Source organism: Marinomonas sp. ef1, assembly GCF_002806845.1.
GTDB lineage: Bacteria > Pseudomonadota > Gammaproteobacteria > Pseudomonadales > Marinomonadaceae > Marinomonas > Marinomonas polaris.
On record NZ_NHTT01000003.1, the window covers coordinates 172838 to 230508 of the forward strand.

The 57671-nt window shown below is 42.4% G+C and carries 49 protein-coding genes (2 of these 49 running past the window's edge); 27 read left to right on the top strand and 22 right to left on the bottom strand.

Going from position 1 to position 57671, the window contains the following annotated elements; translation table 11 throughout:
* The 8 genes from CCS02_RS05535 to CCS02_RS22230 form a co-directional block, all read left to right on the top strand.
* Positions 1–1331, top strand: partial view of a 2-oxoglutarate dehydrogenase E1 component gene (locus CCS02_RS05535; RefSeq protein WP_072839977.1) — the 3' end only. It extends 1507 nt beyond the left edge of the window; 1331 of the gene's 2838 nt are visible here — the last part of the coding sequence; the start codon falls outside the window, past its left edge; the stop codon is at positions 1329–1331.
* Between the two features lie 33 nt (positions 1332–1364).
* Entirely contained in the window at positions 1365–2897 is a 1533-nt protein-coding gene (odhB, locus tag CCS02_RS05540; RefSeq protein ID WP_100636036.1) for a 2-oxoglutarate dehydrogenase complex dihydrolipoyllysine-residue succinyltransferase, read from the top strand.
* Positions 2898–2982: 85 nt separating this feature from the next.
* Positions 2983–4422 (top strand): dihydrolipoyl dehydrogenase, encoded by a 1440-nt coding sequence (lpdA, locus tag CCS02_RS05545; RefSeq protein ID WP_072839979.1) that lies wholly within the window; start codon positions 2983–2985, stop codon positions 4420–4422.
* A gap of 87 nt (positions 4423–4509) precedes the next feature.
* Entirely contained in the window at positions 4510–5676 is a 1167-nt protein-coding gene (gene sucC, locus CCS02_RS05550) for an ADP-forming succinate--CoA ligase subunit beta (protein ID WP_072839980.1), read from the top strand.
* A gap of 2 nt (positions 5677–5678) precedes the next feature.
* The gene (sucD, locus tag CCS02_RS05555; RefSeq protein WP_100636037.1) at positions 5679–6551 is read left to right on the top strand and encodes a succinate--CoA ligase subunit alpha; all 873 of its coding nucleotides are present in this window, start codon (positions 5679–5681) and stop codon (positions 6549–6551) included.
* An 86-nt stretch (positions 6552–6637) separates the two neighbouring features.
* Positions 6638–6841, top strand: a complete 204-nt coding sequence (locus tag CCS02_RS05560; protein WP_100185693.1) for a cysteine-rich CWC family protein — start codon at positions 6638–6640, stop codon at positions 6839–6841.
* An 87-nt stretch (positions 6842–6928) separates the two neighbouring features.
* On the top strand, positions 6929–8152 hold the full coding sequence (gene lhgO, locus CCS02_RS05565; RefSeq protein ID WP_198515333.1) for an L-2-hydroxyglutarate oxidase: 1224 nt from the start codon (positions 6929–6931) through the stop codon (positions 8150–8152).
* A gap of 100 nt (positions 8153–8252) precedes the next feature.
* A complete protein-coding gene (locus CCS02_RS22230) occupies positions 8253–8717 on the top strand; it encodes a hypothetical protein (protein ID WP_198432015.1) in 465 nt (154 codons plus the stop codon).
* Between the two features lie 61 nt (positions 8718–8778).
* On the opposite strand, the gene CCS02_RS05575 is transcribed toward CCS02_RS22230, so the two are convergent.
* From CCS02_RS05575 to CCS02_RS05615, 9 genes are all read right to left on the bottom strand, one after another.
* A complete protein-coding gene (locus CCS02_RS05575; RefSeq protein WP_232728829.1) occupies positions 8779–9093 on the bottom strand; it encodes a nucleoside-diphosphate sugar epimerase/dehydratase in 315 nt (104 codons plus the stop codon).
* 102 nt (positions 9094–9195) lie between these two features.
* Positions 9196–9882, bottom strand: a complete 687-nt coding sequence (locus CCS02_RS05580; protein WP_084122395.1) for a response regulator — start codon at positions 9880–9882, stop codon at positions 9196–9198.
* Positions 9879–11477: an ATP-binding protein gene (locus CCS02_RS05585; RefSeq protein ID WP_072840049.1), complete on the bottom strand. Its 1599-nt coding sequence runs from the start codon at positions 11475–11477 to the stop codon at positions 9879–9881. The genes CCS02_RS05580 and CCS02_RS05585 overlap by 4 nt, the downstream gene beginning before the upstream one ends.
* Positions 11478–11580: 103 nt before the next feature.
* On the bottom strand, positions 11581–12957 hold the full coding sequence (locus CCS02_RS05590; RefSeq protein WP_100636039.1) for a HAMP domain-containing sensor histidine kinase: 1377 nt from the start codon (positions 12955–12957) through the stop codon (positions 11581–11583).
* Positions 12926–13612 carry a response regulator transcription factor gene (locus CCS02_RS05595; protein ID WP_100636040.1) on the bottom strand — a complete coding sequence of 229 codons (687 nt, stop codon included), beginning with the start codon at positions 13610–13612 and terminating at the stop codon, positions 12926–12928. The genes CCS02_RS05590 and CCS02_RS05595 overlap by 32 nt, the downstream gene beginning before the upstream one ends.
* Positions 13613–13706: 94 nt before the next feature.
* The gene (locus CCS02_RS05600; protein WP_198515334.1) at positions 13707–14525 is read right to left on the bottom strand and encodes a MipA/OmpV family protein; all 819 of its coding nucleotides are present in this window, start codon (positions 14523–14525) and stop codon (positions 13707–13709) included.
* 113 nt (positions 14526–14638) lie between these two features.
* Positions 14639–17728: an efflux RND transporter permease subunit gene (locus CCS02_RS05605; RefSeq protein WP_100636042.1), complete on the bottom strand. Its 3090-nt coding sequence runs from the start codon at positions 17726–17728 to the stop codon at positions 14639–14641.
* Positions 17725–18900 carry an efflux RND transporter periplasmic adaptor subunit gene (locus tag CCS02_RS05610; RefSeq protein ID WP_100636043.1) on the bottom strand — a complete coding sequence of 392 codons (1176 nt, stop codon included), beginning with the start codon at positions 18898–18900 and terminating at the stop codon, positions 17725–17727. The genes CCS02_RS05605 and CCS02_RS05610 overlap by 4 nt, the downstream gene beginning before the upstream one ends.
* 145 nt (positions 18901–19045) lie before the next feature.
* Complete coding sequence (locus tag CCS02_RS05615) at positions 19046–19777, bottom strand: nitroreductase family protein (RefSeq protein WP_100636157.1); 732 nt, start codon at positions 19775–19777, stop codon at positions 19046–19048.
* Between the two features lie 124 nt (positions 19778–19901).
* Between CCS02_RS05615 and CCS02_RS05620 the strand changes: the two genes are divergently transcribed.
* Positions 19902–20519 carry a TetR/AcrR family transcriptional regulator gene (locus CCS02_RS05620; protein WP_198515335.1) on the top strand — a complete coding sequence of 206 codons (618 nt, stop codon included), beginning with the start codon at positions 19902–19904 and terminating at the stop codon, positions 20517–20519.
* A 114-nt stretch (positions 20520–20633) separates the two neighbouring features.
* On the opposite strand, the gene CCS02_RS05625 is transcribed toward CCS02_RS05620, so the two are convergent.
* The 6 genes from CCS02_RS05625 to CCS02_RS05650 form a co-directional block, all read right to left on the bottom strand.
* Complete coding sequence (locus CCS02_RS05625; protein WP_100636045.1) at positions 20634–21917, bottom strand: 2-hydroxycarboxylate transporter family protein; 1284 nt, start codon at positions 21915–21917, stop codon at positions 20634–20636.
* Positions 21918–22185: 268 nt separating this feature from the next.
* Complete coding sequence (locus CCS02_RS05630) at positions 22186–23904, bottom strand: GGDEF domain-containing response regulator (protein ID WP_100636046.1); 1719 nt, start codon at positions 23902–23904, stop codon at positions 22186–22188.
* A 22-nt stretch (positions 23905–23926) separates the two neighbouring features.
* Positions 23927–24352, bottom strand: a complete 426-nt coding sequence (locus CCS02_RS05635) for a response regulator (RefSeq protein ID WP_100636047.1) — start codon at positions 24350–24352, stop codon at positions 23927–23929.
* Positions 24345–25835, bottom strand: a complete 1491-nt coding sequence (locus CCS02_RS05640) for a sensor histidine kinase (RefSeq protein WP_072839987.1) — start codon at positions 25833–25835, stop codon at positions 24345–24347. The genes CCS02_RS05635 and CCS02_RS05640 overlap by 8 nt, the downstream gene beginning before the upstream one ends.
* Positions 25836–26033: 198 nt before the next feature.
* Complete coding sequence (locus tag CCS02_RS05645) at positions 26034–26810, bottom strand: FCD domain-containing protein (RefSeq protein WP_072839988.1); 777 nt, start codon at positions 26808–26810, stop codon at positions 26034–26036.
* A 131-nt stretch (positions 26811–26941) separates the two neighbouring features.
* The gene (locus CCS02_RS05650) at positions 26942–27934 is read right to left on the bottom strand and encodes a TRAP transporter substrate-binding protein (protein WP_100636048.1); all 993 of its coding nucleotides are present in this window, start codon (positions 27932–27934) and stop codon (positions 26942–26944) included.
* Between the two features lie 216 nt (positions 27935–28150).
* On the opposite strand from CCS02_RS05650, the gene CCS02_RS05655 reads away from it, so the two are divergent.
* The 11 genes from CCS02_RS05655 to CCS02_RS05705 all read left to right on the top strand — a co-directional run bounded on the left by CCS02_RS05655 (position 28151) and on the right by CCS02_RS05705 (position 41345).
* Positions 28151–28621: a TRAP transporter small permease gene (locus CCS02_RS05655; protein WP_072839990.1), complete on the top strand. Its 471-nt coding sequence runs from the start codon at positions 28151–28153 to the stop codon at positions 28619–28621.
* An 81-nt stretch (positions 28622–28702) separates the two neighbouring features.
* Positions 28703–30001 (top strand): TRAP transporter large permease, encoded by a 1299-nt coding sequence (locus tag CCS02_RS05660; protein WP_100185685.1) that lies wholly within the window; start codon positions 28703–28705, stop codon positions 29999–30001.
* Between the two features lie 44 nt (positions 30002–30045).
* Positions 30046–32445: a glycoside hydrolase family 31 protein gene (locus CCS02_RS05665; RefSeq protein WP_100636049.1), complete on the top strand. Its 2400-nt coding sequence runs from the start codon at positions 30046–30048 to the stop codon at positions 32443–32445.
* Positions 32446–32459: 14 nt separating this feature from the next.
* Complete coding sequence (uxaC, locus tag CCS02_RS05670) at positions 32460–33866, top strand: glucuronate isomerase (protein WP_100636050.1); 1407 nt, start codon at positions 32460–32462, stop codon at positions 33864–33866.
* 32 nt (positions 33867–33898) lie between these two features.
* Positions 33899–35392: a mannitol dehydrogenase family protein gene (locus CCS02_RS05675; RefSeq protein WP_100636051.1), complete on the top strand. Its 1494-nt coding sequence runs from the start codon at positions 33899–33901 to the stop codon at positions 35390–35392.
* Between the two features lies 1 nt (position 35393).
* Positions 35394–36569 carry a mannonate dehydratase gene (uxuA, locus tag CCS02_RS05680; RefSeq protein ID WP_100636052.1) on the top strand — a complete coding sequence of 392 codons (1176 nt, stop codon included), beginning with the start codon at positions 35394–35396 and terminating at the stop codon, positions 36567–36569.
* A 250-nt stretch (positions 36570–36819) separates the two neighbouring features.
* Complete coding sequence (locus CCS02_RS05685; RefSeq protein ID WP_100636053.1) at positions 36820–37188, top strand: pentapeptide repeat-containing protein; 369 nt, start codon at positions 36820–36822, stop codon at positions 37186–37188.
* Between the two features lie 293 nt (positions 37189–37481).
* Positions 37482–37829: a DUF3024 domain-containing protein gene (locus CCS02_RS05690; RefSeq protein WP_072840052.1), complete on the top strand. Its 348-nt coding sequence runs from the start codon at positions 37482–37484 to the stop codon at positions 37827–37829.
* Between the two features lie 145 nt (positions 37830–37974).
* Positions 37975–38664, top strand: coding sequence for a helix-turn-helix transcriptional regulator (locus CCS02_RS05695; RefSeq protein WP_100636054.1), 690 nt, complete (start codon positions 37975–37977; stop codon positions 38662–38664).
* A 61-nt stretch (positions 38665–38725) separates the two neighbouring features.
* On the top strand, positions 38726–39046 hold the full coding sequence (locus tag CCS02_RS05700; RefSeq protein ID WP_012070463.1) for a hypothetical protein: 321 nt from the start codon (positions 38726–38728) through the stop codon (positions 39044–39046).
* 676 nt (positions 39047–39722) lie between these two features.
* The gene (locus tag CCS02_RS05705; protein WP_100185677.1) at positions 39723–41345 is read left to right on the top strand and encodes a HAMP domain-containing methyl-accepting chemotaxis protein; all 1623 of its coding nucleotides are present in this window, start codon (positions 39723–39725) and stop codon (positions 41343–41345) included.
* A 92-nt stretch (positions 41346–41437) separates the two neighbouring features.
* Here CCS02_RS05705 and CCS02_RS05710 read toward each other — a convergent pair whose 3' ends face one another.
* A complete protein-coding gene (locus CCS02_RS05710; RefSeq protein ID WP_100636055.1) occupies positions 41438–42502 on the bottom strand; it encodes an FAD:protein FMN transferase in 1065 nt (354 codons plus the stop codon).
* A 145-nt stretch (positions 42503–42647) separates the two neighbouring features.
* A complete protein-coding gene (locus CCS02_RS05715; RefSeq protein WP_072840002.1) occupies positions 42648–43634 on the bottom strand; it encodes an AraC family transcriptional regulator in 987 nt (328 codons plus the stop codon).
* A 110-nt stretch (positions 43635–43744) separates the two neighbouring features.
* Between CCS02_RS05715 and CCS02_RS05720 the strand changes: the two genes are divergently transcribed.
* Positions 43745–44950, top strand: a complete 1206-nt coding sequence (locus tag CCS02_RS05720) for an MFS transporter (protein WP_072840003.1) — start codon at positions 43745–43747, stop codon at positions 44948–44950.
* Between the two features lie 104 nt (positions 44951–45054).
* Here the strand turns inward: CCS02_RS05720 and CCS02_RS05725 are convergent, their stop codons facing one another.
* Complete coding sequence (locus CCS02_RS05725; RefSeq protein ID WP_100636056.1) at positions 45055–45720, bottom strand: LysE family translocator; 666 nt, start codon at positions 45718–45720, stop codon at positions 45055–45057.
* A gap of 81 nt (positions 45721–45801) precedes the next feature.
* Between CCS02_RS05725 and CCS02_RS05730 the strand changes: the two genes are divergently transcribed.
* Both CCS02_RS05730 and CCS02_RS05735 read left to right on the top strand, forming a co-directional pair.
* Positions 45802–46695 (top strand): LysR substrate-binding domain-containing protein, encoded by an 894-nt coding sequence (locus tag CCS02_RS05730; RefSeq protein ID WP_100636158.1) that lies wholly within the window; start codon positions 45802–45804, stop codon positions 46693–46695.
* A gap of 73 nt (positions 46696–46768) precedes the next feature.
* Positions 46769–47191, top strand: a complete 423-nt coding sequence (locus tag CCS02_RS05735; RefSeq protein WP_100636057.1) for a gamma-glutamylcyclotransferase family protein — start codon at positions 46769–46771, stop codon at positions 47189–47191.
* Positions 47192–47242: 51 nt separating this feature from the next.
* On the opposite strand, the gene CCS02_RS05740 is transcribed toward CCS02_RS05735, so the two are convergent.
* The 4 genes from CCS02_RS05740 to CCS02_RS05755 form a co-directional block, all read right to left on the bottom strand.
* Positions 47243–48349, bottom strand: coding sequence for an ABC transporter ATP-binding protein (locus tag CCS02_RS05740; protein ID WP_100636058.1), 1107 nt, complete (start codon positions 48347–48349; stop codon positions 47243–47245).
* Between the two features lie 32 nt (positions 48350–48381).
* A complete protein-coding gene (locus tag CCS02_RS05745) occupies positions 48382–49209 on the bottom strand; it encodes a carbohydrate ABC transporter permease (protein WP_100636059.1) in 828 nt (275 codons plus the stop codon).
* 12 nt (positions 49210–49221) lie between these two features.
* Positions 49222–50169 (bottom strand): carbohydrate ABC transporter permease, encoded by a 948-nt coding sequence (locus CCS02_RS05750; RefSeq protein WP_100185670.1) that lies wholly within the window; start codon positions 50167–50169, stop codon positions 49222–49224.
* 70 nt (positions 50170–50239) lie between these two features.
* Positions 50240–51535 (bottom strand): ABC transporter substrate-binding protein, encoded by a 1296-nt coding sequence (locus CCS02_RS05755; RefSeq protein WP_084122401.1) that lies wholly within the window; start codon positions 51533–51535, stop codon positions 50240–50242.
* A 645-nt stretch (positions 51536–52180) separates the two neighbouring features.
* On the opposite strand from CCS02_RS05755, the gene CCS02_RS05760 reads away from it, so the two are divergent.
* From CCS02_RS05760 to CCS02_RS05775, 4 genes are all read left to right on the top strand, one after another.
* Entirely contained in the window at positions 52181–54547 is a 2367-nt protein-coding gene (locus CCS02_RS05760) for a glycoside hydrolase family 3 N-terminal domain-containing protein (RefSeq protein WP_100636060.1), read from the top strand.
* A 436-nt stretch (positions 54548–54983) separates the two neighbouring features.
* Positions 54984–56237: a sarcosine oxidase subunit beta family protein gene (locus CCS02_RS05765; protein WP_072840011.1), complete on the top strand. Its 1254-nt coding sequence runs from the start codon at positions 54984–54986 to the stop codon at positions 56235–56237.
* A 32-nt stretch (positions 56238–56269) separates the two neighbouring features.
* Positions 56270–56563 (top strand): sarcosine oxidase subunit delta, encoded by a 294-nt coding sequence (locus CCS02_RS05770; RefSeq protein ID WP_100636061.1) that lies wholly within the window; start codon positions 56270–56272, stop codon positions 56561–56563.
* Positions 56564–56575: 12 nt separating this feature from the next.
* Positions 56576–57671, top strand: partial view of a sarcosine oxidase subunit alpha gene (locus CCS02_RS05775; RefSeq protein ID WP_100636062.1) — the start only. 1940 nt of this gene lie beyond the right edge of the window; 1096 of the gene's 3036 nt are visible here — the first part of the coding sequence; the start codon lies at positions 56576–56578; its stop codon lies beyond the right edge, outside the window.

Genomic DNA, 57671 nt, shown 5'->3' on the forward strand with positions numbered 1-57671 from the left:
TTGTTACGCAAGAAAAATCTGATCAAATGGTTATTGAGAATCGTGAAGATTTAGACAATGCTCGCCATGTTGCGAAAAGTCTTGTTCTTGAGTCTCAGACTGGTTCATTTGTTGATTGGAAGCCTTATCTTGGTGTTGAATGGACTGATGCAGGTGATACAACATACCCATTGGCTAAATTGCAGGAAGTCGCTAAGAAATTAACGAATATTCCTGATGGTGTGGTTGTTCAGCGTCAAGTTCAAAAGATTTACCAAGACCGAGATAAAATGACAGCGGGTGCTTTACCTCTAAACTGGGGTTACGCAGAGACGTTAGCGTTTGCAACTTTGCTTGAGCAAGACTATCCGATTCGTATTACAGGTCAGGATTCTGGTCGTGGTACTTTCTCGCATCGTCATGCGGTAATTCATAGCCAAAAAGATGGCAGTACCTATATTCCTCTGAAACATTTGTCAGATGATCAGCCTACGATGGATCTCTATGACTCTTACCTTTCAGAAGAAGCGGTATTGGCCTTTGAGTATGGTTATGCAAGTACTTCACCTAAAGGCTTGGTTATTTGGGAAGCGCAGTTTGGCGATTTTGCTAATGGTGCACAGGTTGTAATTGACCAATTTATTACCAGTGGCGAACATAAATGGGGCCGCCTATGTGGTTTAACTATGTTGTTGCCACACGGTTATGAAGGTCAAGGTCCTGAGCATTCATCAGCACGACTAGAGCGCTTCTTGCAGCTTTGTGCCGAATATAATATTCAGGTTTGTGTGCCGACTACACCGTCACAAATTTTCCATATCATTCGTCGTCAAGCGATTCGTCCAATGCGTCGTCCGCTGATCATAATGTCTCCTAAGAGTTTGTTGCGTCATAAACAAGCGATTTCGACATTAGAAGACTTGGCGGAAGGAAGCTTTAAAACGGTCTTACCAGAATCATCTGAAGCTGTTACTGCGGATAAAGTAAAACGTATTGTTTTATGTAGCGGTAAGGTTTATTTCGACTTGATTAACCGTCGTGAAGAGCTACAAAAAGATGATGTTGCTGTGATTCGTTTGGAGCAATTGTATCCGTTCCCATATGCAGACCTTGAGTCTGAGTTAGAACAGTACAAAAATGTTGATAGCTTGGTTTGGTGTCAAGAAGAGCCGAAAAACCAAGGTGCTTGGCATGCCAATCGTCACCGTATGAATCGAGTATTGGAAAAATTGTATCCAGAATTGAAAATCCGCTTTGCAGGTCGAATTTCGTCTGCTGCGCCAGCGGCTGGTTACATGTCTATCCATGTTGAAGAACAAGAAGCGCTGGTCAACGACGCATTAGTTGGTTAGTACCATAGCCTGTCAGAGAGATAAGGGTATAAAATGAGCATTGAAATTAAAGCACCTACTTTTCCAGAATCTGTAGCAGACGGCACCGTTGCTACTTGGTACAAAAAGCCAGGCGAAGCCTGTGCTCGTGATGAACACATTGTAGACATCGAGACAGATAAAGTTGTCTTAGAAGTCGTTGCACCTGCTGATGGTGTGCTAAAAGAAATTTTAAAAGCGGAAGGCGACATCGTATTGAGCGATGAAGTGTTGGCTATTTTCGAATCTGGTGCAGCAGCTTCTGCCGCTCCAGCTGAAAAAGCAGCAGCTCCTGCAGCTGCAGCTGCCACTTCTTCTTCAAATGAGACTGTTCAAATTAAAGCGCCGACTTTCCCTGAATCTGTTGCTGATGGTACGGTTGCTACTTGGTACAAACAGCCAGGTGAAGCTTGTTCACGTGATGATCATATTGTTGATATCGAAACCGATAAAGTTGTTCTAGAAGTCGTAGCGCCTGCTGATGGTGTGATTGGCGAAATCTTGAAAAACGAAGGCGATACTGTTCTTAGTGACGAAGTTCTTGCTAACTTCTTGGTTGGTGCATCTGGCGCTGAAGCGGCATCTGTTCCTTCAGCTTCTACTTCTGCTGCAGAAGCAGACGAAGACGGTGTTGCAGGTCCTGCTGCTCGTAAAGCACTTTCTGAGGCAGGTCTAACTGTTGCTCAAGTTAAGGGCACAGGCAAAGGCGGTCGTATTACTAAAGAAGATGTTGACGCTGCTGTTAAAGCAAAATCAGCAGCTCCTGTTGCCACTCCTGCAAAAGCCGCTTCTGCACCAGCTCCTAAAGCTGCAGCTACACCAATGGCAGCACTAGGCGCTGAAGGTCGGATCGAAAAACGAGTTCCTATGACTCGTCTTCGCGCAACTATTGCTAAGCGTTTGGTTGAAGCTCAGCAAACTGCTGCTCTATTGACGACTTACAATGAAGTGAACATGGGTCCAATCATGGAACTTCGTAAGAAGTACAAAGATGAGTTTATCAAAGCTCATAACGGTACTAAGCTTGGTTTTATGTCGTTCTTCGTTAAAGCGGCGACTGAAGCACTTAAACGTTTCCCTGCAGTAAACGCATCTATCGATGGCAATGACATGGTCTACCATGGTTACCAAGATATCGGTGTTGCTGTTTCTACTGATCGTGGTTTGATGGTTCCTGTTCTTCGTAATACTGAAGCAATGGGTCTTGCGGATATCGAGTCAGCAATCATGGACTTCGCGCTTCGTGGTCGTGATGGCAAACTTGGTATGGATGACATGCAAGGTGGTACTTTCACTATTACTAATGGTGGTACTTTCGGTTCTTTGCTTTCTACGCCAATCATCAACCCACCGCAAACAGCTATCTTGGGTATGCACAAAATCCAAGAGCGCCCAATGGCAGTGAATGGTCAAGTTGTGATTCAACCAATGATGTATTTGGCCTTGTCTTATGATCACCGTATGATTGACGGCAAAGAAGCCGTACAATTCTTGGTAACGATCAAAGACTTGCTTGAAGACCCAGCACGTCTTTTACTTGAAATCTAAGTATTCGTACCAACTATTTTGTATGAATTGAATGCTGAGTGGCATTGTGTGTGCTGCTCAGCTTGACTGAAAAATGGGACCTCTTATGTCTGATAAATTTGATGTTGTTGTAATTGGTGGCGGCCCTGGCGGCTATGTAGCCGCTATCCGAGCTGCTCAGTTAGGTTTGAAAACAGCCTGTATCGAAAAATGGTTAGACAAAGATAGCAAGCCTCGCCTTGGCGGAACTTGTTTGAACGTTGGCTGTATTCCTTCTAAAGCGTTGTTAGATTCTTCACAAAAATACCATGATGCAAAAGACGCTTTTGGCGTTCATGGTATTAGTATGAAAGATGTCGCTATGAATGTTGATACTATGGTTGATCGTAAAGACAAAATCGTAGATCAATTGACAAGTGGCATCACAGGCCTTTTCAAAGCAAATGGCGTAACTAGCTTTGAAGGTTTCGGTAAAGTTCTAGCGAACAAGAAAGTAGAATTTACTGCGCATGATGGTACTGTGACTGTTATTGAAACTGAAAACGTTATTCTAGCAACGGGTTCTGTGCCAGTTAACATTCCACCAGCTCCTCGTACTGGCGATATTATCGTTGATAACGAAGGTGCTCTTGATTTCCGCGCTGTACCAAAACGTCTTGGCGTTATCGGTGCAGGTGTAATCGGTCTAGAACTTGGTTCTGTATGGGCTCGTCTAGGTTCTGAAGTTGTTGTGCTTGAAGCGCAAGACTCTTTCCTAAGCCTTTGTGACCAAGACCTTGCTAAAGAAGCGGCTAAAATCTTCAAGAAACAACATCTTGATATTCGTCTTGGCGCTCGCGTTACTGGTAGCCAAATCAATGGTGAAGAAGTTGAAGTAACTTACCTTGATGCTAAAGGCGAAGAGCAGAAGCAGACATTTGACAAGTTAATTGTTGCTGTTGGTCGTAAACCATTCACTCAAGGTTGTTTCTCTGAAGACTCTGGTGTGAAATTGGACGAGCGTGGTTTTGTCTTTGTTGATGAGCAATGCCGTACTTCTGTTCCAGGCGTATACGCGATTGGTGACATCGTTCGTGGTCCAATGTTGGCTCACAAAGCATCAGAAGAAGGTGTGATGGTTGCGGATATTATCGCTGGCCATAAAGCACAAATGAATTATGACTGTATTCCATCTGTTATTTATACTCATCCAGAACTAGCTTGGGTTGGTAAAAATGAGCAAGAGCTAAAAGCAGAAGGTGTTAAGTTTAAAGTGGGTAAATTCCCATTTGCAGCGTCTGGTCGTGCTATGGCGGCTAATGACACTGATGGTTTCGTTAAAATGATTGCTTGTGAAGAAACTGACCGTATCTTAGGTTGCCATATTATTGGTGGTCATGCGGCTGATTTGATCGCACAAGCGGTTATTGCAATGGAATTCGGTTCTACAGCAGAAGATATTGCTTTGACTGTATTTGCTCACCCAACAGTAAGTGAAGCAGTTCATGAAGCAGCGCTAGCGGTAGATAACCACGCGATTCATATCGCAAACCGTAAAAAGCGTTAATAAATTAGATTTGCCGGCTTCGAGCCGGCAATTTCTGTCTTAGCGGGCAGAGCTTATGTCAATCATTCAGATGAGCGGAAGAATCAAATGAACTTACATGAATATCAGGCTAAACAGCTTTTTGCTGAATACGGCCTGCCAGTATCTACAGGATACGCAGTAGACACGCCTGAAGCGGCAGTTGAAGCAGCGAAAAAAATTGGTGGTGACAAGTGGGTTGTTAAAGCTCAGGTTCACGCTGGTGGTCGCGGTAAAGCGGGCGGTGTAAAGCTTGTTGATTCTTATGAAGAAGTTGCAGCGTTTACACAAAACTGGATAGGCAAAAACCTCGTTACTTATCAAACAGATGCAAAGGGTCAGCCTGTTACTAAGATTCTTGTTGAATCATGCACTGACATTGCAAACGAATTGTACCTAGGTGCAGTAGTTGACCGTTCTACTCGTCGCGTTGTTTTCATGGCGTCTACAGAAGGCGGTGTTGAAATTGAGAAAGTTGCTGAAGAAACTCCAGAACTTATTCACAAAGCGATCATTGATCCTTTAGTTGGCGCTCAGCCTTACCAAGCTCGTGAATTGGCATTTAAATTGGGTCTTAACCCAACTCAAATCAAGCAGTTTACTAAAGTTTTCCTTGGTTTGTCTCAAATGTTCCACGACTACGATTTCGCACTTCTTGAAATCAACCCTCTTGTTATCACAGAAGAAGGTAACCTTCATTGTCTAGATGGCAAGATTGGCATCGACAGCAACGCTGTATACCGTCAGAAGAAAATGCAAGAGTTCCACGATCCATCTCAAGAAGATGAGCGTGAAGCACATGCAGCTAAATGGGAACTTAACTACGTAGCTCTAGACGGTAACGTTGGCTGCATGGTAAACGGTGCCGGCCTAGCAATGGGTACTATGGATATCGTTAACCTACACGGTGGCAAACCTGCTAACTTCCTAGACGTAGGCGGCGGTGCGACTAAAGAGCGTGTTGCTGAAGCATTCAAAATCATCCTTTCTGACAGCAATGTTAAAGCAGTATTGGTTAACATCTTCGGTGGTATCGTTCGTTGCGATATGATCGCTGAAGGTATTATCGGTGCTGTTGAACAAGTAGGTGTTAACGTGCCTGTTGTTGTTCGTCTTGAAGGTACTAACGCAGAGAAAGGCCGTGAAGTTCTAGCAAATTCTGGTCTAGACATCATCGCTGCAACAAGTCTAAAAGACGCTGCTGAACAAGTTGTTAAAGCTGCGGAGGGCAAATAATAATGTCTGTTTTAATAAACAAAGATACTAAAGTAATCTGTCAAGGTTTCACTGGCGGACAAGGTACGTTCCACTCTGAGCAAGCAATTGCTTACGGAACGAAAATGGTCGGCGGTGTTACTCCTGGTAAAGGTGGTCAAACTCACCTAGGTCTACCCGTTTTTAACACAGTTAAAGAAGCTGTTGAACAAACAGGTGCAGAAGCGTCTGTTATCTACGTTCCAGCTCCTTTCTGCAAAGATTCTATCCTTGAAGCAGCTAATTCTGGTATTAAACTAATCGTTTGTATCACTGAAGGCGTTCCGACTCTTGACATGCTTGACTGTAAAGTTAAATGTGACGAGCTAGGCGTACGTCTAATCGGCCCTAACTGCCCAGGTGTTATCACACCAGGTGAATGTAAGATCGGTATCATGCCTGGCCACATCCATTTGCCAGGTAAAGTTGGTATCGTATCTCGTTCTGGTACGTTGACTTATGAAGCTGTTAAGCAAACTACTGATGCTGGCTTCGGTCAATCTACTTGCGTAGGTATCGGTGGAGACCCAATCCCTGGTACTAACTTCATCGACGTATTGGAAATGTTCCAAAACGATCCACAAACTGAAGCGATTGTTATGATCGGTGAAATTGGTGGTACTGCTGAAGAAGAAGCGGCTGCTTACATCAAAGCAAACGTGACTAAGCCTGTTGTTTCTTACATTGCTGGTGTTACAGCACCTGCTGGTAAGCGTATGGGTCACGCTGGCGCGATCATTTCTGGCGGTAAAGGAACAGCTGACGAGAAATTCGCAGCTCTTCAAGACGCTGGTGTTAAAACTGTTCGCTCTCTAGCGGACATCGGTACTGCACTTAAAGAAATCACTGGCTGGTAAGCTAGTATTTTAAAGTGTTACTGATTATAAAATCCCTGCTTCGGCGGGGATTTTTTTGCTTTGTAGGTACGTAAGTAGGTGTCAAAATGAAGTGTCCTTTTTGTTTGACTGATAATGGTTGTGCACTCGATGATAGCCAGACTTGTTGGTGTTTTAATGTCATAGTGCCTGACGATATGGTGGCGCTTATTCCATCACAACAAAAAGGTAGCGTTTGTGTTTGTCTGCAATGTATTGAGTTTTATAGCACCGATAAACTAGGCTTCTTAAAAGCATTTAGCTTTGATTAAAATGCTCTCTATTTTTTGAGATGATTTGTCGCGAGCACATTAGTATCTTGTTATGTGTTTTAACAACAATAAAAAAGGAATGAGGTGATGAGTGAAGCGTTAAAAAACTCTATTTATGACATTACTGTGATTGGTGCGGGTATTGTTGGGCTTTCGACGGCGTGGCAGTTGCTTCAGCGCTATCCTAAATATCGTATTTTACTGGTTGAAAAAGAATTCGAAGTAGGGTTGCATCAAACAGGGCACAATTCTGGAGTGATACATGCGGGTGTGTATTATGCGCCAGGTAGTCTTAAGGCTGACTTTTGTCAGCGTGGCGCTAAAGCGACTAAGGCTTTTTGTCTCCAGCATGATATTGAGTTCGACGAATGTGGTAAGTTATTGGTTGCGACGAATGCGCTTGAAGAAGAGCGTATGGAGGCCTTGTACTTACGTTGTCAGGATAATGGCTTGGAAGTGCATAAGTTAGATCAAGCTCAGCTAAAAGAGCGTGAGCCGAATGTGAAGGGTGTTGCTGCCTTGTTTGTTCCTTCCACCGGGATTGTTAGTTATCGGAAAATTTGTCAAAAGCTAGCTGAGCTATTTGTGCAAAAAGGCGGAGAGTTACGTTTAAGTACTGAGGTGATGAATTTAGATGAAAGCCATGAGCGTGTTGCGATTACACTGAATAACGATGTTGTCCATACTTCTTATCTTGTGAGCTGTGGTGGCCTTATGGCTGATCGTTTAACTAAAATGCTGAATATTCCAACCGATTTTCAGATCATTCCTTTTCGTGGTGAGTATTATCAATTACCGGCGAAACATAATCAGATTGTTAATCATCTAATTTATCCGATTCCTGATCCAGATTTACCATTTTTAGGTGTGCACCTTACTCGAATGATTGATGGCTCAGTGACGGTTGGCCCTAATGCTGTGCAGGGATGGAAGCGAGAAGGGTACGGTCGAATCAATATTGATTTGCGTGATATTTTCGATATGGTGCGTTTTCCAGGTTTTTGGAAGTTATTAAAGAGTCATTGGCGAACTGGGTTGGTAGAGACCACAAATTCTTGGTATAAGCCCGGCTATTTAGCTCAAGTCCGAAAGTATTGTGATCTTGTTTCCTTAGATGACCTGCAAGCTTATCCTGCTGGAATTCGAGCGCAAGCTGTTATGAATGACGGTAGTTTGGTGCATGACTTTCTATTTGCTCAAAGTGCTCGGACATTGCATGTCTGTAATGCGCCTTCACCAGCAGCTACCAGTGCGTTTCCTATAGGCACTTATATTATCGATAAACTCGATGAGCAAATCTCGCCTGTTTAGTACGAAAGCATTGTGAAATAAAGGTGGCTTAGTTTGTGCTTTGTAAGTGTTTCGATATAGAGTGGTAGGTAATCGTAACAATCACTGATAAGGAATAAGTATGACTGGTTTAAAGAAAAATCTAGGCTTTACTCATTTGGCGCGAGGCATTGCAGCTGCGCTGCTTATTACTCAAGTGACAGCGTGTGGTACTTTGCTTTATCCAGAGCGTCGCGGTCAAACAAATGGTCAAATCGATGTGGGTGTTGCTGCATTAGATGCTATTGGCCTGTTGTTTTTCTTTGTCCCTGGTGTTGTGGCGTTTGGTGTCGATTTCATTACAGGCGCTATTTATCTGCCAGGCGGTGGCATGGCGAGCTTGACAGAGGATGAGTTGAATTCGATCAAGAATGGTCCAGATTCAATAGATGTTGAGAAGTTTAAAACTGTGATGGCACAGCGTAATGATATTAAATTGCCAGAAGGTACTTATACAGATCAATTGAATGTGGTGGCTATGTCGTCTACTCAGTCTCTTAAAACAGCAATGAGTATGTCTAACGAACGAGTAGCTTTTGCTCAATAGTATGAATTCAGGTTTAGATCTTAAAACTAAAAGATGGATTCTTTAGCTTTAAGATCTAGCACTATTTGATTGCATAGGCTTTATAAACAGCTTTTTGCATGGTCACGATATCTTGGTGGTGTTGTAGTGTTATCAGTTTGGCTTTTGTTTTAAAAATACCTTCCCAAATATTATCAGCGATGCTGATGGATTCCCCCTGTATTTGTATTATCAGCGTAACATCATGCTTCCGAACGAGAGCGGATATTTCACTTGGTGAAAATACGGTTATGCCGTGAACTTGAGTACGATTATTCCAAGGCTCATCGTCAATAAACGCGATAATCTCAATAGGTTGTTCGGCGTATTTGTTGTTGTCGAGTAGGGACTTCGACAAGGAAAAGCACAGATAATCTATTCCAATAAAAATAACCTTTTTGGGCATGGCTTTACGTCGGAAAAATTGCCTAAAAAAATGAGTTAGTTGAATCATCTCTAATTAAACCGTCTTGGTATAGCGCTGCTTTGGTCTACCACCGGTTTTGTAATCTAGTGTCATACTTACTTGGCCTTGGGCTTCTAAGTACTCAAGATAGCGTCTGGCGGTAATGCGGCTAAGATTGATTGCTTCACCTATGTCTTCTGCAGTGAATGGACTGTCATCGTTTATGGTTTCTAGATATTGGGTGAGTTTATCTAAGGTGTTTTCATCAATACCTTTTGGTGTTTTTCGGCTACCGGCGAGCGTCGCGCTTTTTCTAAATAAGGCATCTATGTCTTGCTGATCAATTTTATCGTTTTTGGTAAGGCGTTTTTTAAAGTCTAAATAATCGTCAAGGGCCTGTAACACACGAGACATTCGAATGGGTTTTACAAGGTAATCCATCACGCCAAGCTGAATAGCTTTTTCGATAGTAGTAGTTTCTCTTTCCGCCGTGGTCATTATGAAAGCGGCTTTGATGCCTTTGCTTTTTAATGATTGTACTAGATCAATGCCGCTACCATCAGGTAGGGAAATATCGACCATAATGAGTTCGGGGTCAAAAGCCTCTGCTTTTAACTCTGCTTCTAGCTGGCTTTCGCAAGCGGCGACGACATAAAAATCTGTATGTTGATTGATGGTGTTTTCTAATACGTAGCTAGCACGTAGATCATCTTCCACTATCATGACCGGAATGCGATTCATCTTGTTAGCGCTCGTTTGTCTAAGTAAATACTAAACACAGTGGTATTAATCTCACTGCGTTCCCAATCAAGGCTGCCGTGATATTGATCGACAACTTTTTTGACCAAATAAAGCCCAATACCATGCTGTTCAGTGTTGTGTTTGCTGCTCACACCAAAGTCTAATATTCGACTTTCTAGTTTCTCATCTACGCCAGCACCGCTGTCTTCGATTTGAATCATAATGTGGGCATTTCGGTCACTAATATACAGTTTAACAAAAGGTGGTGTAAGTAATCTGTTGGACCAAGCGGCTAGCAAGGCATTGTCTATTAAGTTTCCTACTAGTGTAACCAATGCTTCATTGGTTTTTGAGGGGTATCGACCAAGCTGGCAATCACTTTCGATCAGCATATCGACTTTTAAGTCCTTGGCCTTATTGTGCTTGGCGAAAATTAGTCCTGCCACAGCACTGTTTTCAATAGTTTTAATAATACGTCTTAGTACGATTTGATCGCCGTCACTTTCTTGCTGAAGAAACTCGATGGCATCATCATAGCGTTCTGCTTGTAACATGCCGGAAAGTACATTTAAGTGATTGGAATATTCGTGAGTTTTAGCGCGTAATAAGTCGGCATAGTTTTTTGTTGCTGTTAGTTCTTGTTCTAGTGATTTTTCCCCATGATCTGGGAAAAATACAATGACGTAACCTACTTCGCCCTTTTTTCCTTTAATAGGGTACAGGGTTGCAATGAATTCTAGCTTACCTAAATTAAATCGGTTTTGTGTTATTTGTCCTTTGGCTTCTAATGCAAAGTGAGAAAGGCTTTGTGATTGTTCGCTCAATGGTTTGCTTACAACTTGTGTTGCACTAAGCACATTCATTGTTAGCCATTCAATTGCCATGCTGTTGATAGCGGTGATGTTTTGCTCATGGTCGATAGCAACAATACCATCACGAATGCTATCTAAAATTAACTCATGTTCCTTAAATTTCTGAACTATTTCTTCTGGTTCTAAGCTCAAAAAAGTTCGTTTGAGTTTAAGAATCAAAAAGCCGGCAATAACAACACCAAGAAGATAAACAAAGCCGACTAATAGTCCCGCTTCTTGTAAATGTTTAAAAATTAGTTCACTGGTGGGTTGGGATAGATAGCCTATGCTAATAGCACCAATGATTTGGCCATTTTTTCGTATGGCGACTGAATTCCGAATGGCTTTCCCTAGCGTACCCACTGCGACTTTTGTGTAATCTTTACCTTGGTTAAGCGCTTGGTAAATATCATCACCAACAAAGTGTTTACCGACTCTTTCTGGTTCTGGGTGGCTTAAGCGAATGGAGTCTTTATTAACAACAACAATATAAGAGGCATCGGTTTGGGCGCGAAGCATTTCTATATAGACTTCGATATCACTTGCCTTACCTTGATTGCTTAATTCGACGGCCTGAATCACTCTTTCATTGTGTGCAATCACGTGACCCAGCTCTAGACCTCGTTGGCTAATGCCATCTAGATAGGTTTTTTGCAGAGAATAGCCTAGCACCACACCAACCGCTAACACAATAATGGTAATAGTCGAAATTGTGATTAAGGCAAGATAAGACTTTAGGGTCATTCGCGTGTCTGGATCAATAAAAGGTGGAACGCGATTATACAGTATACGGGGGCATCACTAAACACTACGTAAAGTTAGCTCAAAATATATCCGGACTGTTTCGTTAAGTCGACCGTTGCTCTTTGGATGAAATATCTAATACAAATGAAGCTCCTGGTGATGTGTTATGTGCTGTAATTCTCCATCTGTGAATCAAAGCAACCTCCATGCAGATGGCTAACCCTAAGCCCGCTCCATTGATTTTTTGCTTAGGCGCACGCCAAAATCGATTGAATAGTAACGTCATGTGTTCTTCGTCGATACCTTGACCATGATCTCTGACGATTAGCGCATTGTCTGTGATAGTTACATCGATAGTTGCACCTATAGGTGAGTGATAAATAGCATTCTCAATTAGATTTTTGAGGAGTATAAAAAGTGTACTTGGATCTGCGTTGAGATGAACCCTTTTAGTATTGTTAATGATTTTAATTGACACCTCATGTACTTTAGCAATGCGAGATAAATAGTTGGCTGCATCATTAACCACATTAACGAGAGCTATTTTCTGGAAAGAATAATTATGTGATTCACGTACTTCGGCGAGGTGAAGTAGTTGGTTAATTTGGCGTGAAATATGATCTACATCTTCTAATATAAGATTTTTAGAGTCTGTTTTCTCTAGCATTTCAACTTCCCCTCTAATAAGCGTTAAAGGGGTTTTTAGTTCGTGTGCAGCTGTCGCCAAAAACTCCTGTTGAACCTTAAAGCCTTGCTCTAATCTCGCAAGTGCTTCATTAAAGGCGCTAATAAGTGGTACTAGCTCGTCTGGTATTTTGGCTATGGATAATCGACCTTGAAGATTTTGAGGCGTGATTTTATAGGCGACTGCAGAGGCATCTCTTAGTGGGCGTAACATAAAATGTATAGTGATAATCACAGCGATACTAACTATAAGTAACGATAATAAAGAGACTAATAGAACGGTCTTTGAAATTGGGGATATGTTCGTTATTTGAAATACATCTAATAGTCTAAGACTCGTAGCGACTTGCAAGTTGTAGTTGGCAAAAGGAAGAGGGAGCTTATGATTTAGCGCATAAAATAATGAATTTTCATGATTGAAGTTAAAATAGGTTGTATCTTTGTTGTAAGGTTCATTATTTGGTGAAAAAGCTTTAAACGATTTGCTTGAAGATGAAACTACTTCGCCTTTTTTATTAATTATTTGGTAAAAAATATCTTTATTTAAGACACTGTATATCCAATTTCCTTCCTCACTATTACTTTGAAAAACATAAGGCACTCCTTGAGGGTCTGTTTTGATATCTTCTATTAAAAAACTCACTTGTTTATTTAAAATGTGATCAATTAAAATGTTAGGGTTTAGTACAAATAAATAAGCGTAAATACCACTTATTAGTAATATTAGCGCGGTGAAAAAAGCGATAATTAGCCGAGCTTTAAGGCTATTTTTGATGATTTTTTTTAGATATGACATAACCTCGGCCCCGAATATTTGAGATAACTATTTGCGATCCTACAGTAAATAATTTTCGACGGATTCTATGTAATGCGACATCTAGAGCATTCGGTGTAACCGCTTGAGTTAACCCCCATGCGCCTTGTTCTAGTTTACTTCTAGTGACCGTTTCACCTTCAGCTTGTATCAATATGTATAGAATTTGAACTTCTGCTGGAGCAAGGAGAGCGATCTGATTACCACATTTAAGTTGAGCATTATTGATGTCTAGTGTTAGATCTTCGAAAGCAGCAGTTAAAGATTTAATAGTGGTTGGTCTACGAAGAAGCGCTCTAACTCTGGCTACTAATTCGTCCATAGCAAAGGGCTTCACTAGATAGTCATCTGCTCCCGTTTCTAAGCCCTCTATCCGATCGTGCACAGCATTTCTGGCGGTGAGCACTAAACAGGGGATAGTGATATTATTTTTTCGTAATATCTTTAGCAGCTTTAATCCATCACCGTCTGGTAATCCTCGATCTAGTATGAGTAAGCTATATTCTTGTATATCCAGTGCGAGTTTAGCCGTGGCTAAATTAGTAAATGCATCTAGCTCAATACCAGATTTTTGTAAGGAAATAGACACCATATTGGCTAGGCGATCATTATCTTCAACTAAAATAATTCGATTCATATAAAATATATAAGTAAATTGGAATGGAAAAATTACCTTAGGAAAATAGCTTCATAAGGTAATTTCTAGAGATTTCTTTGTGACAAGGAAGATGTTATTTAAAACGATATATGTAGCCTAGATAAGCCGCCGCAGTTGTCTTTTTATCGACCAGGGGACTATCTTTAATTTCATCACCGAATTGTTTAACACTAACATCTAATGCTAATGACTGTTGATTATCTATAGCGTAATTGAAACGAACGCCAGCATCTAATACGGTTGTAGATTTACCATGATATTGTGATCTATTTGCATTTACTTCAGAGGATTTTACGCCATAATAATAATTTACATACTTATCACTATACCATGCCGTGCCAATACTTGGCTCGACTTGCAGGCGTTCACTAATTTTAAAACCCTTCGATATTGAAATGGACGCTTGCTGGCCTTCGCTGTTGTCTATTGCATCTACTAGAGCGTCAAGTTTTAAATCAAACATAGGGTTACTCCATGTCATTGCAGGGCCAATCCAGAGACTTGAGTCTCTGCTGTCCATACCATCAAAAATATAAGAGTCTGAGCTGTCATAGCCATCACCCACACCGTATTTTCCACGAATAGTGAAAGATGCATTATTGATGTTTGTTACTTTGAAATCTAATGTGGTTCCCATAAGTGAAATCCAAGAATTATCAACGAATACAAGAGGTAATACTTCGAGTTCATTATCGACGCCAATGTATTCAGGGTCACTAAAGCCAGCTCCAATACCCAAGGCAAATGACGTTGTACCATCAGCCATTGCATTACTTATTGGTCCGAAAGCAAAAATTATTGATGCGATAGTATGTTTTTTTATGGGGGATATCTGACTCAGTCGAGTATTCTCAAATTTGCTCGATTGTGTGTTTTTAAGGGTCTTTATCACTATATTCTCCAAATCCTATAAAATGTGTTTTTACTATAGGGCGCTAAATATTACTGCACACTTACAGGCAAATTTTTTGTGTCCTCACTTTTAAATTGCGATGGTTTGATGTTTTAGATGCCATCACTGTTAGATATTTCTTTATTTGTGTTGGATCCGTGTTTAAATAATGCGGTGAACCTAAGCTCTATGTTATGCATATAAGTAAACACCACAGGGACTACCAATAAGCTCAAGCAGGTCGAAGTAATGAGTCCTCCAATGACGGCAATTGCCATAGGTTGTCGAAAACTAGCGTCTGCGCCGAAGCCAATTGCGATGGGGAGCATTCCAGCAATCATTGCTGCCGTAGTCATAATGATAGGACGAGCTCTTTTATGGCAGGCATCTACAAGTGCGTCATGCATACTTAGCCCTTGTTTTTTCATCGACATCACGGCGTATTCCACAAGAAGAATTGAGTTTTTAGTGACAATCCCCATGAGCATAATTAAGCCAATCATCGATGGAATATCCAATTCACTGTCTGCTAACAATAAGGCGACAAAGGCGCCGCCCAACGATAAAGGAATGGCTGACAAGATGGTGATGGGCTGTAAAAAGTCTTTAAACAACAAAATCAATACGCACAAAACACATAATAATCCCGTGATGATGGCCGTACTGAAACCGGATCCTAGTTCGTTCATTAACTCAGCATCACCAGCTTCGGTTAAATGCACGTTGTCTGGGAGTCCTTTGATTGATGGGAGCTCATAGACAGTATTGACAATATCCCCCAGTGCGCTCCCATTGAGTTTTGCATTGATGGTAATAAAGCGCTCGCGATCATATCGATCTATTTGTGAGGGGCCACTTTCAAAAGAAAGGGAAGCCACACTGGAAAGAGGGATGAGGCGTCCGTCACGTCCTGGCACACGCAAATTATTCAGTGTCTCCATATTGAGTCGAAGGCTGTCAGCCAATTGCACACGAATATAAACTTGTCGAGCATCCAAATTCAGTTTGGCAAGCTGTGAGTCGTAATCACCACTGGTCGCAATGCGAATCGTATCGCCAATGGCGGAAGTGGATACGCCAAGTTCTGCAGCACGCTGTAAATCCGGTCGCACAATGATTTCAGGGCGTTCTAAGCTTGCTGTAGATTTAATGTTTGAGATGCCGCTTACACCACGTAATTCTTTTAACAGACTGTCAGCATTGGCTTTAAGTGCGGCGTTGTCATCGCTGGCAAGAATGAGGGATAACTCTTGTCCTAGTCCACCACCGACAGAAAATCTTGCACCCGGTACATTAATTAAAACGCCACGTAAGGTTTTTTCAATCTCACCTTGTGTCGCTCGCTCACCGCGTTCTTTTAAGATCAACGTCAATTTACTTTTGCGGATATCGCCACTTGAGCCTTCGCCACCTGCAACACCAACGGTTGTAAATACGTGGTCAATGCCAGCAACTTCCATGAGTGCTTTTCTCGCCTCCTCTGATTTTTCCAACGTTGTATTGAAGGCGCTGCCTGGCGCGAGTTCAATATTGACACTGGTATACTTAGTATTAGATGCAGGCATGAGCCCAGTATTTAACAGCGGCACTAAGGAAATAGAGGCGGCAAAAATCACAAAAGTAGCAATTAATGTGGTAACGCGATGGGCTAAAGTCCACTGCACAATAGACAAGTAAAACGTCAGCAGCTTTCCTTGTTTTTTGTCTACTTTGCGTGCTTTAGGTTTTAGCAAATAGGCGGCCATCATCGGCGTTAATAAGCGTGCGACCAACAAGGATGACAACACGGCGACCACCGCTGTCCAGCCAAATTGTTTGAAAAATAATCCTGTTACGCCACTCATCATGGCCGTTGGAGCAAATACCATAACGAGTGTCATTGTTGTTGCCATAACGGCTAGGGCTATTTCTGTTACTGCATCACCTGCGGCTCTTTTAATATTTTTCCCCATGCTTGCATGGCGTTCGATATTTTCTATTTCGACAATGGCATCGTCCACAAGAATGCCGACAATGACGGCAAGAGCGAGTAGGGTTAAAGTGTTTAATGAATAATCTAGAAAATGCATGGCTGCAAAAGTAGGCAAAATTGACAGCGGTAAAGCCGTTGCCGCAATCAGTGTTGCGCGCCAATCACGTAAGAACCACCAGACAATTAATATGGCTAAAAAAGCCCCTTCAAAGAGCATATTTATTGAGCCTTTGTACTGCTCTTCGGTTTGAGAAACTTTGTCATACACCAACGTGAAATCCACTGCGTCTTTGGCTTTTAGACCTTTAAGTTCTTTTTTAATGCCCGCTGCGATTTTTGTCTCATCAAAACCATTGGCTCGATAAACTTGGAAGCCTACGACGGCTTGGCCATCTAAAAGTGCTATTTGGCTGCGTTCTGCGGTTGTGTCCTGTACGTTGGCCACTTGGTCTAGTCGTAATTGACGGCCATCTGCCAATACAATCGGGAAGGCGTTTAATTCTGCCGCTGTTTTCACGGTTGCTATGGTACGAACTGATTGCTCCGTATTTCCCAGTTGCATTCTGCCACCAGATGATTCTAACTGTGTATTACTAAGGGCTTGTGAAACATCACTGGCTGTCGCGCCAAGTCCTGTTAATTTGGTCGGATCTAATTCAATGCGTATTTCTCGCTGTACACCACCCACTCGTTCAAAACGACCAAGTCCTGGCACGCTTAAAACATGCTTGCTGATAGTGTTGTCGATATACCAAGATAGTGCTTCTTCGCTCATGCGCGGTGCACTGATTGCATAAGTGAGCAGAGTGTCTGCACCAACCGTTTCGGCGCTCACCGATGGTTCTAATAGATCATCTGGTAGATCAGAGCGAATACTGTCTAGTGCGTTTTTGGCTTCAATTAGCGCATCAGAAAGTGATTTCTCTAAGATAAACTCTACGCGTATGTTAACAACACCGTCGGTGATCGCGGTTTGTATATGGCGAAGTCCAGACAAGGTCGCTAATGCATCTTCTGCTTTTCTGGCAACCTCTGTTTCAAGTTGAGCGGGAGCGACACCTGGTTGCGATAGCACAACTACAACAGTGGGCAATTGAATATCAGGAAATTCGGCAATAGAAAGTTGTTGGAAGCTTTTAATACCTGCAATGGATAATAAAACAAACAATAAAATCGTTGGAATGGGGTTTCGAATAGACCAAGTGGCGAAATTTTCAGTCAACTTGCTCATAGAATTTCCTGCTTTTGCGATATTGCTGAGTCAATGCTTGATGTGTTTTCACTTACTACTTTTACAATATCGCCTTCGCTAAGAAAGCCAGCACCTTGATTTATGACGGCAGTGTCGGCCTGTATTTTTCCTATGACCTCGACATAATCGCCTTGGCGGCGTGCTACTTCGACAGGGCGTTGTATCACTTGCTGGGTTGCTGCAACTAGCTCAAAGACATAGCTGCGGCCATCACGGATAACCACGCTGGCTGCAGGTACAACAAGCGCAGGTGTTTTATTGAGTTGAATATTGCCAGTGGCAAACATACCAGCATGTGCTTTGCTGTTTGGTTCAATCGCCGCGTACGCTGTGATCATTCGGGTCTTTGGGTTCATCGTGGGTGAGATCTGGCGTACATAAGCTATCGCCGTACTATTATTGGCAAGATCAAGTGTCACTCTTTGACCTACAGCTAGCTGAGTTGCTTGCATTGCGGTTAGTTGACCATGCCATTCAATTCGGTTGTCTCGAATGAGGCGGAACAGTTCTTGTCCCACTGAGCCAATAGCGCCAAGCGTCGCGGAGCGTGAGCTAATAACACCATCATCAGGAGCGACAACATTGATATAGCTCAATTGCAACGTATTGGATGCTATTCGAGCTTTGACAGCAGCAACTGCTGCGGCTGTTGTCTGTTTCTGGGTCTCGGCTTGTAATAAACTTTGTTTGCTTATACCGCCCGTTTGGCTAAGGGCTAATGCTCTTTTGTAATCGACATAAGCTTGTGTCACTAAGGCGGATGCTTCATCAAGGTTCGCTTTCAACAAGTCTCTTTCATTTATTAGACTCGCGCTATCAAAGCGAGCAATGATTTGCCCTTTTTTTATTTGGTCGCCTGTATCAACCAGTACGTCAATCAATCGTAAGCCAGTTAATTGTGCTCCGATAATAGCTTCTTGCCACGCAACAATATCTCCAGACGCTTCAATGTTGTCATTCCATTCTAAAGAACGCACCGTCGCAGTCGTGACGGTTAATGCCGCTGCTGGTTTTATCTCATTTTCAATTGCATAGGCTGAGGACGAAAAATATTGTGCAACAATCAGTATACTGCTTGTTGCTATGGCAGTGAGTAGTATTGATGTCTTCGATAATACTTTCTTGAACCCCCGTAGCTTATTGATGGTCATTATTTTTCCTATGTGTGTGGGTAGCGTTGAATATGCGATTGATTCATGAGTTTCAGGGGCATTACCTGATTCATTTATTAGTTTTAAATTACGATTACCTACATTAATTTCTTAAATATTACTCAATACTTACTTAGGAAATTATTTAGTGTTCCTTAATGACACTTTCTAAAGATCGACGGGATTGCTCTTCAATTCTTGCTTCATCTGCGCGGTATCCAAGGGCAATTACCACTGGAATGACAGCGCCTCGAGGAAGGTCTAATAATTTACTCAATTTTGCAGCTGAAAAGCCTTCCATAGGGCATGAGTCAATGCCCTTTGCTGAAGCGGCAAGCATTAATGTTTGGGCCGCAAAAGCAGCGTTCCGTGCGGCCCAATGTCTACTTCCCAAATGGCCAATTGGTAGTAAAGACAGGCAAGGACGAAACATTGATAAAAGAGAAATAATAGGTGTCCAGATCGGTAAACCACCAATTTTTAATATCTTGTCAAACTTAGTTAATATTTTTCGGTGATAGTCTTTTGATTTTTCTGGCATGGTTGTCGATACATCCATGAGTGCTAATTGCTCGGAAATTGTGCAGCGTGCATAATTTGTGTTAGCTACGACAACAATAATTTCAGCAGCGGTAGCGGCAGCTTTTTGACCGTTACATGCTTGTGCAACAGCTGTTTTTTTAGCTGGATTTCTTACCCAATGGAATTGATAAGGCTGAAGGTTGACGCTGGAAGGGGCAAGAATAGCTTCACTTATTAGTGCATAAATATCATCTTCCGCAATAGATAAGTCGTTAAAAAGACGAATGGCACGTCGTTGATGATTCGTTGCTTGAAACTCACTCCAATGCTGAGTGTTGTCTTTCGTATTATTCATAATATTCCTAGCTTTGACTTTTAGTTGGTTTTTGTTTAATTGAGCTGGTTGTTTATTGCTTACCTCAATGAATAAATAGTAAGCTATTACTTTAATTTTGAAAACTTGCATTCAGGAGAGTGTTTTGGAGAAAAAGAAGACGTCCTCAAAGTCACGTAAAATGCCAGTTCAGCAGCGTTCAAAAGCAACAGTAGATGCTATTATTCAAGCTTCTACTTACATTTTAATGAAGTCAGGATGGGGCGGATTTACGACAAACGCGATTGCAGAGCGGGCAGGCGTGAACATTAGTTCGTTGTATCAATTCTTTCCCAATAAAGAATCAATCGTTGCAGAATTGCAAAAACGGCATTCTGACGATATGCGCGCAGACTTGTTGGATACCCTTAGTAATTTGCCAGCTGGGCTTGCTTTTAGGGAAGTGCTTACGGAGATTATCGATGTGCTTGTTAAAAAGCACCAAATGGAGCCAGAGGTTCACAAAGTCCTTAATAAAGAAATTCCGTTTACGGTGAGATCAGTTTTAGACGAAGCAACCGAATTGCGTGACCAGCTTTTATTTATCCTAGAACCTCATATGGTGAATGTGCCAGATCCGAAACTGTCGATTTATATTATTGGTGTGTCTATTGATGCGGTGATAAATGAAGTGATATCCAGTCGACCCCATATGCTCGAAGAAGCAACCTTAACAAAGGAGTTGGTGACTTTATTAGAGCGCTTTTTGGTTCGAACTGCTTAGTGCTAAGTCTGACTTGCAATTATTTGGGGTAAAAGAATGCAACGATAGGTTATATTTAAGAGGCGATGTATTGAAGCCAAGATCTTAATGTTCTTGGCTTCAATACCATGAGGATTAAGCGATAGCTTGAACCACTAGGGTCGCAAGAATTAACATGAATGCACCGCCAATTCGAGAAGATATCTGTGCAAAAGGCATTAGTTCCATGCGCTTACTAGCAGCAAGAACAGCAACGTCACCTGTGCCACCCATGTTTGCCATGCAAAGACCACCAGTGATAGCCGCTTCGATAGGGTAGAATCCCATCAACCAGCCAATCAAACCAGCGCCAAACACGGCACCAAGCACTGTGATTAACACAAGCAAGAAGTACATAGGAGACAAGGCGTCAAGAATTTGGTTTAGATCGGTATAAGCAACACCAATACCGACTAACAATGCCGGTGTTAAGTTACCAACAACAAATTTATACCAAGAGAACGCTGCTTGCTCTAATGCTTTTGGCATGATGCCAGACACTTTGATGATCGCGATAGATAGGATCATTAGAGCGTAGGTGTGCATGCTGATGTAATTGGATAGCAAAGTACCAAGGAAATACATGCTTACCGCAAGTAAGGCGCCAACACCTAGTGTCGTTATATTCAATGGTGATGTTTTTTGATCTTCTTCCTCGATCGATTTTTGACCGCGAATTAGCTGTCCGTTGCCAGTAAGACTTGGCGCTACTTGACCAAGTTTGTGTAGCAAACCGGCCATAACAATGGCAATAGCGTTACCAATAGCTAGTGCTGGAACCATTTGAGACATCAAAGCTTCAGAGCTCATGCCTGTTTTACCTGACATGATTTCAACAAGAGGCACAGCACCTGCGCCCATACCGCCACCCATAATAGGCAGAGCAATCAGCATTACTGAATCGTAGAAGTCTTTACTAACCAGCATACCAACTAGACCAGTAAATATGCAGGCAAAAAAAGCAGAACCAAGGATAACTGGGATGTATTTTAACGCTGCTTTTTTAAGTGTTTGAGTATCCATACCGAATATAGAACCGGTAACCAAACTGGCAACATAAAAAGATAAAAAGCCACCGCTCTTCATGAAGGTAGTTATATTATTTTCTGCGCTGGATGGGAAAAGGCCGCTATGAAATAGGTAGGCAGAACCAAAAATAACCACGATGGCACCACCACCGAAAAATTGATTAATAATCGGTGTTCTGTCCCCAACGTAATTAAGGATAAAACCAATAATAACCATAATACCTAAAGCACCTATCATTCCGCCTGGCATCATGCCTGCAAAGGTGGCTAATAAAATAGTGATGGCGGCAATAGCTAATATGATTTTACTGGTACGTTGGTCTTGCGGCGTCATGACATCATTAGTGATCATTATAAACTCTCTTTTTTTCTGCTTGTTTTGATTATTCGCCGCAGTCTACCAACCTTCGTTATAAGCGGAAGTTACTTTTCCTTTAATGAAACTAAAAACTAGTTTTGAAACTTTTGTAATGCTGATGTTGGTGTCATTTTGCACAATTAGCTGTTTGTTTTGTCATGATCGGGTTGATGATAAATAATTAAAACGCCGTTATTCGCGGAGGAAAAACGGCGTAAAATATCTAAGAAATGTGTGTTTAGGTAGGGACGTTATATCTAATTTAATGGACGCTATGTTTTTGGCTATAGTATTGAATCCAAATGGTCATATTACCAGCGGCCATTGGTTTGGCAATAAAGTATCCTTGCCCGCACAGACAGCCTATATCAATAAGTGCTTGTTCGTGTTCCTGTGATTCAACGCCTTCAGCAATGAGCTTGTAGTTGAAGGCTTTACTTAGCGCGACAATGCACGCGACGATAGCGCGATCTTCAGGATCGGATAAAATATTTTGAATAAAACTTCTGTCAATTTTTAAGGTGTTTAGTGGTAGCTGTTTCAAATAATTAAGAGATGAATACCCTGTACCAAAGTCGTCTAGCGCAACATGAATTCCTAATTTACAACACGCTTTTACGACCTCAACAGCATTGAGAATATCGGAGATTGAAACGGTCTCTAGTATTTCAATTTCCAGTAAGTTAGGGTTGAAGTTAGGTATGCTTTTGAGTAATTGGTCTAGTCGCTGCACAAAATCCTTGCTCAGCAGATGAGCTGGTGCAATGTTGACGCTAATGACTAAATCATTTTTTTGCCAAATATTGTGTTGACGTAGTGCTTCTTGTAGCACCCATTCACCAATTAAAACCCCTGTGCTTGGGTGTTCCAGTACTTCAGTGAAATCTCCAGGGTAAAGAAATCCCATCGTAGGATGGTTCCAACGAATCAACGCTTCAACCCCAATTATTTTATGGTTCACCATGTCTATCTGAGGTTGGTAATGGAGCTCAAACTCATGGCGTACAATGCCTCGCTCGGCAGCTTGTAACATAGCGCGTCGAGCATATTGACGGCTTTCTTCCTCTGGATCAAAAAAAATAATGTTATTGCGTCCCATGTTTTTTGCTTGATACATGGTTTGATCGGCCCTACGCAAAATAGTATCAGCATCCAATCCGTCATTACTTACTAAGGCAACGCCAATGCTGGCGGATACTTGAACCTGACAGTCGAATTTAGCTAGTTCAATTGGGGTGTTGATTAATTCAATGAGTCTATTGAGGAAACCTGAACATTCTTTTTCGCTTGATACATCACGTAATAGAAGGACAAACTCATCACCACCTATTCGAGCAAGTATGTCATTCTTTCGGGCTACTTGCTTAAGTCTATTAGCAATTGTAACTAATACATAGTCACCTATATCATGACCATAGTTGTCATTCACTGGTTTGAAGTTATCTAAATCAAGAAATGCGACCGCGGCAGCGTCTTCATTGATTACAATTTGCTGCAAGTTTTCAAGCAGTAAAGGGCGACTTGCTAACCCTGTTAAATTATCGTAATGAGCCATGTCATGGAGCTTTTTTTCTAACTCAGCTCGGTGGATGGAGCTTGTTATGGCTCGTATCAGTTGGGTGCTTTGTAGTTGATTTTTGAGTAAATAATCACTGGCGCCGAGTCGCATAGCCTCCGCAGCAACTTCTTCGTCACCTAGCCCCGTTACCATAATTACAGCACAGTGGCTTTCCATTATTGTGCGTATGTTATTGAGTAGGGTGAGTCCAGAATTTAGCCCCAAGCGATAGTCAACGATGACACAGTCGTAATCGTTATTACTTAGAAAATCCATAGAGTCTTCTACAGAAGAGGCTTCTGAAATGCTGGTTTCTATATCGGATTTAGATAGCATCCTGCGTATGCGTTCACGGTCTACATCATCGTCATCAACGATAAGTAATTTTAGGGTGTGATCGTCATTAGCTTTTAACACTTCCATGATTATTTCTCCGTTCAGCTATTTAGCTATTCAGCTCGACAGCATTTCTGTAGGCAACCAGTAAGTTCGATAGTTTCGCAAATTGTGGCCCAACCGCTGATTTCACCATGTATCCTGCCACGTTATTTTCATAGGCTCGAGAACGGTCGTTGTCATCATTTGATGTGGTGAGAATGAAAATAACCGTATCCTTTAGATTTGCGTTGTCACGAACGTACTCTAAAAATTCGAAACCGTTCATTACGGGCATATTTAAGTCTAGTAGAACTAAAAAAGGAGGTTTTAAAATTCTTGTTGGGTGCTTGTTTTCGAGTATTTCAATTGCTATGTTGCCATGTTCAGCAAAAACCAAATTTATATCTGGTGCTACTTTTCTTAGGCCGCGAGTGATGGATTCAGCAGCTACATCGTCATCTTCAACGATGAGTACGCTTAGCTCTTTAATCATGAGTGTCTTTCCTTAAAAATCGAGGCCACCAAACATGAAAAGTAACGCCTCGTTGATGTTTATTTGCTTCAACGCTGATGCGTCCTCCATAGGTTTCTACCAAGCGGCGGCTTACTGAAAGGCCAATGCCAGTACCACTGCGTTCACTGGATGTTACTGTTTGGAATAAACGGAAAATACGTGTGAAAGCTGCTTCTGGAATACCAGGCCCATCATCGCAAATAGTAAAATGACAAAAGTTATTCTCAGCTTTACAAGTAATATCAATTGTTCCTATTTCTTTGTCATGATGCTTAATGGCGTTGCTGATGAGATTGCGCATAACAGTTTCAAGAGGAGTCCATACGGAGGTAAAGTTTTCTAGTTGAATATCCCTCGATATAGTGATTCCTTCAGGTATTACTATTAGTTCAGATATATTGTCTAGAAGAGTGCTTACGTGAATTTCTTGTGTGCTAGCGTCTACTTTTCCTGCTCTGGCGTAGGTTAATAAATTGTCAATCAATTGCTCCATGCGTTGGATGCGAACCTCAATTCTGCTGAGGTTTCTAGTCACATCAGGTAGTGCTTCAGGCCCAAGATCTTCTTTAACCCATTCAAGTAAATCCGCGATGCCACGAAGAGGAGAGCGTAAGTCATGAGAGGCAACGTAAGTAAATTCTTCCAAATTTGTGTTGGTTTCACGAAGTTCCAATTCCATGCGTTTTCTTGGCGTAATATCTAATAAGGAAACAAGTACCATGTCATTTCCTTCCTCATCTTCAAAGGGACTGAGTCCAATTTCTACTGGGAACTCACGGCCATCTTTATGTAGTGCGGTAAGGTCTCGACCCACTCCCATCATTCTGGGTGTTGGGCTTTGATGAAAAGAATGACGCAAATGATCATGATGTTTGCGATAGCGCTGGGGGAGGAGTATGTCCATCGACTGGCCTATCAATTCTTCTGAGGTATAGCCAAAAGACTCACAAAGAGCACTATTTGTTAGGTGAATAATCCCATTGGAATCAACTACTAAAACACCGTGAGGTGCATCCTGTATTGATCTCTTGAGCATATTGCTTGCGCGTTGTCTTGTTGTTAGGTCAATTAATGTCGCCAAGACAAAGGTTTTTCCCTCTTGCTGTATCGGATTTAAGCCAATTTCTATTGGAATATGTTCACCATTTTTTTTCCGTGCATAAAGGGCTTGTCCGACTCCCATTTGACGTTTACGGGGTTGACTAAAGAATTGCATCATGAGCTTTTTGTGGTTAGCCTGAAATTCGATAGGGAGTAAAAAATCAATATCTTCCCCTAATAGGTCTTCTGATGAATAACCTAGTATTTCGGAGAGTGTGTCATTGACGAACAAAATTCTAGCATCAGTACTGACCACCATCGCGCCCATGGGTAAGCAAGTAACTAACTGTTGCAAAAAAACATTACCTTGCAACGTATTGTCACTTACAGGATTTATGTTTTCTGTTGTGCTGTTACTCATTCTTTAATCCAGATATAAATATATTTAATATGTTAGTCTAGGAATGGTAAAGCAGCAATTGACCAAATAATTAGATTTGTTAACAAAAGTATCTATTACAATGTGATGATGCGAATTGTTTGGTAAGAAAAGGTGGGGTTCCCTTATTAAACCTTAATTTCAGATAATAAGGGATAATTGAAATAACAATATTGAATATTAGCTGCAGGGTAGCTGTACAGGATTGGTGCTAAATAGGTACCCATCAAAATTTGGATCTTGATGTTCAGATAATAACATTAGTGTATCTTTAACGTTTTCTAAATGCCTCCACATTGCCATGCGTGCAATATCAGGCTTCTTTTGTTGTATCGCAAGAAGTATATTTTCATGGTCAACTAACCATTTTTTTCTATAAGCTTGATCTGTAATGTGTGAATGCAGTTGTTTCCACATAGGACTGTTTTCACGCCGTTCCCATAAGTTTTCAACGAGATCGACCAATACGCTGTTTTGCGTTGCTTCGGCAATAGCCAAATGAAACAGTTTGTCGGCAGCATGATTTTGATCGGCCGTATCAATGTTTTGTTTTTCGAGCTCCAAAGCATCACGCATTTTGATGATGTCTTTTTTTGTTGCTTGGGTGGCTGCAAATTCCGCTACGTGACTTTCCAGCAACTGCCTTGCTTGCATCATTTCAAAAGGGCCAACATCATCGTTGTCTAGAGATTCTTCAAACTTGTCAGATGATTTAATGTTAGTAGGCTGCTTTAGAAGATAAATGCCACTGCCTTTGCGGACTTCGACAATCTCCATTAGCTCAAGCATGATTAATGCTTCACGAAGCAAGGTTCTGCTCACGCCTAATTGCTCGGCAATATCGCGTTCGGGAGGTAAACGGTCTCCTACCTTATATTGGCCTTGCCTAAGTTCCTCGTATAACTTAAGTCCCACCTCTTGGTATAGGCGCTTTGGTTTTACAAGAGTATTTATCATAGCTTTCTACTTTATTTCGCCAATGCAATGAAAAGGTTAGAGATAGATGTATTTTAAGATGAAGCGCAAATAAATGAGCGACTCTTATTTGGCACTAATATTAGATATCAATAAGAGTCGCTTGATTTAGTTTATTTGTCGAGTGCTTTTATTGCTTTTACATAAGGAGCAATAACAGGGTTTTGCTCTGCTTCCTGAAACATTGGAGCAACGGCTTTAATGAAAGGGTCTTTATCAACATCAATGATCTCTACGCCCATTTTAGTTGCTTTTTTCAACTCTTCTTCTGTGTATTCACCCCAAATCTTTTTCATATAAGCGGTAGCATCTTTACCAGCAGCTAATACGGCAGCTTTGTTTTTATCTGATAGTTTTTCCCAGGTTTTAGTGCTGATTACTAGCACATCAGGAATCATCGCATGGCCATCACGAGTGTAATATTTAGCCACTTCACCATGACGATAAGTCGTTACTGCGCCAATGTTGTTTTCTGCACCATCAACAACGCGCTGTTGTAGAGCAGTATACAATTCACCAAATGGTAGTGGCGTAGGAGAAGCACCCATCAGCTCCATCATTTTGATCGCGCTTGGGCTTGGTTGAACACGAATTTTCATGCCTTTCAAATCTGCAGGAGAGTGTACAGGCTTAGATGTGTAAAAATTACGCGAGCCAGCATCAAAATAAGCGACACCAATAAAGCCATATTCTGCAGAAGAACTTAAAATTTTCTGCCCAACATCTTCACTCGCTAGTGCGCGATAGAAATGTTCGCGATCTCTAAAGATATAAGGGATATTGAAAGCGCCATAAGCAGGATCAAATGATTCAAGCTCACTGGCATTTGACTTAGCCATATCTAGCGCGCCGCTTTGCAACAATTCTAAAGACTCGCGTTGAGTGCCTAGTTGGCCATTTGGATAGACGCGTACTTTTAAATCCCCATCAGTTTTTTCTTGTACTTCATCCGCAAAGAATTTGAGTGCTTTGTGAACTGGAGACTTTGTGTCGCCATTATGACTCAGCTTTAGCGTTTCAGCGAAACTCATTGATGAAGCGCCCATCAAGCTACCTAAGAGTAGTGCAGAGGCAACATGCAGCTTAGTTTTTTTAATATTTAACATTTTCGAAATCTCCGTTTTTGTATTTTTATATTATTTTCACGTTTTCGGATAAGCAAAGAGTGCAAGGTGTTTCGTTATGAGTTTGCATAATTGCACGCATATTAATTTTGGTCAACCAATCTAATTAAGTTAGTTGACCAAAATTAATGTTTGGTTCAATATGTCGTCGATTGGTGAAAGCTATTGTGGGCTTTTTATCCCTTCTGGAGGTGGTAAATGACGAAATTTATTTATGTGGTTGACCGCATATTATCTACATTTTGCGTCACTTTGATGGTGACTCTTGTGGCGTGCGTGGTTTGGCAAGTTTTCTCTCGTTATGTTTTAGGTGCACCCAGCACTTCAACAGATGAATTAGCTAGATTCCTATTCATTTGGGTTGGTTTGTTAGGCGCTGCATTTACTTTAGGTAAGAAAAAACATCTGGCGATGGACTTTATGTTATTGGCATTAGAAGGGCGAAAAAAAGCCATTCTGCAAATGGTAATTACTCTAATAGGCCTATTTTTTGCCATTGTCATAATGGTGTTTGGTGGCGGTTCATTAGTAATGAAAACATTGAGTAATGGGCAGCTTTCTCCAGTTTTAGGTCTAGAAATGGGCTGGGTTTATGCCGCAATTCCGATAAGCGGAGCCTGTATGATTCTCTATTTATTACGCGATCTTTTGGCTCCAACGCAAGATTAAAATTCTCTACATGCTAGACGGTAGCGTCTATTCGTTACCTTATTTAGTGATTTAAAAATTCTAATAATAAGGATAAAAAACGTGGAATGGTTAGTTGCACTCGTTCTATTCGGTAGTTTTTTCACAATGTTGGTACTTGGTGTACCGATTTCCTTTTCCATCGCGATTTCCTCGTTGTTATCCATCATGGTATCGCTGCCTTTTGATGCTTCACTTTCTGTCGTTTCACAAAAGCTTGCCTCAGGAATGGATAGTTTTACGTTATTAGCTATTCCGTTTTTCATATTGGCGGGAAATATCATGAATCGAGGCGGTTTAGCCCTACGACTTATTGAATTTTCCAAGCTGCTTGCTGGGCGTTTACCGGGCTCTTTAGGGCACGTCAACGTCATTGCAAACATGCTTTTTGGGTCAATCTCTGGTTCTGCAGTTGCTGCTGCCGCGGCGGTTGGTGGCACTATGGCGCCGTTGCAGAAAAAGAGCGGCTACGACCCTGTTTTTTCAACTGCAGTAAACATTACTTCTAGTCCTGCTGGTTTGTTGATCCCACCCAGTAATGCTCTGATTGTCTATTCTCTTATTTCTGGTGGCACTTCTGTTAGCGCTTTGTTTCTAGGTGGCTATTTGCCTGGTCTATTGATGGGCGCCTGTGTCATGTTGGCTGTTGCTGTGGTCGCTAAGAAGAAAAACTACCCAGTATCTGACAGGATTTCTCTAGGAGAGGCGGGTAAAGTTACCTTTAGAGCCTTACCTAGCTTGGGGCTTATTGTTGTCATCATGGGCGGTATTATTGGTGGCGTATTTACTGCGACAGAAGCATCGGCCATTGCCGTTGTGTACTCCTTGTTGCTGGCGCTTATTTATCGCGAAGTGGGTCTTAAGGATATGCCGAGTATTATTCTTGGCTCCATCATGACCGCTTCCATGATTATGTTGTTGATTGGTGCGTCTATGTCGATGGCATGGGCAATGGCAAATGCAGATATTCCTTATGCTGTGAGTGATGCGTTACTCGCCTTGTCTGATAACCCAATTATCATCTTGTTGATTATTAACTTAATTCTGCTTGTTGTCGGTATCTTCATGGATATGACGCCTGCATTGTTAATCTTCACGCCTATTTTTCTACCTATTGCGTTAGAGCTTGGTATCGATCCTGTTCACTTCGGCATCATCATTACGTTCAATTTATGTATTGGTATTTGTACTCCTCCTGTAGGCAGCGCGTTGTTTGTCGGCTGTTCTGTGAGCGGTGTGAAAATCGACCAAGTGATTAAGCCATTATTGCCTATTTTTGGTTTGTTGGTATTGGCGTTATTGGCGGTAACTTTCATTCCAGAAATTAGCCTGTTTTTACCTTCGCTTTTACTTGGATACTAGTTTAGAAGCTTGCAGATTTTAACGATATTTGGAGATAGATATTTATGAAGCCGATTAATAATTGGAAGCTTCTTGGCGCTGAAGACAACCGTGTCAACATTGAATGTGATGGCCGTCATGTTTTGCATTTTTTCGTTTTAGAATCCAACGTGATTCGTGTATTGCTAAAAAAGAACGGTAAGCTACAACTCGAAAATAGCTGGTGTATTTCCCCTAATGACAGTCCTAATGGCAGTGAAATGGGCTGGGAAGGCCGCGACCGGATGAGTACTGAAGGGTTTACTTGCCCAGATTTTACCGTCGCAGAACAAGATGGCCAGCTTAGCATCTCCACATCATCGCTACGAGTCACTTTATCGAAACCATTTAAGCTGATATGGGAATACGCCGACGCTGCTGGTGAATGGCATTACCTTGCTGCAGATCGTCACAGTGGCGCTTATATGTTGGGTGTTCAAAGTAACGACATTCACCATTATATGGCGCGTGATTTGTCTGAAAAGTATTACGGATTGGGAGAGAAAACCGGTGACCTAAACCGTCATGGCTCTCGCTACCAAATGCGTAATATCGATGCCATGGGTTACGATGCTAAAAATACCGATCCACTGTACAAGCATATTCCTTTTTACATAACCAAAACTGAGCAAGCGAGTTTCGGGATTTTCTACGATAACTTGTCAACCAGTTGGTTTGATTTGGGTAACGAGCTAGACAACTATCATGGTTACTACCGTAGCTATCATGCTGATGAAGGGGATCTAGATTTTTACTTCATGTACGGTGAAAAAGTCGTTGATGTGACTAAAACCTACGTGAATCTAACGGGCCGAACTATCTTTGGACCGAAATGGAGCCTTGGCTACAGCGGTTCTACCATGCTTTATACGGATGCTGAGAATGCTCAAGAGCAGCTTGGTGACTTTATTAAGCACTGCGAAAATCACAGCATGCCTTGTGATTCTTTCCAGCTTTCTTCTGGTTATACCTCGATTGGTAATAAGCGTTATGTCTTTAACTGGAACACCAGTAAGGTGCCAAATCCACTTAAATTGAGCGCAGACTTTCATCAGGCTGGCCTTAAATTAGCGGCTAACATCAAGCCTTGTTTGTTGCAAGATCACCCACGATTCGAAGAAGTGGCGTCGCAGAATTTATTTATTCAAGACTCTGAATATGACGCACCTGAGTCTTCTCAGTTTTGGGATGATTCTGGCTCACATTTGGATTTCACTAATCCGAATACTATTCAATGGTGGAAAAAGAATGTCACTGAACAATTGCTTGAAAAGGGCATTGATTCCACTTGGAATGACAACAACGAATACGAAGTCTGGGACAGTAATGCTCGCTGTGTTGGCTTTGGTAAGAAGACGCCGATTAAGCTAATTCGTCCATTGCAACCATTGTTAATGATGCGTGCTTCTTATGAAGCTCAAGTAGAATTTGCCCCTAACTTGCGACCATATTTGATCTCTCGTTCTGGTTGCCCTGGTATGCAGCGTTATGTGCAAACATGGAGTGGCGATAACCGTACAAGCTGGCAAACTTTGCGTTACAACACACGCATGGGTGTTGGCATGAGTCTTTCCGGTTTGTACAACCTTGGTCACGACGTAGGTGGCTTCTCGGGCGATCGTCCAGATCCAGAGTTGTTTGTGCGTTGGGTTCAAAACGGTGTCATGCATCCTCGCTTTACTATCCACTCTTGGAACGATGATAAAACGGTTAACGAGCCTTGGATGTACCCAGAAGTAACGCCGATCATTCGTGAAGCCATGACGTTGCGATACCGTTTGATGCCTTACTTATACGATCTACTTTGGCAAGCGCATAAACATCATGAACCTATGTTGCGTCCGACCTTTTTGGACCACGAGGCCGATGCTCGTACCTACGAAGAAAGCGATGACTTTTTGCTAGGTAAAGACCTATTGGTGGCGTCTGTTGTTGAACAAGGTCAACGAACTCGTCCTGTGTATTTACCTGACAATGGTGATGGTTGGTATGACTTCCACCGTAAGACTTGGTATGCCGGTGGACAAGACATTTCCTTGCCAGCCGCTCTAGAAGAGATTCCTTTGCTTGCACGTGCTGGCAGTGTGATTACTACCAGTAATCGCATTGCTCACGTGGATGCAGAAAAAGACACCCAACGTCAGTTGCTTGTTTTCCCATTTAAAGGAGCAGGGCAGCGTGACTTATCCGTGTTTGATGACGATGGGCTTTCAACTGGCTATTTAGATGGCAAGTATCTGTTGCTGAACATAACGTTGAAATCCGATCTTGAACGAATTGATCTCAATATTTCACGAGAAGGTGAATGGCAGCCTGCTTACAAAGAGATGAGCTTTGTCTTGCCAGAAAATGAGCAACGTCCTTTCTATGTCAATGGTAAGCGAGTAGAGCGTTCTCAAGCTGTCGCTCTTAGCAGCCTTATATAAGTCGGGGAAATGACATGAAAAACTTTATGACAGAAGATTTTTTACTAACAACGGAAACGGCGAAGCGCTTGTACCATGAATACGCAGCTGATCAGCCAATATATGACTACCATTGCCATTTAAGCCCTCAAGAAATCGCCGAAAATCGTCGCTTTACCGACCTTGGTGAAATCTGGCTGGAAGGAGATCATTATAAGTGGCGCGCTATGCGTGCCGCGGGTATTGAAGAGCGTTTGATCACTGGCGATGCGAGCTTCAAAGAAAAATACCAAGCATGGTCGAATACCGTGCCTCAGTGTATTGGTAACCCAATTTACCATTGGACACACTTAGAATTGCGTCGTCCTTTTGGTATTACGGATGTGTTGTTTTCACCTAAAACGGCCGATGCCATTTGGGATCAATGCAATGAAATGTTGCAGCAACCTGAGTTTTCCGCACGCGGCATCATGCAGCAAATGAATGTGAAAATGGTCGGCACCACAGACGATCCTGCCGATAGCCTCGAACATCATAAGTTTATTGCCAATGATAGCAGTTTTGATATTGCTGTTACGCCAAGTTGGCGCCCTGATCGTGCTTTTAAAGTCGATCATGTTGGCTTCAACGATTACTTAAATAAACTCGGTAAAGCGGCAGATAAAAACATTGAGCGCTTTAGTGATTTGATTGATGCCTTGGCCCAACGTCTTGAAGTGTTCGATGCTCATGGCTGTCGCAGTGCCGACCATGGCATTGAAATCATGCGTTTTGCTAGTGAACCAAGCGAAACGGAATTGGACGCTATTTTATCGAAGCGTATTAATGAGCAGCCTTTAACTGAGCTTGAAATCGCGCAATTTTCCAGTGCGGTTCAAGTATGGCTAGGTAAGCAATACGCCAAAAAAGGTTGGGTGATGCAGCTTCACATTGGCGCGCGTCGTAATAACTCTTCCAGAATGTTCAAACTGATTGGTGGTGATTCTGGTTTTGACTCCATGGATGATCGTGCCTTTGCGGAACCTTTGTCGGGTTTCTTGAATGCCTTGGATCAAAGTGACGAGCTACCGAAAACTATCCTTTACTGCTTAAACCCAATGCATAACGAAATGTTGGCAACCATGGCGGGTAACTTCCAAGGTGGTGGCGTGGCTGGCAAGGTGCAATTCGGTTCAGGCTGGTGGTTCAACGATCAATTAGATGGCATGCAGCGCCAACTAACCAGCGTGGCGCAAATGGGCTTGTTAAGCCAATTTGTCGGCATGTTAACGGACTCCCGTAGCTTCTTATCTTACACCCGTCATGAGTATTTCCGCCGTTTGTTGTGCGAGATGATTGGTGGTTGGGTTGAACGAGGCGAAGCGCCAGCAGACATGGAGTTATTAGGCGAGATGGTAAAAGGGATTTGTTCGGAAAATGCCAAAAAGTACTTTGGTTTTTAAGGTACTGGTCTCTAAAAATATAAGGAATCATCATGATTAGCATAAAAACAACAAATACCTTATACGCACCAGAAAAGGTGGATGTTGGCATTGTTCATATTGGATTGGGCGCTTTTCATCGTGCGCATCAAGCCGTTTATATAGAAAAAAACCTCAACCGAAATCAAGGTGGCAATTGGGGCATTTGTGCTGTGAATATTCGCTCGAATAGCCAACTGGTTGACGAGCTTAAAGCCAATGGCTGTCGCTATCACATTGCGGAATACCAAGACAGCCAGAATGTCGAATTGCGTGAAATCAACGCGATTTGTGATGCCTTGTTTGCTGGGACAGACAAAGAGCCTTTATTTGAAAAGCTCGTGTCACCAATGACAAAAATCGTCACGCTAACCGTTACTGAAAAAGGCTATTACCTAGCGCCCGCGGACAAAACATTGCGTCAGGACGATCCTAGTATTCAGCATGATATCCAGAATCCAACGACGCCAAAAACTGCACCGGGTATCTTGGTTGAAGCCTTATATCGTAGAAAAGAATTGAATCTACCGCCGTTTACTATTTTGTCTTGTGACAATATGCCGAATAACGGCAGTTTAACGCGTCGAGCGGTATGTGAGTTGGCATCTCATCGTTCAGCAGCGTTTGCTCAATGGATTGAAGACAACGTGGCATTCCCAAGTTCCATGGTGGACAGAATTGTGCCAGCAATGTCGGATGATTCCCGCGAGCGATTGCAAAAGGAGCTTAATTGTCACGATCAAAATGCTGTGATGTGTGAAGCCTTTAGCCAATGGGTTGTAGAAGATAACTTCCCACAAGGTCGACCAGATTGGGAGCATGACGGTGTGCAAATGGTAAAGGACGTTCACCCGTTTGAAACCATGAAACTGCGCCTGTTAAACGGCAGTCATTCATTGCTCGCTTATGTTGGGTTGGCGGCCAAATATAAAACCGTAGCTCAAGCGGTTGCGGATGAAAAGTTCGCCAGCTTGATTCGTCACTATATGAGCGTTGAAGCAGCTCCAACGCTGGATTTACCAGAAGAAGTAAAGGTTCATGAATACATTGAGGGCTTAATTAGTCGTTTTGCCAATGACAGTTTGCAGCATCAATTGTCGCAAATTGCGATGGATGGCTCTCAGAAAATTCCTCAGCGCTGGTTAAATGGTGCGGAAGAACGTTTGGCGAACGATGCAAAACAGGGCGATCTAAATGCGACTGCGCTTGGTGTGGCGGCATGGCTGTTTTATGTACGCGGTGAAGACCTTGAAGGCAATCAACACAAGGTTGATGACCCAATGGCACAAACTCTAAGCGAACTTCATGGCCGCTGTTCTGACCCAGAAGCTTTGGTTCGTGAAGCCTTAAAACTGAACGATATTTTCTCTACAAAACTCAGCCAGAACGAGATTTTTTCTCATGCTGTGCTGAATGCTTATCAAACAATTATTTCAAGCGGTGTTGCTGAATGTCTGTCATTTAACAACAGACTATTAAATAACAACACAGCGAATCTCGGAGGATAAAATGGAACATACATGGCGTTGGTTTGGACCAAATGATGAAACAACTTTGACGGATATTCGTCAAACAGGTGCAACGGGTGTAGTAACAGCTTTACATGAAATTCCTAATGGCGAAGTGTGGCCAGTAGAAGCAATTAAAGCACGTAAAACCATGATAGAAGCTCATACACTTCGTTGGTCTGTGGTAGAAAGCGTACCAGTACACGAAGATATTAAAAAGCGTACGGGCAATTACCAAGAGTATATTCAAAACTATAAGCAAACTCTGCTTAACTTGGCTGAATGTGGCATTGATACTGTGTGCTACAATTTCATGCCGGTATTGGATTGGACACGTACGGATTTGGATTATGAATTGCCAGATGGCTCTCGTGCTTTACGTTTTGACCAAACGGCTTTTGCTGCGTTTGAGTTATATATTCTAGAGCGTAAAGGCGCAGAATCTGAATACAGTGACGAAGAAAAAGCGCAAGCGAAAATCTTCTTAGAGAACCTAAAGCCAGAAGATAAAGACCGCTTAGTCGCCAACATCATCGCAGGCCTTCCTGGGTCCGAAGAAAGCTACACCATAGAACAATTCCGCGAAAAATTAGATGAATACGCTGGCATCGACAAAGACAGACTTCGCGAGCACCTTAAACTTTTCTTAGAAGAAATTGTACCAGCGGCAGAGCAAGGTGGCTTGCGCTTGGCGATTCACCCAGATGATCCACCACGTCCGATTCTTGGCTTGCCGCGTGTTGTCTCTGTTAAAGACGACATCGAATGGTTGCTTGGTGCTGTGCCAAGCCCTGTAAACGGTATTACTCTTTGTACTGGTTCTTACGGTGTTCGTGCAGATAACGACTTGGTTGATATGGTGCAACGCTTCGGCTCGAACATTTTTTTCACTCACTTAAGATCAACCAAGCGCGAAGAAGTAGCAGGTAGCTTCCATGAAGCGTCTCACCTTGGTGGCGACGTAGACATGGTTGGTGTGGTTCGTGCGCTTCTTGTAGAAGAGAAAAAGCGTAACGACAACAATGCTCCGAGCCTAATACCCATGCGACCAGACCACGGCCATCAAATCCTTAATGACCTAGAAAAGAACTCAAAACCGGGTTACTCAAAACTTGGTCGAATGAAAGGTTTGGCAGAAGTTCGTGGTTTAGAGCTGGGTTTGAAAAGCACGCTTTAACCTAGTGAATTACTAAATCTAAAGAGTTATCTAGCTTGAATGCAAAAATGCCTTCTGTGCCAATGCGGAACAGAGGGCATTTTTTTCGGCCAATATTTTGATTATTTTTTTTGTAAAAAATAAAAAACACATTATTATCGAGATAACAGTTTATGACTAAAGCATTTTATTAAAAAGATTCTTACTATTCATGGATTATAAATCTGTAAAATAGAATGCAAAAAATATTTTTGCATATTAGGAGGTATTTATGTCGGACAATAATCCATTTCCAAACTCAGAGTATAAATGGTTTATATTTTCAAAATCTGATATGAGTGGCACTCAATTTGATTGTGTAAACCTATCCGATTCGAAATTTTGGGTGGAGTTAAAGAATGCTAAATTTTCTGATTCAAATTTAGAGGCATGTGCGTTTGATGATGTTAATCTTTCTCATAGTACTTACGAAAATATCAATTTGAGTTGTTCAAAATTTAATAATGTTAATATGTCAAATACCTCTTTCACAAACTTAAACCTTGAAAATACCGAGATAAGTAATACAAATTTACTTGGTATGAAAATTAATGGTGTGCTTGTTAGTGATTTATTTGAAGCTTACGAGAAAAATAGCTAATAAGTCGCTGATTGGCTGCTCTGGAAACGATTAGGGCTACTTTGGAGCATAGAGAGAAGAGGAGAGGCGCTTGCAATTCGCAAAAGCGTAACGTTATCTTGGCAACTGATTCAGCAAATATCCGCTAATTAATACCGAGAATGTATCGAGGATTAAAATGTCTCTAGTTTTGGGATATAGTGCAAAAACTAGAGGATTATTTTGGTTGGCCATCCTCTTAAAACGATTGTTTGTACAAAGTCACCAAAGATCAATGGTTTAAAAAATCTGCAAAACAGGATACTAAGAACACTATGGCAATAAGTGAATTTGAGATAAAACGTACAGAATCTGAGTTAGAGAAGTATTTAGCTAAGAATCGACCTCCTGCCCATCTTAGACATCAAGTCGATATAGGATATCGTATATCCGGCCAAAGCGTAGAGTTATTTGAAATTCGCCCTCATTGGAAGGCGGTAGACTCAAAAATTGAAACGCCTGTTGCGAAAGCTACGTTTGTAAAGACTAAAGGCTATTGGAAGGTATTTTGGATGCAACAAGATCTGAAATGGCATAGATACGATTCAAACCCCGAAGTGAGTAGGATAGAAGATTTTCTGCAAATTGTAAGTGAGGATGAACACTCTTGCTTCTTTGGGTAATTTTTTCTATTCATTTATCAGAAGAGTTCAGTAATATCGCCGACTATCATGCTAATTACGGCACGGGCTTTACGTTTATTCACGGAAATTGAAACAGACTAGTCCCTGTGGATAGACATTATGTCAATTGGAAAAGGGGGCGGAAGTGCGAAAATCAGACAGGCTTTTTCAGTTAACCAATATTCTGCGTAAGCACCAACCCATTACAGCTAAGCAGTTGGCCCAAAAGCTGATGGTGTCAGAAAGAACTATTTATCGTTATGTTGATGATTTGTCTTTATCTGGAATACCCGTTTATGGCGAGCCTGGTGTCGGGTATCGGTTGCTAGAGGGGTTCGAGTTACCACCCTTACAGTTGACGCCGATTGAGCTGGAGGCGTTGATTGCCGGCGTAAGTTTTACGGCGTCTCTGACTGGAAAGAAATTTGCTACTTCGGCACATTCTTTATTGTCAAAGATTGAGGCAGCATTGCCTAAAAAATCAAAGATGATTTCCAGCGAAGATCGAGTGATTAGGATGCCGGTAAGACACCATGAATCCGAAACATCTCAGGTATGGGAGGAAATACATTCAGCTATAGAAACAGGATGTTGGCTCAGTATCGGTTACAACTCACTTTCAGAAATCGTGACATCGAGAGTTGTATTTCCTCTAGGGCTATTTTATTGGGGTGGCCGATGGACATTAGGTGGCTGGTGTAAGCTGCGTGGTGACTACAGAGACTTTAGGTTGGACCGTATAACCAGATTAAATTCTTGTGACGCTGCGAGTGCTTTGCCAGAAGATGTTTCTTTGTCAGCATACATTGAATTTAAAAATACGAAAGCTGACTGACACAATGCTGTCAGTAGTGAAGCCTTAGAGTTGATGCTTAATTCATAACTGAGGCACTGACATGATAAAGAATAACAACATTGATAATATTGGCGGTATGGAGTTTGCGACCTTTAGGCTTAAAGAAGGCGTAACAGAAACCAGATTAGTAGAATTGTCACATCAAGTAGAAGCCGAATTTCTTAGTCTGCAAGAGGAGCTGATTCTTCATTTTCTGGTTCGTGGAACGGATGGGGTCTATGCAGATGTGGCGATTGCCAGTTCGCAGGAAAAAGCTGAGGAGTATTGCCAGCAGTGGCTGAGAAACAAGGTGGCACTAGAATATTTAGAACTTCTTGATAAAGAATCCGTAAATATGACGTTCTGGGCGAGAATTAACTAAAAGCCTAGCCAAGGGCTCACGGAAGACCAACCGCTCCGTTTTTTTTTGTTTTCTGTGGGCTTGCTATGATTGGTAAGTAAATTTTGTGGTAAATCAAAAATAGAATAGTGACTTCATAAACGGCATTATTCTTTGTACTGGTTCTAGGGCATCTGCATTGATAATGACTTAGTTTATGTTGCAGAACATGTTGCTTCTAATAGCTTTTTCCTTTTCTTAAAATCAAGAAAATCTTATTTAAATCCGATCAGAGCATGATTGTTAAATTTTCAGCAACTTACAAAAACGTCAAATCTGGCCACTTGAAATTAGCCCGATTAAAAGGTCAATAAAATGTTCTTGGTTTAGAATCGAGCTTGAAAGAAAATTATAAATTCTGATAACTAAATGGAATGTCTGTATATAAATTAGATATCCCCCTTTCGTTTTTAACATTTAAATCTTGTGCTTGTTTCTTCCTTTTTTATCGGTTTTTTTGAGGGTGAACGTTTAAATAGATTAATTTATTGAATACAAAATAAGTAGGCGCTATTATGCATCGATTTTATGCATAAAATCTTAAGTGTTCTATTTTGGTGCGTTTTTCTGTGATTATTTCTTTTAGCTTTAACTTTAGATGTAGGTTTGAAGGTGATTATGGAAAATTATTTTATAATGGAGATGTAATAAATAGTTTATGAAAAATGTTAAATTAAGTGTGTTGCTTTTTTCTAGTTATGGGTTGATTATTTTTGGCCTGATTGTCGTTCTTGTATTTTCTTTTACTCGTATGAGTAACATCAATGACCAATCTACTATTATTTCAGAAGACTGGCTTCCATCGGTTAAGCTGATTGAAAGTATTAACACTCAAACCGCAGATTTACGTAATTCTGAAGCTGTTCATATTCTTTATGATACATCTGAGGAAAAGATAAGATTAGAAAAGGTAGTAGAAGAGCAAAAGATTAGGATTGAACAGACAATCAGAGACTTCAGTGCATTAGTGTCTGATAACAATGAAGAAATAAAGTTATTAAAACAATTTGAAGCGAGCTATAAAGACTATTTAAGTATTGAAAATAAAGTTTTTACCCTTTCAAGACAAGATGAAGATGATGCTGCGCGTTCTCTTTTTCTTACTGAATCGCTTAAAAAGTATAATGAGTACTCATCCTTTCTAGATAGACTTTCTGCTATAAGTAGCAAAGGCGCTAAGTCTGCGAGTGATAACGGTGATGTTGTTTATCAAGAGTCTACTTCTATGCTTAGTATAGTCGCCGTAGTTATTATTGCTGCCGCCCTTATTATTGCATTTTATATTACGCGCACATTGACTCAGCAAGTCGCCTATATTCAAAATGCAATGACTCGCTTATCAAGTGGTGATTTGAGCATCCGTCTAGAAAATGTTTCTCGTAATGAATTAGGTATATTAGCGGGTCATTTTAATAAAACGGTTGAGCAGCTTTCTAAAACGGTAAATGAAATCCAAGATGCCGCGACTCAATTGGCTTCAACATCAGAAGAGCTAAGTGTTGTCACAGAAAAATCTACTCAAGATATGCATCATCAGAATGAGCAATTAGAGTTGGCTGTTTCTGCTGTTACCGAAATGACATCAGCCGTGGAAGATGTAGCGCGTAATGCTGTCGCCACTTCAAAAGATTCTGATACTGCAGATGAGCGTGCTGAATTAGGTCGTGATCAAGTTCAACAAACCATAAAAACCATTCAGTCTTTATTGACCGAGTTGAAGACTACAACTCAAGGCGTTAATGATCTAGCAGGGCAAGTTAGCAGCATTGGTTCGGTGCTAGATGTAATTCGTGGTATCGCAGACCAAACGAACTTATTGGCACTAAACGCAGCGATTGAAGCGGCTCGTGCTGGCGAAACAGGTCGAGGTTTTGCTGTTGTGGCAGATGAAGTACGTGCATTAGCACATCGTACTCAAGAGTCGACAAAGGATATTGAAGTCATGATTCAATCTGTGCAAAGCGGAACGGATCTTACTGTAAGTTCAATGCAGCGCAGCCATGAAAAAGCCAACGCCACATTGGAGATTGCTAATTTGTCTGGGGAAGCGCTTAAATCTATCGCAGAGTCTGTTTCTCGCATCAATGATCAAAACATTGCCATTGCAAGTTCTGCCGAAGAACAAGCTCTTGTTGCACGAGAAGTAGATAAAAACTTGTTAGCTATTCGTGATATTGCGAATGAAGCGGTTGCCGGAGCAAATCAATCCAGTGCGGCGAGTTTAGATCTTGCCCGACTTGCAGAAAACCTCAGTGGATTAACGAATCGCTTTAAACTATAAAGTTTTAGCTATTTAATAGCGATTCACACAAGCTGATAAAAGACCGAGTAGCAGGCGCTACTCGGTCTTTTATATTTCAGCCAAGTAACTTATTAGTCAAATTTCACACGGTCTGTTTTAAGCAAAGCCGCGCTGCTGGAATTAACCAGTTTGTCGTTCTTTCTTTCAATGAAGAAGACTTCTAGATTTTCATTCTTAGCGATTTTCGCACCCTCTACAGGGCCTAGGCATAACATAGTGGTTGCCCACGCATCGCTAACTCTAGGGTCCGTGCCAAACACAGATGCCGATATAAGATTATGAGTAATGGGTTTGCCTGTGCTTGGGTTGATAATGTGAGAATACTCGACACCGTTATCATCAAAGTGACGGTTATAAGTACCTGATGTATCTAGCGTAACGCCATCTTCATTTTTGACAGTAATAACTTGATAGACTTTTGGGCCGCCTTCGGCAGAAGGAATAGGGCTCTGAATGGCCACTCGCCATTTATCGCCGTTAGGCTTATGTCCTTTGATCTTCATATCGCCACCAAATTGCACCATATAATTGTCGTAGCCTTTGGATTCTAAAACATGGCTTAACTTGCCAATGGTGTAACCTTCGCCCATAGAGGAAAAATCAAGCTGTAAAAAAGGGCGCGTTTTACGTACACGTAAATTTTCTTCATCTACTTCAATTTTATCAATGCCGAGTTCAGATGTAAGTGCAACAAGTTCTTCTGGTGTAGGCACATGAAGTTTGTCGGTTTTGAACCCCCATAAATCGAACAAAGGTCCAATAGTTGGGTCGTAACAACCTTCCGATTTTGTATGTATATCTTGGGCAATTTGGACAAGCTCGACAAAGTCTTGAGAGACTGGCTGCCAAGCTACAGATGGGCTACGGTTGAATTCGGAAATGAAAGAATCAGGACGATAAGTAGAAAGCTCTTTGTCTATTTGGGCAAGCGTATCGTTAAACGCCGCTTGCACCTCGGTGACTGGAACCGCGTCTTCAGACCAAAAGCTTATTTGATACGTCGTGCCTTGGGCATAACCTTCAATAGTTTCAAGTTTTGGTGGTTCACTGCAACCCACTAAAAAAGTCGTCATCAGTAGGGCGCTAAAACCCGTAATGGCGGTGGGATTAAAGCGAGATTTTGTGGATGTAGCCATACAATATAAGCCTTGTTAAAAAATAAAACGCGATAAGTTTATCAGCCGTTTATGATCAACTCTATCAAACTGCCTAGCATCCACACTAATGTGCATTTTTGCTAAATTTCTTGCTTCACTGCAACCGGATATTTATCTTTGACTCTTAAAGTTCTGGAAGAAGGCCACTTCTTACAGCACCGGGCGATATTCCTGTCATTCGTTTGAAGGCTCGACTAAACGAAGCCGCAGAGCCATAGCCAAGTCGATCGGCAATTTCGTCAAGTGACAGGTTATCTTGGCTGATCCACTGACTTGCTAGGCGCATGCGTAGGTTGCCTAAATATTGCTGTGGTGTGGAATGGGTTAATTCGGTAAAGCGTTCAGCAAAGACAGATCGTGATACCCCCATTTCTGACGCCATATCTGCCACCGACCATTGTCGTCCAGGTTCATGATGCAGGGCAGATAAAACCTGTGCGAGTTTCGGGTCGCGCATTGCTTCAACCCAGCCGCATACATTGCATCCAATCTCTACCCAGCGACGTAAAATGGCAGCAGCCACTACATCGGCAAGTCGTGTCAAAATTACGCTATATCCTGGTCGTTTAGCCTTCAATTCCTTGGTCATCACATCGAGGATGGCAGGAATTTGCGGATCATAATCTGGTACCGTTTCAATGTGCATTACTTCTGGCTTCAAATGAGCTAACGGATGAAGCCAGCCCAAGTCGAATTCCATGGCGCAACTGAAAATAAAATTGTTCTTTGATCGGCATATTTCAGTGTTGCAAACGCTTATTTCCGACGTGGCATCACATAATTGCACTTTTTCAAAGGCATTAATACTGACTAGCGGCACACCATCTTCGCTATAAAGATCATGGGTTCCTGCACAAGGCATTAATACTGCATCACCGCATGCTAGCTGGTGTACAGCTCCGCTTCGAGTTCGTAAAAATGCTGAACCCTGTCCAATGAAATGAAAGTACGCCAATCTTTTATCTGATTCCTCTCCAAATTGCAGGCCAAACGGAGCGGAAATTTCGACTCGTCTGTATTCAAGGCCCTTAAGGCGTACGCCAGACAGAAGTTCGTTCATCATATCGTGTCGGGCTTCATTGGTGATGTTGTTTGTCGAGGACGGTTGCATAGTTCTCCGGACGATATGGTATGAATTTAAGACATATTGGTATATATCGTCTGGTCTGTCCATATTATTCTGTACGCAATATACAAACATTCATTTCAAGAGGACTTTCGATGACGAATACATTAAATGCGTCTCCGGCGCAGGTACAAGACGTACCTGCTTGGGGGGCAGTAATAGCCATGACGTTAGGTGTTTTTGGGTTAGTTACGGCGGAGTTTCTGCCAGCAAGCCTTCTAACACCAATGGCTTCCGATCTTTCGATTACTGAAGGGATGGCAGGCCAAGCCGTTTCGGCTACCGCTATTCTTGCGGTATTTGCCAGTCTTTTGACCGCTACTGTTACCCGCAGAATGGACCGCCGTTATGTTTTACTCGGATTTTCAGTGCTGTTAATTATCTCGAATATTTTGGTTGCTCTCGCACCTAATTTCTTCCTGTTGTTAGCTGGTCGTGTACTACTTGGCATTGCACTTGGTGGTTTTTGGACCATGGCTGCCGCCATTGTTATGCGGTTGGTTCCTGATAAAGACATTCCTCGTGCGTTAGCTATTCTGTTTAGCGGCGTTTCGGCAGCCACTATATTTGCCGCTCCGCTCGGCAGTTATCTTGGTGGTACTATCGGCTGGCGTAATGTTTTCCTGTTGGTAGCCTTGCTTGGTGTTCTGGTCCTAGCTGTCCAGTTTGCTACTTTGCCGAGAATGCAACCGCGTGGCCGAGCAACATTAGGTACCCTGATCGCGGTGATGAATCGCCCTCGAATGAAATTCGGCCTGTTAATGCTGGTGCTTATTTTTACGGGGCATTTCGCTTTATTTACCTACGTTCGGCCGTTTCTTGAAAATGTGACAGGTGTCGCAACTGCTGGTATTTCGGGTATTTTATTGGGTTTTGGTGTTGCTAATTTCATTGGTACTTATATAGCCGGAGCCTTGATTGCGCGATCATTGCGCCTAACCCTTACGCTTATGCCGTTGATCATTGGTTTGGCTGGAATCGGTATGGTCAGTATCCAGGGCGCTGTTGCACCAACGGCTATATTGGTGGCTATCTGGGGAATGGCGTTTGGTGGTGTGCCAGTTGCTTGGTCGACTTGGATTACACGCAGTGTTCCTGATGAAGCCGAAAGTGGTGGTGGACTTCTGGTTGCTGCTATTCAGGTTGGTATTGCAACCGGTGCAGCAGCAGGTGGGCTTGTTTTTGATGTTAGTGGTGCGTTTGGTGTCTTTACAATCGCCGCTCTGATACTTCTGGCTGCCGCCATTATTGTCACGTTTGGTTTGCGAACTGATCCAGTAAAAGTCGCACAAAGCGTTTAAATATCCTCTCTCTAATGACTCAAATCACCCCGATTATTTCATCATAATCGGGGTGATTTTTATCCATTCGATATTGGCGGCTCAATGCGCGTTGTTGTAAAGAGTCAGTTAATTAATAACCGCACACCGAGTGTCGTCATCAGCAAGCCGGTAACGCGTTCGATCCATATTTTAAAGACCAACACTTTCTGTTGAATTCTCACTGACGTTAGTAAACAAGCGACTAGGGCAAACCAAATAAAATGCGCTAAGGCAATATAAGCACCATAGCCAAGCTCCATTAATAAAGAGGTATCTGTTGAAATGACTTGGCTAAACAAAGATACGATAAACAACATGGTTTTTGGGTTGAGTGCGTTACAGGCAAACCCAGACCAAAAAGCTGAGCCGTTGCTTGTTACTTTGATTTTAGGCGAGCTTTGATCTTTTAATGGCTCCGGTGTCTGGCTAGGTCGTGCTCTAAATACGATTGTCTTGATATCCGGCCATAAGGCTGAACCCCCCAACCAAATAAGGTACATAGCGCCGAGATAGCGCAAGGTATTCAGAACCCAGATATTGTTTGCAAACACAATCCCCAGTCCCAAGAGTGTATAAGCCAAATGTACACTGATGGCAGCACTTATTCCGATAGCGCATAAAATGCCATCGTGTCGACCTTTTAGTAACGAGACTTTTGACACCATTGCAAAATCTGGCCCCGGACTCATGACAGCCAATAACGTGATAATGGCAACGGAATATAACTCAAATTGATCGATATTTAACATGGCAAGACACTCTCATCTGTGAATAATAAGAGTATGAATAGATGATTAAGTAAATAAAATCGATAATTAATGGTGAATATTGTGAGTAATAATCACATAAAAAGACGACTTCCTCCCTTGGGAACATTGACTGCATTCGAAGCTGCAGCGCATCATCAAAGCTTTTCTCGTGCGGCTCAAGAGCTTCATTTAACTCACGGCGCAATTAGTCGAGCCGTGGCGCAAATAGAAGAGCGTATTGGCGTTGATTTATTTGTGCGCCGTAATCGTCGGGTTTATCTGACCGCCGCAGGGCAACGATTGCTAAAAACCACCACAGAAGCCCTCGATGCATTAAGTTATACCGTGGAGGAAATTCATCGTCATGATAGCACTTCACCATTTCTGACTGTGTCATGTGAACCCAGTTTGGCAATGCGTTGGTTAATGCCGCGATTAGGTGAATTTCGAACTTTATGTCCTGAGTTAAATGTTGATCTAAGAATGGTGGGTGGCCCGATTGATCTATTGTCAGAGAATTGTGACATTGCCATTCGCCGCATGGACTTTGGTGTCCACGAGGATTATAAAATAACCACACTCTGTTCTGAACTGGCTGGACCTGTATGCACAAAAGACTATTGGGAGAAACATATTAACCAAGACTTGAATGAAGCTAATTGGTTACACAGCAGAACTCGACCCAATGCATGGGACGACTGGAAAACGTCTCATGGTTTGGAAAAAGTCATTCCGAAAAATGAGCAGCACTTTGATCATTTTTTTTATACTTTGCAGGCTGCCCAAGATCAGCTAGGCATTGCCATTGGCTCTATTCCTTTAGTCTCAGATGATCTAAAAATGCAGCGTCTTATTGCGCCATTAGGCATGCAACCCACAGGTTATAACTACGCTTTATTAACACTAGATGATCCTAATTTAGACCAAAGAGTTGCAGCATTTTCTACTTGGTTGATAGAGCGAATTGCAGGTTAGAATGAATGGGAACCTTGGTGTATATTCTAAATAACTTCACATCGATTACTGTCTTTTTATAGGAGCATATTTCGTGCATAAGGTTTTTGTCTTTGGGACGTTGAAAGAAGGTTTTCCGAATTTTAAAACAAACAAAGGTATTCGTTACCGCGGCGACTTTAAAACCAAAGAGCGTTATCCGTTATACCTTGTTGGTGAACGATTTTCGCCTTGGCTTGTTTTACTGTCAGGCGAAGGCTATCCAGTGAAAGGGCAGGTATTTGAAGTATCAGATGACGTCTTAGCAGAAATGGATGCACTGGAAAGAATCACTGCTGTCGACGGTTATCGTAAAGTGAGTGTTCCAGTAATCTGCCTAGAATCTGGCGATGAAATAAACGTCTTAGCCTATGGAAAACCACCAGAAATGTTACAAGGCGTTGAGGTTATGCAAGAGCTAGCAGGCGAGTATGGCCTTGAACACGCGGCGTTATATCGTAGTCGAAGCGCCACTTAAACGTATTTAGTTAGGCAAGCTCGGACGCGAGCTTGCCTATTTACCTATTTATTATTCAAGAACAGCCTTAGGTTTGTACATGGATAACCCAGTTTGATCACTGAACAGGTGCAGACGTGATTCATCAATATAGAAGTTAGTAACCTCGTCTTCGTTTACCATATGGCTTGATGGCGCTTCAACGGTAATCTGACTATCCCCTAATCGACTTGTCAGCTGTATGGTTGAACCAAGCAGTTCTAAGTTCTCCACTGTGCCTTTGATGACCAATGGATTGGTAAGCAAATCTGGCGTGATATGAATATCACAGGGACGAATGCCAAGAGTGGCTTTTGTGTCAGTTTGATTGTCGTCAACGTCACCGAGTAAGTTTAGCTTTTGTCCTGCAATATCAACATGCCAGCCTTCATCCTTGGCTAATTCAACCGGAATAAAGTTCATGGCTGGACTGCCAATAAACCCTGCGACAAACTTATTTGCAGGGGAGTGATAGATCTCCCTTGGCGTACCAACTTGTTCGACTTTGCCATCACGTAATATTACGATTCGGTCAGCCAGCGTCATGGCTTCCACTTGATCGTGTGTCACATAGATGGTGGTTTTCTTTATTTTTTTATGCAGCGTTTTGATCTCGGTACGCATGGAATTACGCAGTTTGGCATCAAGGTTAGAGAGCGGCTCATCGAATAAAAATACCTCTGGCGTTCGCACCATAGCGCGTCCCATTGCAACACGCTGACGTTGCCCGCCAGATAGTGCTCTAGGTTTGCGATCCAGTAACGGCGTCAGTTGCAGCATGTCGGCAACAGGGCGTACTTTTTCCTCTATCTCTGCTTTGCTTAATCCAGCGAGTTTCAGTGCAAAAGCAATGTTTTGGTAAACCGACATGTGTGGGTAAAGAGCATAACTTTGGAACACCATAGCTATGTCGCGTTCTATCGGTTCAAGATCATTAACGACTTTGTTATTGATAAGAATTTCGCCACCGGAAATGTCTTCTAGGCCAGCTAGCATACGCAATGTCGTTGATTTTCCACAGCCAGATGGGCCTAGAAAGACAATGAACTCGCCGTCATTAATTTTTAAATTGAAGTCTTTAACTGTGTGTACATTGCCTGGGTAGATTTTTTCAATATGTTTAAATTCAACAGAAGCCACGGGATTCTTCCTTATTATTCTATTTAGTTGGGTTAGCCTTTTACGGCGCCGCCAGTTAAGCCTTCAACAATGTATTTTTGAGCAAATAAGAAAAATACGATGGCAGGAGTGATGGTCACGGTGACATAGGCAAGTATGCGGTTCCATTCGATGCCATATTCGCCACGATATTGCATGATGCCCAGCGTCCATGGGTATTGTTGCTCTGTGTTTAGTACCAACAACGGCAATAAATAATTATTCCAACTGGCGACCAAGACAAATACACCAACGGTGGCGAGTATTGGAGTGGATAGCGGCAGGATCACATGCCAATAAAATTTGATGTAGCTGCAACCATCGACACGAGCCGCATCAAATAGCTCTGAAGGGAGTTGCTCAAAAAAACTTCGGAATAACAAAATGCTAAAGCCTAAACCAAAGGCAACTTGTGGAATCACAACACCAGACAGGCTATCAAGTAAGCCGAGATCTCGAATTTTCAAGAACAGCGGTAAAATAGCGGCCGCAGCGGGAAACATCATGCCAATTAAGAAGTAGTTATAGATGTATTTATAACCCGCGAACTTAATATGGGAAAACGTAAACGCGGTCATGGTGCCGATGATAATGGTCAGTAGTACCGAGAAAAACGCAATAATCAGTGAGTTTTTCATCAGCTGCCAAATGGAACCATTGGCAAAAACTTGTGCGTAATATTCAAACTCCCAAACATCTGGTAAGCCAAATGGGTTGGTGCGTAATTCGCCTAAGCTTTTGAACCCACCGAGCACAGTGGCAAACATAGGGACTAATACAAAGCCAGCGACCAAGATTAGGAAGATGTATTTCCCCCAAGATATTCTTCGCATTGCTAACATAGGGTGTTCCTTTTATTTTTTGTCTTTCATAATGGTGCTTTGGTATGTGAAGGCAAAAATCACACAGCAAATAAACAACACCACACCCACCGCACTACCAAAGCCAACATTCATTCTGGTAATACCAAATGTATATAGATAAGAAACCAAGGTATGAGTGCTATTAGATGGTCCACCACCGGTGAGAGGCATAATGAGATCGAAGGTTTGTAGTGCCCCCAGAATACTGAAAAAGATGGATATCGTGATTCCCGACATAATGAGCGGAATCTTTACATACCAAATCGCCTGAAAACGGCTGGCACCATCGAGCTTGCTTGCTTCAATAAGATCTTTAGGGACGCCTTGTAGCGCAGCAATATAAATCATCATGTGGAAGCCGAAATACTTCCAAACAAGCACCACAAGAATGGCCACAAATGCCCAGTTTTTATCCGCCAATATGTACCAAGTATCGGTATTAAGCGCCTCGGTAAATCTCGCCATCACGCCGTAATCGCCATCAAAAACAAAACGCCAAATAAGACCTGCAGCCACTTCGGCCAAAATATAAGGCAAAAAGAAAATGAGGCGGAATAGGCTATTTGCCCAACTTTTTTTATAAATAGACAGAGCAATAATCAGTGCTAAAGGCAACTGAATAACCAATGAAATAAGAATGATCTTGAAGGTGTTCCATACCGCAGTATCAAAAGCACCGTGTTTAAACAAACGGACATAGTTGCTGAATTCTACCCATTGACTCGGTTCACCATAGCCATTCCAGCGGAATAGGCTGTAATAACCCGCTTCACCAATCGGCAAAATAACAAAAATAGTAAACAGCAATAAAGCAGGTGGTAAAAACAAAACCAACGTCAGTAAGCGGTTACCGTGATTATTTTTTTTAAACCAACGTGAGACATTTTGGTTTGAAGAAGTACTGGAGCGCTTTCCAATAGTGGTGACATCATTACTCATAGCAAGCCTCGTGAAAGTGAGAACAGCCAACTTAAGTTGGCTGTATTAGTCGATTAATGCTTATTCAGCGTTATTCAAATTCCCACGCTTCTTGTACTTGCTCTGCTGCTTCCTCAGGAGTAAGCGAGTTACTAACAATACCAACGGAAATGTCGTTCACGACGCTACCTACGTTTGCACCAAATGCTTGGTCATAAAACAATTGATGCCAAGTAGAGTTAGCGATGTTTTGTGCAATGCGCTTTTTAAATGGGTTTTCAATGGCAACATCCGCACCTTTCACAACAGGAATAATCATGTTGATCTTGGCTAGGTGTTTTTGCATATCGATATTAGAAAAATACTTTAACCATTGAACGGATTCAGGGCTTGCTTCAGAGGTAAGCACCCAACCAGCAATGCCTCCTAGCGTATCGGTTGCTTTGCCTTTGCCATCTTTTAAGGCAGGGAAGTTCATCCAGCCTAAATTGTTATCACCAACACCTTCACCACTGATGGATTGCTGAGCTTGGAATAAATAGTTCCAATCACCCATTAGTTGCATGGCGGCTTTACCGTCACCAAAGTTACCAGAGGAATCACCAAAAGAAGCGGCTAAATAACCTGGTTGGAAAGGTTTTAATGCGACTAAACGTTTTAGCTCTTCACCCGCTTTAATGAAGTCTTCACCAGCGAATCCATCGCCTTTTTTGTCGATGGCATCTTGAATGCCTTGTTGACCAGCTTGGCGCATAGTCAGTAGTGCCCAATAAAACTGCACGGGCCATTTATCACCACCAGCTGTAGTGATCGCTGTAATGCCTGCTTTTTGGAGTTTTTTGATTGCGCCTAGGAAGTCATCCCAAGTGACGATTTTATCGGCATCAACACCCGCTTTTTGGAATAAGCTTTTGTTGTACCAAAAGCCGACTTGGCTAACCATGTAAGGAAGACCGTACTGCTTTCCTTTGTAGTTGAACGCATTAAAGCTGGCTTCTGAGAACCTAGGTTTAATGTCTTTCATCTCTTTGGTGACATCTTTCAATAATCCCGCATCAACGCGAGTTTGAAAGTTTCCGCCGCCCCAGCTGTAGAAAATGTCAGGGCGCTGATCGGACTGAAGAAGCGTTGGCAGCTTCTGTTTGAAGGCCTCGTTTTCTAAATATTCCAGTTTGACGTGTTGACCTGGATTGGCTTTTTCATAGTCATTTGCCACTTGCTGCCAAATGGCGACGACTTTCGGATCTGCTTCAAGGTGAAGCATACGGATCGTGGTATCAGCCCAAGTGAATGAAGAGGTTAGTGATGCAGCGATGGCAACTGGATAAAAGATTTTTTTCCAGTTCTTTTTAAGGTCATGAGTCTTGTTGTTATTTTGGTAACACATAAAGAACGTCCTTTTTTATTATTAATCTGATCGTGCTTTTCTTTTATTTTAAAAACTAATTGTTGGTGGTTTTTTAGTTGAATAATCAATGACTTTATATTTATCTTAAAATCTTTTTCAAATTCAGTTTATTAAGTCGTTAAGTGATTTTTTAACGATTTGATCATGATATTCATTCCTAACAGAATTTTAGTGGCTTGATCATTGCCGCATATCCTTCTTTGCTCAATTATGAAATTTGATAATCAAGTTCATTTATTTGTTGGTTATGCTTTATATCTTATAAAAACTCATTTTAAACAATGAACTATTTTTCGTTAAATTTATGATTTTAAATGTTTTTTTATTTTTAAATTGCGATGAAGACTTACTGTGGAAGCTTGGTTTGAGGATCGTTTTGAAGTGATGACGCTTGAAGACGGAGCCTGACTTGTCCATGTGAAATAACGTAGCGGATTTGAGATATTACATAATGTTAATTTTGATGATCTTGTGGGAAAAAAGGTCTCATTAACCTAGTAATTAACTGCTAGCTATAGAGTGCCATCTATAGAATAAGAAAGAGCAGCGCTTGGCTCTACAAAATAGCGCTATGATTATAAATATAAATAGATTTCATGTTTTGCTTATTAAGGTATTCGTTATATGGAAGTTTATAAAAACTCAAGTTTTACCGTGCAGCAGCGAGTGGATGATTTGCTAGCGCGCATGACGTTAGAGGAAAAAATTGCTCAGCTTGGTGCGCAATGGTTGATTTTAGCGCCAGATGGAAACCATCAAGACCGCGATTTTGAGATGGGTGCTCAAGGGGAGCGTAAACCGATTCAAGAGCGTCTAAAACATGGTTTAGGTCAAATTACTCGTCCATTGGGTACACAAGTCATTAGCCCCAATGATGGCGTCAAAGCGTTAAATCAATTGCAAAAGTATCTCGTCGAAGAAACACGCTTGGGCATTCCCGCTATGTCACACGAAGAGTGTTTAGTGGGGCTGATGGCGAAAGGTTCGACTCTGTTTCCTTCCTCTCTTAACTATGGCCACACTTGGAATCCACAACTTATATACCAAGTTGCTCAAGCCATTGGCGAGCAGACTCGTCTTGTCGGAGCTCATCATGGATTAGCGCCAGTGCTGGATGTATCTCGCGATGTGCGCTGGGGCAGAACAGAAGAAACGCTGGGTGAAGATCCTTATCATGTTGGCGTGTTAGCGACAGAATACGTTAAAGGTCTACAAGGCGAAAAGCGCGACCTTCTTGCTACTCTAAAACATTATGTTGGTCATTCTTTTAGCGAAGGCGCGCGCAACCATGCTCCCGTACATTTGGGCTTTAAAGAACTAAACGACACCTTTCTGTTGCCCTTTGAAATGGCGGTAAAACTCGGCAAAGCAGGTTCGTTGATGCCTGCATATCACGATATAGATAACGAAGCTTGTCATGCCTCATACCATTTATTAACCGAAGTGCTGCGAAATCAATGGGGCTTTGATGGCTTGATTGTGGCGGATTATGGCGGTGTTGAATTATTGGCGAGTCATCATGGCATTGCGGCGGATAATGCCCATGCGGCGGCGTTGGCGTTCAATGCTGGATTAGACATTGAATTGCCAGATGATGCTTGCTCCAGTCAGTTAACCTCGGCACTGCAAAGAGGGCTAATTGATGAGCAGAAAATCGATGAGATAGTCGCTCGAATTTTGAAAGTAAAATTTGAAATGGGCTTATTTGAGCATCCATATTGCGATGAATCTCCCATTGAGCTCCAAAGCGAAAAAGCCACAGAGCTTGCCTATCAAGTCGCTTTACAATCGGTCGTCATGTTAGAAAACAACGCTGGCTTACCTCTAAATAGCCAACAAAAAATCGCCGTCATTGGCCCAACAGCGAATGACCAATTAGCCTTGCTTGGTGGTTATAGTTTTCCGGTGCATCTCATTTTGAGCAGCGTAGATGACAGTAGTAAGGTGTGCTCGACTATTTTAGAAGCGCTGCAGAATGAATTTTCGCAAGTTCTATACAGCAAAGGTTGCGATATTTTAACCGAGCGCCATAGCAACGCTCCGGTGTTTCCTGGTGATGTCGATTTGGCGATGAATCAAACCATGACATCGCCCGTGTCTAAAGATACCAGCCAAATCCAACAAGCGATTGAAACGGTCGAGCAAGCGGATGTGGCGATTGTATGTGTGGGTGATCTTGCTGGTTTGTTCCAAACAGGAACCGTGGGCGAGGGATCGGATACCGACAGTTTAGATTTGCCAGGCGTGCAACAGCAGTTAATTGACGAAGCGATTGCCACAGGTAAACCAGTGATTATTTTGGTTACGGGTGGAAGGCCATACAACTTAAATGGCGCAGAAGAAAAAGCCGCTGCGGTGTTATTCGGTTGGGCTCCGGGACAAGAAGGCGCAAGAGCGATTGCGGATATTATAGTTGGTAAACAATCACCATCTGGGCGATTAACACTATCGATTCCTAAAAATGCTGGCGCTGTGCCTTATTTTTATAACCATAAACTCAAAAGCGGTGGCACGCCCATCGCCTATCATTTTGGATCGAAATATAACTTTGGTTACGGCCTGACTTACACTGACTTTGCCTATAAAAATATGCAGATCGAAGACAAGCAAGTGTCGATTGAAGATGGCGTGATCAGAGTATCAGTCGAGCTTGAAAACATCGGTAATCGAGCTGGTTGCGAGGTCGTGCAACTTTACGTGAAAGATAAGCTGTGTTCTTTGGTTCGGCCGATTCGTGAGTTAAAAGGCTTTCAGCGGGTTGATTTGCCTGCTGGCGCTTCAACTACTGTCGTATTTGAGCTACCTGTCGATATGCTGAACTTTACCAATTCAGCTCATCAAAGGATGGTTGAATCAGGTGAGTTTGATATTATGATAGGTAAATCTGCCACCAATATCTTATTCACAAAAACAGTAGACGTGATTGGAACTAATAAAGTGTTGCCGCAATACTGGAATATGATTTGTCATTCTTACCATAAACTACATTGATCTTTGCCTGAAAAAACATGTGAGCCTGAAAAAACATGTGAGCCTGAAAAACCATGTGAGATGAGCCGAACAGCGCTTGTCTCACATCGGTTAACTTCCCAGATCTCATCCTTTTATTGCCAGTGACTTACACTACGCAATTGTCTGTCAGAAGCGTAATTATTTGTCCTCTCTTTTGTCTTCTCTTTCGTCCTATATTTAGCCCTCTCGTTCGTCCTCTGCGAAGCCATATCCAAAGCCGTCATCTTCTCTGTCGTAAATTGTCATTCGCTGGACGCTTCCAAGCATTAGGGTAGAAATCTTTATCTCTATTATCACGGTGAACGCTTAATCTATGGCGTCTTGGCTGGCATCTTAGCTGACTAAGACGCTGCAACCTTTTTTAACCATGTCACGATGATCGTTGAAACGATTATTTATCTAAGGAGCTGATCTGATGCAGCATTATTCCGGCTTTGGGTTGTTAAAGCACAGTTTTAGCCATCACGAGAATTGGCAGCGGGTGTGGCGTAATCCAACCCCGAAAAAGAAATACGATGTAATCATCGTCGGCGGCGGTGGTCATGGTTTGGCGACGGCCTATTACTTGGCGAAAGAATTTGGTGTCACCAATGTCGCTGTGATTGAAAAAGGTTTTTTGGGTGGTGGTAACACGGCTCGAAATACCACCATTGTCCGCTCCAATTACTTGTGGGACGAGGCTGCTCACCTTTACGAGCATTCGATGAAATTGTGGGAAGGTTTGTCACAGGATTTGAACTACAACGTAATGTTTTCTCAGCGTGGCTGTTTGAACCTTGGTCACACCTTGCAAGACATGCGTGATATCGAGCGCCGCGTAAATGCCAACCGTTTAAATGGCATTGATGGCGAGGTATTAGACGCTCAGCAAGTGAAAGAAATTGTGCCGGTGTTGGATTGCTCTGATCGCGCGCGATATCCAGTAATGGGGGCGTCATGGCAACCGCGTGCGGGTGTTGCTCGTCACGATGCAGTAGCGTGGGGCTTTGCTCGTGGTGCCGATACTCGTGGCGTGGATCTGATCCAACAAACTGAAGTGGAAGACTTAATTATTGAAGACGGCACTGTCGTCGGTGTGCGTACTGCCCGTTATGGTGAGATACGAGCAGATCGAGTGGGTTGTGTGGTTGCGGGTAACTCTAGCGTCTTAGCGAAAATGGGCGGTTTTGAATTACCTTTAGAGTCTCATCCGTTACAAGCCTTGGTGTCTGAACCGATCAAGCCGATTCTGGATACGGTTGTCATGTCTAACCAAGTGCATGGTTACGCGTCCCAATCGGATAAAGGCGATTTGGTAATCGGCGCTGGGATTGATGGTTACAACGGTTATGGTCAGCGTGGTTCTTATTCCACTATTGAGCATACGATTCAGGCGATTGTCGAAATGTTCCCAGTGTTTAGCCGTGTGCGTATGAATCGTCAGTGGGGCGGCATTGTTGATACTTGTCCAGACGCTTGCCCGATTATCAGTGAAACGCCAGTGAAAAATCTGTTTTTCAACTGTGGTTGGGGAACGGGCGGTTTTAAAGCGACACCAGGCTCGGGTCATGTGTTTGCCGCGTCTTTGGCGAAGGGCGAAATGCATCCATTGGCGAAACCTTTTTCTATGTTCCGTTTCCATAACGGCGCGCTGGTGGATGAACACGGCGCAGCTGGCGTAGCACATTAAGCGGGCTAAGACCGAATAAGGAGAGAAGTACCATGTTTCATATTTATTGCCCGCATTGTTGTGAATACCGCGAGGAAGAAGAGTTTGATGCGTCTGGTCAGGCGCATATTCCGCGCCCATTAGACCCAGATGCTTGCACCGATAAAGAATGGGGCGAATTTATGTATTTTCGTGCCAATCCACGCGGAATACATCATGAGCTTTGGGTTCATGGAGCGGGTTGTCGTAAGTATTTCAACATCACTCGTAATACTCACACTTACGAAATTCTAGAAGTCTACAAGGTTGGCGAAAAGCCATCTATTGTGGCCAACGAAGCGAAATAGAGGAGCGACACAATGACACAAGATTTGAGTAAGCAGTCTAATCGTCTCCAAGATGGCGGACGAATTGATCGCTCTAAACCGCTGACTTTTACCTACAACGGCAAACAATACAAAGGCTTCGAAGGCGATACCTTGGCCTCAGCCTTGTTGGCGAATGGCATTGATATTGTTGGTCGCAGTTTTAAATACAGTCGTCCGCGCGGTATTGTCGCAGCGGGTGCTGAAGAGCCAAACGCCATCATGCAAATTGGCTCGACTGAAGCGACACAAATTCCTAACGTGCGTGCGACTCAGCAGTCTCTTTATAACGGTTTGGTTGCCAGCACGACAAACGGTTGGCCGAATGTCGATACAGACTTGATGAGCTGGGTTGGCAAGATCGGTGGAAAAATGATGCCACCGGGTTTTTACTACAAAACTTTCATGTACCCAAAATCCATGTGGGAAACCTACGAATCTTACATTCGTAAAGCCGCCGGTCTTGGTCGCGCACCAAAGGAAAATGATCCAGACATCTACGACAAGATGAACCAACATTGCGACGTGATGATTGTTGGTGCAGGCCCAGCGGGTCTCATGGCGGCTCTAACCGCAGCACGCGCTGGCGCACGAGTCATTATTGCCGACGAGCAAAATGAATTTGGCGGAAGCTTACTCAGCAGCAAAGAAACGCTGAATGGCAAACCTGCAGCCGAATGGATTGCGGAAGTGGTACAAGAATTGTCTGGTTTCGATGATGTCTTAATGTTGCCAAACTCTCAGGTAAACGGCTATCACGATCATAACTTTTTAACCATTCAACAACATTGTACCGATCAATTTGCGGATCGCGCGCCTAATGGCCAAATTGCTCAACGCTTGCACCGTGTGCGTGCCAAATGGGTGATCTTGGCAACAGGAGCTCATGAGCGTCCTTTGGTTTATGGTAATAACGATTTGCCGGGTTGCATGGTTGCCAATGCGGTGTCGACCTATATCAACCGCTACGGCGTCGCGCCAGGCAAAGATTTAGTCTTGATGACATCGAATGACAATGCCTATCGCACAGCGCTGGATTGGCATGATGCCGGACGTAACGTAGTAGCGATTGTTGATTCTCGTAAGAATC

Excerpts from the sequence above, each read along its gene's own strand:
- odhB (WP_100636036.1), top strand. The coding sequence starts at position 1,365 with ATGAGCATTGAAATTAAAGCACCTACTTTTCCAGAATCTGTAGCAGAC.
- lpdA (WP_072839979.1), top strand. The coding sequence starts at position 2,983 with ATGTCTGATAAATTTGATGTTGTTGTAATTGGTGGCGGCCCTGGCGGC.
- sucC (WP_072839980.1), top strand. The coding sequence starts at position 4,510 with ATGAACTTACATGAATATCAGGCTAAACAGCTTTTTGCTGAATACGGC.
- sucD (WP_100636037.1), top strand. The coding sequence starts at position 5,679 with ATGTCTGTTTTAATAAACAAAGATACTAAAGTAATCTGTCAAGGTTTC.
- CCS02_RS05560 (WP_100185693.1), top strand. The coding sequence starts at position 6,638 with ATGAAGTGTCCTTTTTGTTTGACTGATAATGGTTGTGCACTCGATGAT.
- lhgO (WP_198515333.1), top strand. The coding sequence starts at position 6,929 with ATGAGTGAAGCGTTAAAAAACTCTATTTATGACATTACTGTGATTGGT.
- CCS02_RS22230 (WP_198432015.1), top strand. The coding sequence starts at position 8,253 with ATGACTGGTTTAAAGAAAAATCTAGGCTTTACTCATTTGGCGCGAGGC.
- CCS02_RS05580 (WP_084122395.1), bottom strand. The coding sequence starts at position 9,882 with ATGAATCGCATTCCGGTCATGATAGTGGAAGATGATCTACGTGCTAGC.
- CCS02_RS05585 (WP_072840049.1), bottom strand. The coding sequence starts at position 11,477 with ATGACCCTAAAGTCTTATCTTGCCTTAATCACAATTTCGACTATTACC.
- CCS02_RS05590 (WP_100636039.1), bottom strand. The coding sequence starts at position 12,957 with ATGTCATATCTAAAAAAAATCATCAAAAATAGCCTTAAAGCTCGGCTA.
- CCS02_RS05595 (WP_100636040.1), bottom strand. The coding sequence starts at position 13,612 with ATGAATCGAATTATTTTAGTTGAAGATAATGATCGCCTAGCCAATATG.
- CCS02_RS05605 (WP_100636042.1), bottom strand. The coding sequence starts at position 17,728 with ATGAGCAAGTTGACTGAAAATTTCGCCACTTGGTCTATTCGAAACCCC.
- CCS02_RS05610 (WP_100636043.1), bottom strand. The coding sequence starts at position 18,900 with ATGACCATCAATAAGCTACGGGGGTTCAAGAAAGTATTATCGAAGACA.
- CCS02_RS05615 (WP_100636157.1), bottom strand. The coding sequence starts at position 19,777 with ATGAATAATACGAAAGACAACACTCAGCATTGGAGTGAGTTTCAAGCA.
- CCS02_RS05625 (WP_100636045.1), bottom strand. The coding sequence starts at position 21,917 with ATGATCACTAATGATGTCATGACGCCGCAAGACCAACGTACCAGTAAA.
- CCS02_RS05630 (WP_100636046.1), bottom strand. The coding sequence starts at position 23,904 with ATGGAAGTGTTAAAAGCTAATGACGATCACACCCTAAAATTACTTATC.
- CCS02_RS05635 (WP_100636047.1), bottom strand. The coding sequence starts at position 24,352 with ATGATTAAAGAGCTAAGCGTACTCATCGTTGAAGATGACGATGTAGCT.
- CCS02_RS05640 (WP_072839987.1), bottom strand. The coding sequence starts at position 25,835 with ATGAGTAACAGCACAACAGAAAACATAAATCCTGTAAGTGACAATACG.
- CCS02_RS05645 (WP_072839988.1), bottom strand. The coding sequence starts at position 26,810 with ATGATAAATACTCTTGTAAAACCAAAGCGCCTATACCAAGAGGTGGGA.
- CCS02_RS05650 (WP_100636048.1), bottom strand. The coding sequence starts at position 27,934 with ATGTTAAATATTAAAAAAACTAAGCTGCATGTTGCCTCTGCACTACTC.
- CCS02_RS05655 (WP_072839990.1), top strand. The coding sequence starts at position 28,151 with ATGACGAAATTTATTTATGTGGTTGACCGCATATTATCTACATTTTGC.
- CCS02_RS05665 (WP_100636049.1), top strand. The coding sequence starts at position 30,046 with ATGAAGCCGATTAATAATTGGAAGCTTCTTGGCGCTGAAGACAACCGT.
- uxaC (WP_100636050.1), top strand. The coding sequence starts at position 32,460 with ATGAAAAACTTTATGACAGAAGATTTTTTACTAACAACGGAAACGGCG.
- CCS02_RS05675 (WP_100636051.1), top strand. The coding sequence starts at position 33,899 with ATGATTAGCATAAAAACAACAAATACCTTATACGCACCAGAAAAGGTG.
- uxuA (WP_100636052.1), top strand. The coding sequence starts at position 35,394 with ATGGAACATACATGGCGTTGGTTTGGACCAAATGATGAAACAACTTTG.
- CCS02_RS05685 (WP_100636053.1), top strand. The coding sequence starts at position 36,820 with ATGTCGGACAATAATCCATTTCCAAACTCAGAGTATAAATGGTTTATA.
- CCS02_RS05690 (WP_072840052.1), top strand. The coding sequence starts at position 37,482 with ATGGCAATAAGTGAATTTGAGATAAAACGTACAGAATCTGAGTTAGAG.
- CCS02_RS05700 (WP_012070463.1), top strand. The coding sequence starts at position 38,726 with ATGATAAAGAATAACAACATTGATAATATTGGCGGTATGGAGTTTGCG.
- CCS02_RS05705 (WP_100185677.1), top strand. The coding sequence starts at position 39,723 with ATGAAAAATGTTAAATTAAGTGTGTTGCTTTTTTCTAGTTATGGGTTG.
- CCS02_RS05710 (WP_100636055.1), bottom strand. The coding sequence starts at position 42,502 with ATGGCTACATCCACAAAATCTCGCTTTAATCCCACCGCCATTACGGGT.
- CCS02_RS05715 (WP_072840002.1), bottom strand. The coding sequence starts at position 43,634 with ATGCAACCGTCCTCGACAAACAACATCACCAATGAAGCCCGACACGAT.
- CCS02_RS05720 (WP_072840003.1), top strand. The coding sequence starts at position 43,745 with ATGACGAATACATTAAATGCGTCTCCGGCGCAGGTACAAGACGTACCT.
- CCS02_RS05725 (WP_100636056.1), bottom strand. The coding sequence starts at position 45,720 with ATGTTAAATATCGATCAATTTGAGTTATATTCCGTTGCCATTATCACG.
- CCS02_RS05745 (WP_100636059.1), bottom strand. The coding sequence starts at position 49,209 with ATGTTAGCAATGCGAAGAATATCTTGGGGGAAATACATCTTCCTAATC.
- CCS02_RS05750 (WP_100185670.1), bottom strand. The coding sequence starts at position 50,169 with ATGAGTAATGATGTCACCACTATTGGAAAGCGCTCCAGTACTTCTTCA.
- CCS02_RS05755 (WP_084122401.1), bottom strand. The coding sequence starts at position 51,535 with ATGTGTTACCAAAATAACAACAAGACTCATGACCTTAAAAAGAACTGG.
- CCS02_RS05760 (WP_100636060.1), top strand. The coding sequence starts at position 52,181 with ATGGAAGTTTATAAAAACTCAAGTTTTACCGTGCAGCAGCGAGTGGAT.
- CCS02_RS05765 (WP_072840011.1), top strand. The coding sequence starts at position 54,984 with ATGCAGCATTATTCCGGCTTTGGGTTGTTAAAGCACAGTTTTAGCCAT.
- CCS02_RS05770 (WP_100636061.1), top strand. The coding sequence starts at position 56,270 with ATGTTTCATATTTATTGCCCGCATTGTTGTGAATACCGCGAGGAAGAA.